At 70.7% G+C, this 54,759-nt stretch carries 51 protein-coding genes and 4 pseudogenes; 26 read left to right on the forward strand and 29 right to left on the reverse strand.

Features of this window, described 5'->3' with window-relative positions:
- Window positions 1-376 precede the first annotated feature (376 nt).
- The 3 genes and pseudogenes from IE219_RS30335 to IE219_RS30345 form a co-directional block, all read right to left on the reverse strand.
- Window positions 377-936 (reverse strand): annotated as a pseudogene (locus IE219_RS30335) (winged helix-turn-helix domain-containing protein); the annotation flags it as partial.
- 210 nt (window positions 937-1,146) lie between these two features.
- On the reverse strand, window positions 1,147-1,650 hold the full coding sequence (locus IE219_RS30340; protein WP_189983362.1) for an Imm1 family immunity protein: 504 nt from the start codon (window positions 1,648-1,650) through the stop codon (window positions 1,147-1,149).
- Window positions 1,647-2,084: a DddA-like double-stranded DNA deaminase toxin gene (locus tag IE219_RS30345; RefSeq protein ID WP_373298916.1), complete on the reverse strand. Its 438-nt coding sequence runs from the start codon at window positions 2,082-2,084 to the stop codon at window positions 1,647-1,649. The genes IE219_RS30340 and IE219_RS30345 overlap by 4 nt, the downstream gene beginning before the upstream one ends.
- A 331-nt stretch (window positions 2,085-2,415) precedes the next feature.
- Here IE219_RS30345 and IE219_RS30350 point away from each other — a divergent pair, with 331 nt between their 5' ends.
- Complete coding sequence (locus tag IE219_RS30350; protein WP_189983366.1) at window positions 2,416-2,625, forward strand: hypothetical protein; 210 nt, start codon at window positions 2,416-2,418, stop codon at window positions 2,623-2,625.
- 289 nt (window positions 2,626-2,914) lie between these two features.
- Here the strand turns inward: IE219_RS30350 and IE219_RS30355 are convergent, their stop codons facing one another.
- The 4 genes from IE219_RS30355 to cynR form a co-directional block, all read right to left on the reverse strand.
- Window positions 2,915-3,601, reverse strand: coding sequence for a class I SAM-dependent methyltransferase (locus tag IE219_RS30355; protein ID WP_373298915.1), 687 nt, complete (start codon window positions 3,599-3,601; stop codon window positions 2,915-2,917).
- Window positions 3,602-3,847: 246 nt separating this feature from the next.
- Entirely contained in the window at window positions 3,848-4,252 is a 405-nt protein-coding gene (locus tag IE219_RS30360) for an SCO4402 family protein (protein WP_189983370.1), read from the reverse strand.
- Window positions 4,253-4,440: 188 nt separating this feature from the next.
- Complete coding sequence (locus tag IE219_RS30365; protein ID WP_189983372.1) at window positions 4,441-5,001, reverse strand: GlcG/HbpS family heme-binding protein; 561 nt, start codon at window positions 4,999-5,001, stop codon at window positions 4,441-4,443.
- 122 nt (window positions 5,002-5,123) lie between these two features.
- Window positions 5,124-6,032 carry a transcriptional regulator CynR gene (gene cynR / locus IE219_RS30370; protein WP_189983374.1) on the reverse strand — a complete coding sequence of 303 codons (909 nt, stop codon included), beginning with the start codon at window positions 6,030-6,032 and terminating at the stop codon, window positions 5,124-5,126.
- A gap of 159 nt (window positions 6,033-6,191) precedes the next feature.
- Between cynR and IE219_RS30375 the strand changes: the two genes are divergently transcribed.
- The 5 genes from IE219_RS30375 (at window position 6,192) to IE219_RS30395 (ending at window position 9,667) form a co-directional block, all read left to right on the forward strand.
- Window positions 6,192-6,788 (forward strand): carbonic anhydrase, encoded by a 597-nt coding sequence (locus IE219_RS30375; RefSeq protein WP_189983376.1) that lies wholly within the window; start codon window positions 6,192-6,194, stop codon window positions 6,786-6,788.
- 97 nt (window positions 6,789-6,885) lie between these two features.
- Window positions 6,886-7,356 (forward strand): cyanase, encoded by a 471-nt coding sequence (gene cynS, locus IE219_RS30380; RefSeq protein ID WP_189983378.1) that lies wholly within the window; start codon window positions 6,886-6,888, stop codon window positions 7,354-7,356.
- 206 nt (window positions 7,357-7,562) lie between these two features.
- On the forward strand, window positions 7,563-8,324 hold the full coding sequence (locus IE219_RS30385) for an SDR family NAD(P)-dependent oxidoreductase (protein WP_189983380.1): 762 nt from the start codon (window positions 7,563-7,565) through the stop codon (window positions 8,322-8,324).
- Between the two features lie 85 nt (window positions 8,325-8,409).
- The gene (locus IE219_RS30390) at window positions 8,410-9,132 is read left to right on the forward strand and encodes a TetR family transcriptional regulator (RefSeq protein ID WP_189983382.1); all 723 of its coding nucleotides are present in this window, start codon (window positions 8,410-8,412) and stop codon (window positions 9,130-9,132) included.
- A 151-nt stretch (window positions 9,133-9,283) separates the two neighbouring features.
- Window positions 9,284-9,667 (forward strand): Zn-ribbon domain-containing OB-fold protein, encoded by a 384-nt coding sequence (locus IE219_RS30395; protein ID WP_189983384.1) that lies wholly within the window; start codon window positions 9,284-9,286, stop codon window positions 9,665-9,667.
- A gap of 84 nt (window positions 9,668-9,751) precedes the next feature.
- Here IE219_RS30395 and IE219_RS30400 read toward each other — a convergent pair whose 3' ends face one another.
- The 4 genes from IE219_RS30400 to IE219_RS30415 all read right to left on the reverse strand — a co-directional run bounded on the left by IE219_RS30400 (window position 9,752) and on the right by IE219_RS30415 (window position 13,611).
- On the reverse strand, window positions 9,752-10,708 hold the full coding sequence (locus tag IE219_RS30400; RefSeq protein WP_189983386.1) for an electron transfer flavoprotein subunit alpha/FixB family protein: 957 nt from the start codon (window positions 10,706-10,708) through the stop codon (window positions 9,752-9,754).
- Window positions 10,709-10,741: 33 nt separating this feature from the next.
- Window positions 10,742-11,530, reverse strand: a complete 789-nt coding sequence (locus tag IE219_RS30405) for an electron transfer flavoprotein subunit beta/FixA family protein (protein WP_189983388.1) — start codon at window positions 11,528-11,530, stop codon at window positions 10,742-10,744.
- A gap of 40 nt (window positions 11,531-11,570) precedes the next feature.
- Window positions 11,571-12,725: an acyl-CoA dehydrogenase family protein gene (locus IE219_RS30410; RefSeq protein ID WP_189983390.1), complete on the reverse strand. Its 1,155-nt coding sequence runs from the start codon at window positions 12,723-12,725 to the stop codon at window positions 11,571-11,573.
- Between the two features lie 205 nt (window positions 12,726-12,930).
- On the reverse strand, window positions 12,931-13,611 hold the full coding sequence (locus IE219_RS30415) for a ScbR family autoregulator-binding transcription factor (protein WP_189983392.1): 681 nt from the start codon (window positions 13,609-13,611) through the stop codon (window positions 12,931-12,933).
- 127 nt (window positions 13,612-13,738) lie between these two features.
- Here IE219_RS30415 and IE219_RS30420 point away from each other — a divergent pair, with 127 nt between their 5' ends.
- From IE219_RS30420 to IE219_RS30435, 4 genes are all read left to right on the forward strand, one after another.
- Window positions 13,739-14,680: a ScbA/BarX family gamma-butyrolactone biosynthesis protein gene (locus IE219_RS30420; protein ID WP_189983395.1), complete on the forward strand. Its 942-nt coding sequence runs from the start codon at window positions 13,739-13,741 to the stop codon at window positions 14,678-14,680.
- Window positions 14,681-14,710: 30 nt separating this feature from the next.
- Entirely contained in the window at window positions 14,711-15,673 is a 963-nt protein-coding gene (locus tag IE219_RS32380; protein WP_189983397.1) for an NAD-dependent epimerase/dehydratase family protein, read from the forward strand.
- A 142-nt stretch (window positions 15,674-15,815) separates the two neighbouring features.
- Window positions 15,816-16,580 (forward strand): SDR family oxidoreductase, encoded by a 765-nt coding sequence (locus IE219_RS30430; protein WP_189983400.1) that lies wholly within the window; start codon window positions 15,816-15,818, stop codon window positions 16,578-16,580.
- A gap of 27 nt (window positions 16,581-16,607) precedes the next feature.
- Entirely contained in the window at window positions 16,608-17,285 is a 678-nt protein-coding gene (locus IE219_RS30435) for a TetR/AcrR family transcriptional regulator (protein ID WP_189983402.1), read from the forward strand.
- A 36-nt stretch (window positions 17,286-17,321) separates the two neighbouring features.
- On the opposite strand, the gene IE219_RS30440 is transcribed toward IE219_RS30435, so the two are convergent.
- The 3 genes from IE219_RS30440 to IE219_RS30450 form a co-directional block, all read right to left on the reverse strand.
- Window positions 17,322-19,277, reverse strand: coding sequence for an APC family permease (locus tag IE219_RS30440; RefSeq protein WP_189983404.1), 1,956 nt, complete (start codon window positions 19,275-19,277; stop codon window positions 17,322-17,324).
- Between the two features lie 293 nt (window positions 19,278-19,570).
- On the reverse strand, window positions 19,571-20,656 hold the full coding sequence (gene corA, locus IE219_RS30445; protein ID WP_189983449.1) for a magnesium/cobalt transporter CorA: 1,086 nt from the start codon (window positions 20,654-20,656) through the stop codon (window positions 19,571-19,573).
- Window positions 20,657-20,760: 104 nt separating this feature from the next.
- Complete coding sequence (locus tag IE219_RS30450) at window positions 20,761-22,092, reverse strand: D-arabinono-1,4-lactone oxidase (protein ID WP_189983406.1); 1,332 nt, start codon at window positions 22,090-22,092, stop codon at window positions 20,761-20,763.
- A 310-nt stretch (window positions 22,093-22,402) separates the two neighbouring features.
- Here IE219_RS30450 and IE219_RS30455 point away from each other — a divergent pair, with 310 nt between their 5' ends.
- Together IE219_RS30455 and IE219_RS30460 are read left to right on the forward strand one after the other, a co-directional pair.
- Window positions 22,403-23,650, forward strand: coding sequence for an amino acid deaminase/aldolase (locus tag IE219_RS30455; protein WP_189983408.1), 1,248 nt, complete (start codon window positions 22,403-22,405; stop codon window positions 23,648-23,650).
- Between the two features lie 61 nt (window positions 23,651-23,711).
- Window positions 23,712-24,371, forward strand: coding sequence for a TetR/AcrR family transcriptional regulator (locus IE219_RS30460; protein WP_189983410.1), 660 nt, complete (start codon window positions 23,712-23,714; stop codon window positions 24,369-24,371).
- Here the strand turns inward: IE219_RS30460 and IE219_RS30465 are convergent.
- Complete coding sequence (locus IE219_RS30465) at window positions 24,337-24,546, reverse strand: twin-arginine translocase TatA/TatE family subunit (RefSeq protein WP_189983412.1); 210 nt, start codon at window positions 24,544-24,546, stop codon at window positions 24,337-24,339. The genes IE219_RS30460 and IE219_RS30465 overlap by 35 nt on opposite strands.
- Before the next feature lie 529 nt (window positions 24,547-25,075).
- Between IE219_RS30465 and IE219_RS30470 the strand changes: the two genes are divergently transcribed.
- Window positions 25,076-25,951 (forward strand): YhjD/YihY/BrkB family envelope integrity protein, encoded by an 876-nt coding sequence (locus IE219_RS30470; protein WP_189983414.1) that lies wholly within the window; start codon window positions 25,076-25,078, stop codon window positions 25,949-25,951.
- 10 nt (window positions 25,952-25,961) lie between these two features.
- Here the strand turns inward: IE219_RS30470 and IE219_RS32130 are convergent, their stop codons facing one another.
- Entirely contained in the window at window positions 25,962-26,672 is a 711-nt protein-coding gene (locus IE219_RS32130; RefSeq protein WP_229850230.1) for an AMP-binding protein, read from the reverse strand.
- 178 nt (window positions 26,673-26,850) lie between these two features.
- On the opposite strand from IE219_RS32130, the gene IE219_RS30480 reads away from it, so the two are divergent.
- The 3 genes from IE219_RS30480 to IE219_RS30490 all read left to right on the forward strand — a co-directional run bounded on the left by IE219_RS30480 (window position 26,851) and on the right by IE219_RS30490 (window position 29,488).
- Window positions 26,851-28,065, forward strand: coding sequence for a PucR family transcriptional regulator (locus IE219_RS30480; protein WP_189983416.1), 1,215 nt, complete (start codon window positions 26,851-26,853; stop codon window positions 28,063-28,065).
- A 66-nt stretch (window positions 28,066-28,131) separates the two neighbouring features.
- Window positions 28,132-28,542 (forward strand): BlaI/MecI/CopY family transcriptional regulator, encoded by a 411-nt coding sequence (locus IE219_RS30485; RefSeq protein ID WP_189983418.1) that lies wholly within the window; start codon window positions 28,132-28,134, stop codon window positions 28,540-28,542.
- A gap of 4 nt (window positions 28,543-28,546) precedes the next feature.
- Window positions 28,547-29,488 carry a M56 family metallopeptidase gene (locus IE219_RS30490; protein ID WP_189983420.1) on the forward strand — a complete coding sequence of 314 codons (942 nt, stop codon included), beginning with the start codon at window positions 28,547-28,549 and terminating at the stop codon, window positions 29,486-29,488.
- 54 nt (window positions 29,489-29,542) lie between these two features.
- Here the strand turns inward: IE219_RS30490 and IE219_RS30495 are convergent, their stop codons facing one another.
- The 3 genes from IE219_RS30495 to IE219_RS30505 all read right to left on the reverse strand — a co-directional run bounded on the left by IE219_RS30495 (window position 29,543) and on the right by IE219_RS30505 (window position 31,535).
- The gene (locus tag IE219_RS30495) at window positions 29,543-30,568 is read right to left on the reverse strand and encodes a sporulation protein (protein WP_189983422.1); all 1,026 of its coding nucleotides are present in this window, start codon (window positions 30,566-30,568) and stop codon (window positions 29,543-29,545) included.
- A 77-nt stretch (window positions 30,569-30,645) separates the two neighbouring features.
- The gene (locus IE219_RS30500) at window positions 30,646-30,870 is read right to left on the reverse strand and encodes a hypothetical protein (RefSeq protein ID WP_189983424.1); all 225 of its coding nucleotides are present in this window, start codon (window positions 30,868-30,870) and stop codon (window positions 30,646-30,648) included.
- Window positions 30,871-31,268: 398 nt separating this feature from the next.
- The gene (locus IE219_RS30505) at window positions 31,269-31,535 is read right to left on the reverse strand and encodes a GlsB/YeaQ/YmgE family stress response membrane protein (protein ID WP_189983426.1); all 267 of its coding nucleotides are present in this window, start codon (window positions 31,533-31,535) and stop codon (window positions 31,269-31,271) included.
- A 304-nt stretch (window positions 31,536-31,839) separates the two neighbouring features.
- Between IE219_RS30505 and IE219_RS30510 the strand changes: the two genes are divergently transcribed.
- Together IE219_RS30510 and IE219_RS30515 are read left to right on the forward strand one after the other, a co-directional pair.
- Window positions 31,840-33,339 carry a ParB/Srx family N-terminal domain-containing protein gene (locus IE219_RS30510; protein ID WP_189983427.1) on the forward strand — a complete coding sequence of 500 codons (1,500 nt, stop codon included), beginning with the start codon at window positions 31,840-31,842 and terminating at the stop codon, window positions 33,337-33,339.
- Between the two features lie 170 nt (window positions 33,340-33,509).
- Window positions 33,510-33,953, forward strand: a complete 444-nt coding sequence (locus tag IE219_RS30515; protein ID WP_189983429.1) for a hypothetical protein — start codon at window positions 33,510-33,512, stop codon at window positions 33,951-33,953.
- A gap of 3 nt (window positions 33,954-33,956) precedes the next feature.
- On the opposite strand, the pseudogene IE219_RS30520 reads toward IE219_RS30515, so the two are convergent.
- Window positions 33,957-34,142: pseudogene (locus IE219_RS30520) on the reverse strand (CorA family divalent cation transporter); the annotation flags it as partial.
- Window positions 34,143-34,630: 488 nt separating this feature from the next.
- Between IE219_RS30520 and IE219_RS30525 the strand changes: the two are divergent.
- The gene (locus tag IE219_RS30525; protein ID WP_189983431.1) at window positions 34,631-34,990 is read left to right on the forward strand and encodes a hypothetical protein; all 360 of its coding nucleotides are present in this window, start codon (window positions 34,631-34,633) and stop codon (window positions 34,988-34,990) included.
- A 6-nt stretch (window positions 34,991-34,996) separates the two neighbouring features.
- Here IE219_RS30525 and IE219_RS30530 read toward each other — a convergent pair whose 3' ends face one another.
- From IE219_RS30530 to IE219_RS30540, 3 genes are all read right to left on the reverse strand, one after another.
- The gene (locus IE219_RS30530) at window positions 34,997-35,674 is read right to left on the reverse strand and encodes a transposase family protein (protein ID WP_189983433.1); all 678 of its coding nucleotides are present in this window, start codon (window positions 35,672-35,674) and stop codon (window positions 34,997-34,999) included.
- Window positions 35,675-35,743: 69 nt separating this feature from the next.
- Window positions 35,744-36,088 (reverse strand): hypothetical protein, encoded by a 345-nt coding sequence (locus IE219_RS30535; protein ID WP_189983434.1) that lies wholly within the window; start codon window positions 36,086-36,088, stop codon window positions 35,744-35,746.
- Window positions 36,089-36,215: 127 nt separating this feature from the next.
- On the reverse strand, window positions 36,216-36,773 hold the full coding sequence (locus tag IE219_RS30540; RefSeq protein WP_189983435.1) for an SMI1/KNR4 family protein: 558 nt from the start codon (window positions 36,771-36,773) through the stop codon (window positions 36,216-36,218).
- Between the two features lie 361 nt (window positions 36,774-37,134).
- Between IE219_RS30540 and IE219_RS30545 the strand changes: the two genes are divergently transcribed.
- Window positions 37,135-37,491, forward strand: coding sequence for a hypothetical protein (locus tag IE219_RS30545; RefSeq protein WP_189983436.1), 357 nt, complete (start codon window positions 37,135-37,137; stop codon window positions 37,489-37,491).
- Here IE219_RS30545 and IE219_RS30550 read toward each other — a convergent pair.
- A protein-coding gene (locus tag IE219_RS30550) for an IS5 family transposase (RefSeq protein ID WP_189983437.1) occupies window positions 37,481-38,301 on the reverse strand; the annotation gives its coding sequence in 2 pieces (ribosomal slippage) (window positions 37,481-37,951 and window positions 37,954-38,301; 819 coding nt in all). The genes IE219_RS30545 and IE219_RS30550 overlap by 11 nt on opposite strands.
- 591 nt (window positions 38,302-38,892) lie before the next feature.
- On the opposite strand from IE219_RS30550, the pseudogene IE219_RS32385 reads away from it, so the two are divergent.
- Window positions 38,893-39,377: pseudogene (locus tag IE219_RS32385) on the forward strand (IS5 family transposase); the annotation flags it as partial.
- 832 nt (window positions 39,378-40,209) lie between these two features.
- Window positions 40,210-41,700: an NF041680 family putative transposase gene (locus IE219_RS30560; RefSeq protein ID WP_189983439.1), complete on the forward strand. Its 1,491-nt coding sequence runs from the start codon at window positions 40,210-40,212 to the stop codon at window positions 41,698-41,700.
- A 12-nt stretch (window positions 41,701-41,712) separates the two neighbouring features.
- On the opposite strand, the pseudogene IE219_RS30565 reads toward IE219_RS30560, so the two are convergent.
- A pseudogene (locus tag IE219_RS30565) lies at window positions 41,713-42,090 on the reverse strand (phosphotransferase); the annotation flags it as partial.
- Window positions 42,091-42,148: 58 nt separating this feature from the next.
- Between IE219_RS30565 and IE219_RS30570 the strand changes: the two are divergent.
- The 4 genes from IE219_RS30570 to IE219_RS30585 all read left to right on the forward strand — a co-directional run bounded on the left by IE219_RS30570 (window position 42,149) and on the right by IE219_RS30585 (window position 48,190).
- Window positions 42,149-43,717: a site-specific integrase gene (locus IE219_RS30570; protein ID WP_189983453.1), complete on the forward strand. Its 1,569-nt coding sequence runs from the start codon at window positions 42,149-42,151 to the stop codon at window positions 43,715-43,717.
- Between the two features lie 128 nt (window positions 43,718-43,845).
- Window positions 43,846-45,606 (forward strand): hypothetical protein, encoded by a 1,761-nt coding sequence (locus IE219_RS30575; protein ID WP_229850232.1) that lies wholly within the window; start codon window positions 43,846-43,848, stop codon window positions 45,604-45,606.
- Window positions 45,603-47,753, forward strand: coding sequence for a site-specific integrase (locus IE219_RS30580; protein ID WP_189983440.1), 2,151 nt, complete (start codon window positions 45,603-45,605; stop codon window positions 47,751-47,753). The genes IE219_RS30575 and IE219_RS30580 overlap by 4 nt, the downstream gene beginning before the upstream one ends.
- The gene (locus IE219_RS30585; RefSeq protein ID WP_189983441.1) at window positions 47,750-48,190 is read left to right on the forward strand and encodes a hypothetical protein; all 441 of its coding nucleotides are present in this window, start codon (window positions 47,750-47,752) and stop codon (window positions 48,188-48,190) included. Before IE219_RS30580 ends, IE219_RS30585 begins: the two co-directional genes overlap by 4 nt.
- Before the next feature lie 57 nt (window positions 48,191-48,247).
- Here IE219_RS30585 and IE219_RS30590 read toward each other — a convergent pair whose 3' ends face one another.
- From IE219_RS30590 to IE219_RS30605, 4 genes are all read right to left on the reverse strand, one after another.
- Window positions 48,248-49,459: a response regulator transcription factor gene (locus IE219_RS30590; RefSeq protein WP_189983442.1), complete on the reverse strand. Its 1,212-nt coding sequence runs from the start codon at window positions 49,457-49,459 to the stop codon at window positions 48,248-48,250.
- Window positions 49,456-52,353: an ATP-binding protein gene (locus tag IE219_RS30595; protein ID WP_189983443.1), complete on the reverse strand. Its 2,898-nt coding sequence runs from the start codon at window positions 52,351-52,353 to the stop codon at window positions 49,456-49,458. Before IE219_RS30595 ends, IE219_RS30590 begins: the two co-directional genes overlap by 4 nt.
- A 510-nt stretch (window positions 52,354-52,863) precedes the next feature.
- Window positions 52,864-53,325, reverse strand: coding sequence for a phosphotransferase (locus IE219_RS30600; RefSeq protein ID WP_189983445.1), 462 nt, complete (start codon window positions 53,323-53,325; stop codon window positions 52,864-52,866).
- Window positions 53,326-53,489: 164 nt separating this feature from the next.
- Window positions 53,490-54,578: a magnesium and cobalt transport protein CorA gene (locus tag IE219_RS30605; RefSeq protein WP_229850233.1), complete on the reverse strand. Its 1,089-nt coding sequence runs from the start codon at window positions 54,576-54,578 to the stop codon at window positions 53,490-53,492.
- Between the last annotated feature and the right edge of the window lie 181 nt (window positions 54,579-54,759).

The raw sequence follows: 54,759 nt of genomic DNA on the forward strand, positions 1-54,759 counted from the left end.
TCCCACTCGGCATCCGACAGTTCATGGCGACGTATCACAGCACCATGATCCACCAGCGGTAATCATTTGAAGACACTGCCTAGTCTCCGACCTCGCGCGGACCGGCGTTCCCTCGCAGGCGTCCGCGCTCTCCGGCCTCATCCGCAGCATGGAACTGGTCAGTTACTGAGGTTGAACTCGTGATGTCGCCGGGTTACTCAGGGGGGTCTGATGGTCGGGCCGGTCTCGGTGAGGCAGTCGTCTATGAGGTCGCTGCGGTACTGGATGTGCCGTAGGCCGCGTCGGATGCGCTGGGCGAGGCGTTCGGGGGTGGGGAAGGCGATGTTGGAGAGCCAGCCGGGCCACAGGAGGGACCAGATCCCTTCGGCGGGGTTCAGGTCTTGGCCTGCGGCGGTGTCATGGAGAATCCGGCTTCGTCCTCGAAGACGAGCCAGGCTCCACGGGCCGCCGCGAGTCTTCCGCGCACGGCCACACTGCCTTGACCCACCCGGCCACCGCATCGTCGTACCGCTCCCTCGCGCTTCGGGCCGGGACCTGGCAGGACCAACCGTTACGCACCAGCAGTTTCCGCACGCCCTGGATGGTGTGGGTCAGGTGGAAACGCCGGCCAATCACGGTCTTGACCCGCGCCGGCGTCCACCGCTGGTCCTCCCGGCCATGTGCGGCCGGTCCCTTGGCCGACTCCGCCTCCAGCTGCGCGAACTGCTTCTCGCTCAGCCTCGGCAGCGACGCCGGCCCCTGCGACCGCAGAGCACGCGGACCGCCTTCCTCCCACGTCTGCCGCCATCGCTGCACGGAGCGGACGCTGACCCGCAGGGCCTTGGCGATCACCGAGCCCGCCTCGCCCTGGGCGAACCGCTCTGCCGCCTTAAGCCGTAACCCCTCACGAAACTGCTGACGTTCGGCGGTCAGCCCGCCCCCTTGCGGATACCGAATGCCCCGGTGATACCGCACGGGCGACAAACCGCCAGCCCCTACGACTCCACAAGTTCAACCTCAGGAGTAAGAGCCACGCCAGCCAGAACCCGGGCCGATCCCCACAAGTACGAGCAGCAGATGCAGGCGTCTCCCTTACGGGGTGCCGTCGCGCATGACGGCGCCCCGCTTCAATTCACGCCCGGCGTGCAGCCGGATCAGCCCTTTTAGCTATTCAGTGTCAGGCTCCTCCAGGAGCGTTCCGTCGAAGTTCGCCTGCGTCCACTCGATACATGTTGGGCGGTCACCGTTTCCGTTTGCACAGAATTCTCCCAAGGCCACCCTTAGGACCTCGACAGGGAAAGCGCAAGTGCGGTGAATGTAGGTGGGAGCCCATGGATCGACAAGGATCTTCGGCTCAAATTCTGGAGGATTAGAGTTTGCCGATACCCAGACAGAGTCTGCGACTTCTTGCCCCGTGGATCCTGCCAGCCGTCGGGCGGTTTCTCCGTCGACATACCAGACAAGGCCACCGTATCCGTTGTCGTGGTTGACGGTGACGGTAAGAGAGGCCTCCGTGTGCGCCGGGCTTTCTCCTTTTCGATAAAGGAAAGACACGGTGTCGCAGCTCAGGCCACTGGCCCTCGTAGTGAGCGTGCGATCGATAGCTTCAGCCATCGCGTTCACGTCCGGGAGGGGAGTGGGTTTGTCTGCGTGGGTGGAGAGGATCATCATGACAGCGGCTTCTTCCTCTTGCCGACCAGGGGTACGGGCGTGGAGGTGTCAGGGTAAATCACATTCAACGTGTGCCCGTCGGGCAGGATCGCCTCGATCGCCATGCTACAGTTCAGTGCCTTTTTGCATACGCCTTGCCTGTTGTTGATAACCACGGTCGCATTACTGACATTGTTCACTCCGGTATCCGAGGTGAAGATCAATTCCTTGGCCTTCTCCCGCCAGGGGTCGATTTTTCCGTCGAGAGAGTAGTGGCTGCTTGCCGCCCCTTCCGGGTTCTTTGAAAGCGCGGCGATAGGCTTGCCGTCGGGACCAAACAACCGGCTAACCGTTTGGTCACCCTCGCTCCACTTGGGAAGCTTTTCGAGGATGGGTTGCGCCCGCTTGACGCAGTCGTTATCTGTGTTGCGAACAAGGGTATCGGTAGGACCGATGTTGACATACTGAGGTTGAACTTGTGGAGTCGTAGGGGCTGGCGGTTTGTCGCCCGTGCGGTATCACCGGGGCATTCGGTATCCGCAAGGGGGCGGGCTGACCGCCGAACGTCAGCAGTTTCGTGAGGGGTTANACCTGCGGGTCAGCGTCCGCTCCGTCTGAACGGGGTGCGCCCGGTCGACCTGGCCGAGGAGGCCGCGCGCGCCGGCCTGCTCGACCAGGACGGCGGCCCCGGCCCCCGTCACGGGGAGGGGAGCCGGTGACCGGGCACGCACGGCAGGCCGTCTGTCTGGCGGCACTCGCCGCGCTGCTCACCTGGGGAATCGCCCGATGACACCACCCTCCACCGCCTCCCCGCCCGGAACCTGGGCCCCCGGCCTGTGCTGGCGCTGCGAGACCGACGACGTGCCCGTCATATGGCTCGGCCCCGCCCACAGCGAACACCACGGCCACGCCCCGTTCGTGGCCTGCGAGCGGTGCGTGACCCGCCTGGAGGAGCTGATCGCGGCCTACGCCGTCGGCCGCTCCAGGACCTCCTGACCTCTACCCCTCTCATCCCAAGGAGCTCGACCGGCGCCGTTCCACCGGGGAAGAGGCGATGTGACCACCTCGGAGCGCACCCCGTGCTCCCGGTACCGGATCACACCGGGCACCCCGGGTGGCGCTGCTCCGGCCCGGACGGCCACCATCGGCCCAGGATGGTCAGGGCACCATCCACACCCGGTCAGGTTTGTGCGGGTACAGGGGCTCAGCCCGCCCCAGCCCGAACGTGCTGTTGCCCGGAGCCTGGAAGACCAGGCCCGGGGCAGCGGCATTCTCCGCTGCGGTCTCAGGTGGTGGGGCGCTGGGCCGAGACGAGGAGGGTGGCGGCGGAACGGGGGCCGTCTCCGGCGGGCAGCTCCTCGATGAGGATGTCGGTGAACCCGGCCTCGTCCAGGGCCTTGGTCCACACCTGTTCCTGCAACACCCAGCGGAGCATGGTGGCGCTTTCGCCGTCCGGGGTTTTGGCCGGTACTTCCTGGGCTGTGACGTCCGGCTGGGCGGGCGAGCCGGACAGGTAGTGGGCGAGAGTGGAGAAGACCAGGCGCCCGCCGGGACGGAGCGCGTCGGCGGCGGCCGGGAGCAGTGCGCGAGGGTCGGTGAAGTCCACTGCTCCGAAGACGCTGTACAGCACGTCGTAGGCGCCCGGTGTGGCGCGGAGGTGAGTGGTGACGTCAGCCTGGACGAGACGGAGCCGTGGGGCGAGGGAGGCGTAGAGGGCGGTGGCCATGTCGTGCTGGGCAGGGGAGGAGTCCACGGCGTCGATCCGGCCGGGGGTGTGGTGCACGGTCAGGTGCGCGGCGTGGCGGGCGACACCGGCCCCGAGGTCGGCCACGGTCTTTCCGGTGAGGTCGCCGAGGGCTTCGGGTCCCGGCCCGCTCTGCTGGTCCCAGGCCCAGCGGAACGAGTCGGGGACGGCGTGGTCCTGCTCGGCGCGGGCCCGGCCGTAGTGGTGCCAAAGGTCTGTGGTCGTCACCCGGGTCATCCTGGTGGCACGGTGCGCGGTCCGTTGCCGGTTTGGGCGAACATCACCCGGGCGCGCCTCGGCGGCCCGAGCCGTGGGCCCGGACCGCCAAGGGGTTCATGCGGGGGTTGGTGAGATTCGTTGCCCGGCTGGCGAAGCCAGAGAAGCAGCGGTCCGCGCGCACGCGAAACGGTCCACCGCCGGATGCGGTGGGCCGTTTTTCGGTGATGCGCGATCAGTACGTCACGCGGACGGGCCTCACCGGGTCATGGTCTCGAAAGCGTGTCTCGCCGCTTCGACGACCCCGGGCCATTCGGGCGCGTCCATGTAGGCGGCGTCGGGGGCGTCGCCGAGGCGGTCGATCAGCGGGTCGAGCAGGGTTGCCAGGGGCTGGAGCGCCCGTACTTCCTGGTCCGACACGAGGACCCATCCGACGCGGTTCTCCGGGTCCTCCAGGACCCTGGTGTCGTCGAACAGGACATGGATGACGGACGTGAGGTCGTCCACCGCGTCGCCGGCCTCCCGGACGCCGTTGCGCCAGACCCTCTCCTGGTGGTGGACGTCGGAGAGGGAGCGCAGCGACCAGAGGACCTGGGTCCGGACGTCCGGGAACTCGACGCGGTCGGTCCGGTGCGGGCGCGATCCGTACGCGTGCGGGCTCATCGGCTGTTCCTCTCCTTCGGGGAGAGGAGCTTGCCACGGGGCACGCGCCCGCGGGGGCCGCCGGGATGATTTCATCTTGAACAAGTTTGGGCGTATGCTCGGACCCGCCACCCCGGCGCGCCTGTGTTCCCCCGTTTCAGGCGCGTCGGGGTTCGGTGTTTTCCGGGGCTTTACGGGTCGGGGCGGTGTTACTCGGCGAGGGAGGCGACGCCGGCCTGGGCGAACTTCTCGTCGAGGTCGCCGGAGGGGGCGCCCGCGACGCCGATGCCCGCGATCGGGGCACCCTTGGCGGTGACCGGGGCGCCGCCGCCGAGGAAGAGGGTGCCGGGGATGTCCTTCAGGGTCGGGGCGTTCGCCAGGCGCTTGGCCAGCTCCGAGGTGGGGGCGTTCCAGGAGACGGCGGTGAACGCCTTCTTCTCGGCGGCCTCGTAGGACTGGGGGCCCGCACCGTCGCCGCGCAGGGTCAGGATCGTGTTGCCGTTGCGGTCCACGATCGCCACGGAGACGCGCTGGTTCTCCTTCTTCGCCGCGTCCAGCGTCGCCTGAGCGGCCTTCGTCGCCGCCTCGATCGTCAGGTGGGTGGAGGAGTGCGTGTTCTTGTTCTTCGCCTCGGTGTTCACCTGGGCGGCCGGGGCGGCGTTGGTGTTGCCGGCGCTCGCGGAGTAGGCGCCGAAACCGGCCAGGCCGAGGGCGACGATCGCGCCACCGTTCATCAGACGGGTGCGGTGGGCCTTCTTCACGTGCTTCATGGGGATTCCCCTCCGGGGGGACTCGGGGTGGTTCTCAGGGCGGTCTCATCGTCCGGCCGCCGGAGTGCGGAACCCGTCGTCGTCCCGGCTGCACCCCGGGGGCGCATCGGGGGACCCCGGGGTCAGCCGATCGGCTGACCCGCGCCGTCCGCTCCCCACTGTGCCGCCAGGGCCGCGAAGGCCCCGGCGGCCGCGCTGCGGTAGGCGCTCGCCCGGCGGAGCAGGACGACCGGGCGGGAGGGCAGGGCGGGGGAGAGCGGGACCGGGGTGAGGCCGGAGTGCTCGCGCGAGACCGCGTCGGGCAGCACGGTGGCCAGCGGCGCGCGCCGGACGACCTCGGTGAGGGCGTGCACCGAGTTGGCCTCCATCGCGACCCGGGGCCGTACGCGGTGTTCCTCCAGGTACGCGTCGATGTGCCGCCGCGTCGCGAAGTCCTCGCTCAGCACCGCGAACTGATGGCCGCTCAGCTCCGCCGCGGGCAGTGGTTCGGTGCGGCCCGCGTGCGGGTGGCCGGGGCCCACGACCAGGCCGAGGGCCTCCGTGAACAGCACCGCCGCCTCCACCCCCGGCAGGTGCGTACCCCGGAAGGCGATGCCGAGGTCGAGGCCGTCGGCGAGCAGGTCGGCCTCGATCCGGTCCTGCGGCGACTCCCGTACGTCCAGGGTGATCCCGGGGTGCCGGGCGTGGAAGGCGGCGACCAGCGGGCCCGTGAGGTAGGCGGTGAAGGTGGGGGTGAAGGCGACCCGGAGCCGGCCCCGGGAGAGGTCCCGCACGTCCAGGACGGCCCGCTCGCCCGCCGCCAGGTCCTGGAGCGCCCGTCGGGCGTACCGCGCGTAGGTCTCCCCGGCGTCGGTCAGGCGGACGGACCGGCCGCCCCGGTCCAGGAGCTGCGTGCCGAGCGCCTTCTCCAACTGCCTGATCTGCTGGGACAGGGTCGGCTGGGCGATGCGCAGCTCCTCGGCGGCCCGGGTGAAGTTGGCGTGCTCGGCGACCGCGAGCAGGTAGCGCAGATGGCGCAGTTCCGGCTTCATGCCCCGACCGTAACCCAAGGTATAGATGACAGCTATGGCGGGGATCGACAGTGGGTCTTGGACGCTATAGGCACTGGTCGTGCAGGGTGGAGGACGTCGAAGAGAGACAGCGACGGAGGCTCCGGCCCCGTCCGTGATCCGATGGGAGGAAGCGACGCCATGCCGCATCTCGCCGAGGGAATCGACCGCTTCCGGCGGGAGGTCTTCCCCGCCAAGGCCGGGCTCTTCGCCCACCTGGCGACCAGCCACCGCCCCGGCACCCTGTTCATCGGCTGCTCGGACGCCCGGGTCGTGCCCGAGCTGATCACCCAGACGGACCCGGGCGAGCTGTTCGTCGTCCGGACCGCGGGCAATCTCGTCCCCGCCCACACCCCGGGCGGCGACGCGGTCGGCGCGGCCATCGAGTACGCGATCGCCGTCCTGGGCGTACGGGACGTCATCGTCTGCGGCCACTCCGCCTGCGGGGCCATGACCGCGCTCGCCGAGGGCCACGACCTGACCGCCGCCCCCGCCGTCGCCGACTGGCTGCGGCACGCCGACGCCTCGCTGGCACGGGCCCGCGCGGCCGGCGGCCGGGACGGCGTGACCGGACTCGTCCGGGCCAACGTCGTCGCCCAGCTGGCCAACCTGGCCACCCACCCGGCGGTGGCGCGGGCCCTCGCCGAGGACTCCGTACGCCTGCACGGCTGGGTCTTCGACATCGCCTCCGGGACGGTCGAGGAACTCACCGGGGCGCGACCGGCCCACGCCGCCTGAACCCCTTCCCCCCCGCCCACTCGGCACCCCCCACCCCCCACCCCCCACCCCCTTCTCCGGCCCCCCTCAAAGGGCCTCCCGAAAGGACGTACCTCTCATGGTGCACGCCCAGTTCGACGCCACCGCCCGCCGCGACCTGGCCATCGCCGCCGTCGAGGCCAAGACCGTCAAGGACCTGACCTGGGAGCGGATCGCCGAGGCGTCCGGCTTCTCCGTCGCCTTCACCACCGCCGCCGTCCTCGGCCAGCACGCCCTGCCGGCCCCGGCCGCCCGGGCCGTCGCCGACCTCCTCGGCCTCGGCGAGGACGCGGTCCGGCTGCTCCAGACCATCCCGACCCGCGGCTCCCTCGACGGCGGCGTCCCCACCGACCCGACGATCTACCGCTTCTACGAGATGCTCCAGGTGTACGGCACCACCCTCAAGGCCCTCGTGCACGAGCAGTTCGGCGACGGCATCATCTCCGCGATCAACTTCAAGCTGGACGTGAAGAAGGTCGCCGACCCCGAGGGCGGCGAGCGCGCGGTGATCACCCTGGACGGCAAGTACCTCCCCACCAAGCCGTTCTGACCCGTCCGCCCCGCGGACCGCTCGCGGCCCGCCCCGGAACTCTTTCCGGGGCGGGCCGGTCCGCTTCCGCTTCCTGGCGCGCGACCCGGGGTTCTATGGTGGCGGCGCAGACCGCGCGGACCGCGTGGTCCCTCCGCGGGGACGCGCCCCCGGCCGGCGGCACCCCGCCGGCGGGGACACCCGCACGAAACGTAACGAGGAGTTCCATGGACATCGCCGGCTCCGCCGCTCTCGTCACCGGCGCCGCCTCCGGCCTCGGCGCCGCCACCGCCGCCGCGCTCGCCGCCCGCGGCGCCACGGTCTACGGCCTGGACCTGGAGAAGGCCGTCGCCGGGGCCGGGGAGCTCCCCGACGGGGTGCGGCTGCTCGCGGCCGACGTCACCGACGAGGACCAGGTCCGCGCCGCGCTGGCCGCGATCGACGCCGACGGGGCCGAGCTGCGGCTCGCCGTGAACTGCGCGGGCATCGCGCCGTCCGCCCGCGTCCTGGGCCGCAAGGGCCCGCACGACCTCGACCTGTTCCGCGCGGTCCTGAACGTCAATCTGATCGGCACCTTCAACGTGATGCGGCTGGCCGCCGAGGCCATCGCCCGCCACGAGCCCGACGCCCACGGCCAGCGCGGCCTCGTCGTCAACACCGCCTCGATCGCCGCCTTCGAGGGCCAGGTCGGGCAGATCGCGTACGCCGCCTCCAAGGCCGGGGTCGCCGGGATGACCATCACGGCCGCCCGCGACCTGGCCCAGTACGGCATCCGGGTCGTCACCGTCGCCCCCGGCATCGTGGACACCCCGATGATGGCCGGGTTCAGTGACGAGGTCCGGGCCGGGCTCGCCGCGGGCGTCACCTTCCCGCAGCGCCTCGCCCGCCCGGAGGAGTACGCCCGCCTGGTCACCATGATCGTCGAGCACGACTACCTCAACGGGGAGACGATCCGGATGGACGGCGCCCTGCGGATGGCGGCCCGCTGACCCCGGCCCCTCCCGCAGCACTCGGTGTCGGAGAAATCCGGCACCGAGTGCCGCGCCGGGGCGGTGCGGATGTTAGGTTCGCTCCATGGCAGCAGCGGCGACGAACCCCCCGACCTCCCCGAAGCCCGCGATGCGGGACTCCCTCATCGCCGCGGCCTTCCAGCTCTTCCTGGAGCGCGGCTACGAGCAGACCACCGTCGACGACATCGTCACCCTCGCCGGGGTCGGCCGCCGCTCCTTCTTCCGCTACTTCCCGTCGAAGGAGGACGTGGTCTTCCCCGACCACGAGCAGTGCCTCGACGACATGACCCGCTTCCTCGCCGCGAGCGCCGACTCCGACGACCCCATGGCCCGGGTCTGCGGCGCCGCCCGCCTGGTCATGCGGATGTACGCGGAGAACCCGACCTTCTCCGTCCAGCGCTACCGGCTGACCCGCGAGGTCGCCGGGCTGCGCGCGTACGAGCTCTCGGTCGTCTGGCGGTACGAGAAGACCCTCGGCGACTACCTGCGCGCCCGCTGGTCCGACCGCAGGGACGGCACCCTGCGGGCCAACGTGGCCGCCGCGGCCGTCGTCGCCGCCCACAACCACGCCCTGCGGCACTGGCTGCGCTCCGGCGGCGAGGGGGAGCCGCTGGAGGAGGTGGACCGGGCCCTGGAGTTCGTCCGCGCCACCTGGAGCCCGGACGCCCCGGCAGGCGCCGACGCCCCGGCCGACGGCGACGAGGACGTCGTCGTGGTCATCACCAGGCGCTCCACCCCCATGTGGCGCGTGGTGCGCGAGGTGGAGTCGAGCCTCGGCGAGAGCTGAGGGACGGGGGAGCCGGGCCCGCCGCCCGCACCCCGGAAAAAGGGTCCTCAGTATCTCGGATTGAGGGAACTCAGGTCTTTCATTGCTGGCACTGAGTGCCATATCTTTTCCCCATGCACGGTCGAGCCGCCGAGTGCGAGGAGAAGGCATCGTGTTCCACACGGGACTGAGGAACCCCGGAGCCGTCCGGACCGAGGAATCGGCCGCCGACGCCGAGATCTACTTCCAGCGCTGCGCCTGGTGCCACACCACCACCTTCCAGCGCCTGCTCTGCCCGACCTGCGGGTCCACCGAGCTGGCCCCGCAGCGGAGCGAGGGCGAGGGCGTGATCACCGTGCGGCGTGCCCACACCGCCGCCGAGGCCGACCTCTGGCCGGTCCACATGGCCGAGGGCTTCGTGGTCCGCTGCCGGGTCGACGGGCCGCCGCACGCGGTGCGGCCGGGCGTCCGGGTCCGGGTCGCGAGCGCCGCCGAGACCGGCCGGCGGCCGGTCGTCCGGCTGTGCGAGGAGGTCGCGCTGGACGGCTGGTACTGACTCCCCGGGGCGCCTGGGGCGGGAGCTGCGGAAGGGAGGGGGTGGCACAGAGTGCCACCCCCTCCCTTCCGTTCGCGCGGAGCGTCAGCGGGCGCCGATCTCCTCGGTCAGCTGCGGCAGCACCTCGAAGAGGTCGCCGACCACGCCGTAGTCGACCAGGTCGAAGATCGGGGCCTCGGGGTCCTTGTTGACCGCGACGATCGTCTTCGAGGTCTGCATGCCCGCCCGGTGCTGGATCGCGCCGGAGATGCCCGCCGCGACGTACAGCTGCGGCGAGACCTGCTTGCCGGTCTGGCCCACCTGGTTGGCGTGCGGGTACCAGCCGGCGTCCACCGCGGCGCGGGAGGCGCCGACGGCCGCGCCGAGCGAGTCGGCCAGCTTCTCGACGACTCCGAAGCCCTCGGCGGCGCCGACGCCCCGGCCGCCGGAGACCACGATCGCGGACTCGGTCAGCTCCGGGCGGCCGGTGGAGACGCGGGCGGTGCGCGAGACGACCTTCGCCGCGTTGCCGGTGAAGGCGACGGCGACGTCCTCGACCGTGCCGGCGGCCGGCGCGGCCTCCGGGGCGGCCGAGTTCGGCTTGACGGTGATGACCGGGACGCCGCGCGAGACGCGGGACTTCACCTGGTACGAGGCGGCGAAGACCGACTGCGTGGCGACCGGGCCCTCGTCGCCTGCCTCCAGCTCGACGGCGTCGGTGAGGAGGCCGGAGCCGAGGCGGAGCGCGACGCGGGCCGCGATCTCCTTGCCCTCGCCGGAGGAGGTCACCAGGACGGCGGCCACCTCCTTCTCCTTCGCGATCTGGGTCAGCGCGTCGACCTTCGGCACGACGAGCCGCTCGGAGAACTCCGCGCCGTCCGCGACGTAGACGGTGGCGGCGCCGTACTCGGCGGCGGTGGCGGCCACGGAGGCGGCGGCCTCACCGGCGCCGAGGACGACAGCGGACGGCGTGCCGATCCGGCGGGCCAGGGTGAGCAGTTCGAGGGCCGGCTTGCGGACCGCACCGTCGGCGTGGTCCACGAGGACCAGGATCTCAGCCATGATTCCTTGCTCCTGAGGTGGGATGACGGACGGTCAGATGAACTTCTGGGCGGCGAGGAAGGCGGCGAGCTGCTTGCCGCCGTCACCGTCCTCGTTCGTGACGATCGTGCCCTGGGTACGGGCCGGGCGGGCCGCGGCCGACTCGACCAGGGTCCAGGAGCCGGTCAGGCCGACCTCGTCCTCGTCGATCTCCAGGTCGTCGAGCTCCAGCTCCTCGACCGGCTTCTTCTTCGCGGCCATGATCCCCTTGAAGGAGGGGTAACGGGCCTCGCCGGACTGATCGGTGACCGAGACGACGGCCGGCAGCGGGGCCTCCAGGAGCTCGGTGGCGGCGTCGCCGTCGCGGCGGCCCTTCACCAGCCCGTCCTCCACCGAGACCTCGGAGAGGAGGGTGACCTGCGGCAGGTTCAGCCGCTCGGCGAGCAGCGCGGGCAGCACGCCCATCGTGCCGTCGGTCGACGCCATGCCGCAGACGACCAGGTCGAAGCCGGTCTTCTCCAGGGCCTTGGCGAGGATCGCCGAGGTGCCCATGACGTCGGAGCCGTGGATGGACTCGTCGTTGACGTGCACGGCCTTGTCGGCGCCCATGGACAGCGCCTTGCGCAGGGCGTCCTTGGCGTCGTCCGGGCCGACCGTGACGACGGTGACCTCGGCCTCGTCGGCCTCCTCGGAGATCCGCAGGGCCTGCTCGACCGCGTACTCGTCCAGCTCCGAGAGCAGGCCGTCGACCTCGTCGCGGTCGACGGTCAGGTCGTCGGCGAAACCGCGGTCGCCGGTGGCGTCGGGAACGTACTTCACACAGACAGCGATCCTCAGGGTCACGGCCTGTCTCCTTTCAACGGGCTTTTCGGCGAGCTGACGGTTACGGGAGGTTGCGGGCCATGACGATGCGCTGGACCTGGTTGGTGCCCTCGTAGATCTGGGTGATCTTGGCGTCGCGCATCATGCGCTCGACGGGGTAGTCGCGGGTGTAGCCGTAGCCGCCCAGGAGCTGGACCGCGTCGATGGTGACCTCCATGGCGACGTCGGAGGCGAAGCACTTGGCGGCGGCGCCGAAGAAGGTGAGATCACCGTCGACGCGCTCGGACTTGGCGGCGGCGGCGTAGGTGAGCTGGCGGGCGGCCTCCAGCTTCATGGCCATGTCGGCGAGCATGAACTGCACGCCCTGGAAGTCGGCGATCGGCTTGCCGAACTGCTTGCGCTCCTTGACGTAGCCCTTGGCGTAGTCCAGGGCGCCCTGGGCGATGCCCAGGGCCTGGGCGGCGATGGTGATGCGGGTGTGGTCCAGGGTCTTCATCGCGGTGGCGAAGCCGGTGCCCTCGGCGCCGATCATGCGGTCGGCGGGGATGCGGACGTTGTCGAAGTAGACCTCGCGGGTCGGCGAGCCCTTGATGCCGAGCTTCTTCTCCGGCGCGCCGAAGGAGACGCCCTCGTCGCTCTTCTCCACCACGAAGGCGGAGATGCCCTTCGAGCGCTTCTCGGGGTCGGTGACCGCCATCACCGTGTAGTACTCGCTCACGCCGGCGTTGGTGATCCACCGCTTCACGCCGTTGAGCACCCAGAAGTCGCCGTCGCGGACCGCGCGGGTCTTCATCCCCGCCGCGTCCGACCCCGCGTCCGGCTCGGACAGCGCGTAGGAGAACATCGCCTCGCCCGCGGCCAGCGGCGCCAGGTACTTCGCCTTCAGCTCCTCCGAGCCCGACAGGATCACGGGCAGCGAGCCGAGCTTGTTCACCGCCGGGATCAGCGACGACGAACCGCAGACCCGCGCGACCTCCTCGATCACGATCACCGTCGCCAGCGCGTCCGCCCCCGCGCCCCCGTACGACTCCGGCACGTGCACCGCGTGCAGGTCGTTGGCCACCAGCGCGTCCAGGGCCTCCTGCGGGAACCGCCCCTCCTCGTCCACCGCCGCGGCGAACGGGGCGATCTTCGCCTCCGCCAGCGCCCGCACCGACTCCCGGAGCATCTCGTGCTCCTCGGCGGTCCGATACAGGTCGAAGTCCTTGCTGCCCATGGTCTTGAGCTCCCTGGAGACGCTTGTGGCACCCGGCCCGTGGCGCCCTGCTTGTGGCACCCGGAATCCTCTGTGGCACCGTTGATGGCACTGAGTACCCTCAGCAAAACACACTCAGTGCCATGACGCCAGAGCGCCCCGACGGCGGGTGGCCGTCGGGGCGCTCTTTCGGACCCTCCTCGCGTACCGCGAGGTCGGTTTCCGGTCACTCCTCCGCATTCGCCGGGCCGCCCTCCTCGCGCCGCTGCCGGACCTCCTCGTACTCGGCGGCCAGGAACCTGGCCCGCTCCTGGCTCATGTCGAGCCCGGTGAGCACCGCGGGGGTGCTGATGCTCGGCAGGACGTGCTGGAGCAGCACGACCACGCGATGCGTCAGGTCTTTTCGATCGCAAAGAACCTGGGACATGGTCTGGATGCCGGCGAACGCGCCCGAGAACAGCTCGGCGGTGTCCAGCACGTTCACGTGCGGCAGGATCTCGCCCCGGGCCTTGGCGACCGTGAGGGCCTCCGCCACCTGGTCGACCCACGCCTTGAACGGAGCGGCCCGGTCCACCCCGGTGGCGCCGCTGTCCAGGGCCAGCGCCACGCTCGCCCGCACCAGCGAGTCGGTCTGCAGCCGGTGGGCGAGCAGGAAGCCCTGGTCCACCAGTTCCTGGAGCTTGGTCTCCTGCGGAGTCAGTGGCTCGTCGAGGAGTTGGGCGCCGAGGACGCCCAGTGCGAGGTCTTCCTTGGAAGCAAAGTGAAAATAGAGGGCGCCTTTGGTGACCCCGGCGCGATTCAGGATCTCCCCGATCGTGGCCCGCTCGTAACCGCGCTCCCCGAAGACGGCCGCCGCCGCGTCGAGGAGCAGGCGTCGAGTCCTGATCGCACGCGCTTGCTGCGCCAAGGTCACTCCCGTTGTCTCGCTGTCCGTGCTCACTCTGTGACGTGAAGCATTGAAAAGAAAACCAGATAGTACGTAATCTGTGCGCTGCCGCAAACGGCGAACTGTGAGGGACGGTGCAAGGGGAGCCATGGAACAGAACCTTCGAGAGCTGACACCCCCTGTCCCGGGAGAGTTCGTTCACCGTGCGGATCCCGCAGACATCCTTCCCACCGGTTGGAACCGGATCGCAGAGAACCGATTCTCCATAACGGCCCGGTGGCCCGCCGACCACCCCTTCTTCGTACCCCAGAACGGCGACCGGCATGATCCGATCCTGGTCGCGGAGACGATGCGACAGGCGACCATGCTGGTCGGACACGCGGAATTCGATGTTCCCGCCGACGATCAGTTCGTCATGTGGGACCTGTCCTACACCGCCGACACCGCCGCCCTCGTCCACGACGGACGCCCCTGGGACATCACCGTCGACCTCCTCTGCACCGACGTGCGCACCCGGGGCCGGGGCCTGCGCGAGATGCGCACCGCCCTCGTCCTCACCCGCGACGGCCGGCGGATCGCCACCGGCGGCGGCGGCATCAGCTGCACCTCCGCCGCCGCCTACCGCCGGATGCGCGGCGACCGCCTGGCGGCCCTGGGCGCCCCCGTCCCCCTCCTGCCCGCCCTGAGGCCCGAGGAGGTCGGCCGGGAGCGGACGAAGGACGTCGTCCTCTCGCCCGGCGACACCCCCTCCCGCTGGCGGCTGCGGGTGGACACCGGCCACCCCACCCTCTTCCGGCGCCCCAACGACCACGTGCCGGGCATGCTCCTCCTGGAGGCCGCCCGGCAGGCCGCCGTCGCCGTCACCGGCGGCACCGGACTGCTGCCCGCCGGCCTCGAAGCCCGCTTCCACCGCTACGCGGAGCTCGACACCCCCTGCTGGGTGGAGGCCGAGGTCCTGACCGGCGCGGACCGCAACACCACCACCGTCCAGGTCCTGGCCCACCAGGACGGCGCCCCCGTCCTCGACTGCACGCTCACCTCCCCGCGCGTCCTGCCCGCCGTCCGCGTGCCCGCCGCCCGCGCCTGCTGACCGCCCCACCCGCACCGACCGGAAGAAGCCATGGGAACCCGCATCCTCGTCACCGGCGCCACCGGCTTCGTCGGCGGCCGGGTCGCCGCCGCGGCCGCCGCGCACCCCGGCCTCGACCACGTGCGCCTCCTCGTCCGGGGAACAGGCGGCCCCGACCTGACGGACTCCGCCCCCGGCGGCCCCGCCGTCGAGACCGCGCACGGCGACCTCCGCGACCCGGAATCGCTCCGCCGGGCCTGCGAGGGCGTCGACGCGGTCGTGCACTGCGCCTCGGCGATCGGCGGCGACGAGGACCTCCTGCGCGCCGTCAACGAGACCGGCGCCCGGAACCTCGCCGACGCCGCCGTCCGGGCCGGAGCCCGCCGGATCGTCTCCCTCAGCACCGCCTCCGTGCACGGCCGGGGCCCCTTCCGGGCCGCCGCCCCCGACAGCCTCCCGCTCGCCCCCGGCTCCGCGACCAGCCGCACCCGCGCGGCGGGCGAGCGGCACGTCCTGGACGCCGGCGGCACCGTCCTGCGGCCCCACCTGGTCTACGGCGCGGGCGACCGCCAGGTGATCCCCGGACTCCTGCTGCTCCTCGCGGCGCTGCCCGGCCCCCTCGCTCCCGTCGGCTCGCTCCACTCGCTCGTCGAGGTGGACGCCCTGGCCGGCGCCCTCCTGGGCGCCGCGCTCTCCCCGGCCGCCCGGCCCGGCGCGTACTACGTCGCCCACCCCGACCCGGTCTCCGACGACGAACTCCTCACCGCCGTCGCCCCGCTCCTCCCGGAGCCCGTCCGGGCCGCCCGGGGCCCGGCGGTGGACCTCGGCACGGCCCGCGCGCTCCTCGCGGACCACCCGGTCGCCGCCCACCACCTGGAGATGCTCGGCCTCGACCACTGGTTCGCCGACGAGCGCCCCTGGACCGACTTCGGACGCGGCCCCGGCCCCGGCTTCACCGCCGCCTTCCCCCGCCACCTGGCCTGGTACCGCTCCTTCCTCGCCGCCCGGGGCTGAGCCGCCCGGGGCTGAGCCGCGCCCCCCCCGCAGCCCCGTACGCCCTCCGCCGCACCCCCGGGGCCCCGTACGCCCCCCGTACCTCCCGCACATCCCGTACTCCCCGTACCTCCCCTACTTCCCGCAGGACAGGAAACACCCCATGTCGAGACTGGCAGGCAGGACCGCGATCGTGACCGGCGCGAGCCGGGGCATCGGACGGGGGATCGCCGAGCGGCTGGGCCGCGACGGCGCCCTCGTCGCCGTCCACTACGGCAGCTCCGCCGACGCCGCCGCCGCGACCGTCGAGGCCGTCGAGCGGGCGGGCGGCCGCGCCTTCGCCTTCCGCGCCGCGCTGGACCTCCCCGACGCGGCCGGCGCCTTCTACGCCGCCCTCGACGAGGGGCTCGCCGGGGCCGGCGCCGGGCCGGAGTTCGACATCCTCGTCAACAACGCCGGCGCCAGCGGCTCCGGCCGGATCCACCAGCTGACCCCCGAGGTCTTCGACCGCCTCTTCGCCGTCAACGTCAAGGCGCCCCTCTTCCTCGTCCAGCAGGGCCTCGGCCGGCTCCGCGACGGCGGCCGGATCGTCAACATCTCCTCGCTGACCTCCCGCCACGCCTACCCGGAGTCCGTGACCTACGCGATGACGAAGGGGGCCCTCGACACCATGACCCTGGCGCTGGCCAAGGAACTGGGCCCGCGCGGCATCACCGTCAACACGGTCGCCCCCGGCTTCGTCGCCACCGACATGAACGCCCGCCACCGGACGACCCCCGAGGCCGCCGCCGTCCTCGCCGCGCACTCGGTCTTCGGCCGGATCGGGGCTCCCGCCGACATCGCCGACGTGGTTTCCTTCCTCGTCTCCGACGACGCCCGCTGGCTCACCGGCCAGTACCTGGAGACGGGCGGCGGAGCCGGGCTCTGAGCCCGCCGCGTCTAAGGTGAGGGCACGATGACACGTTTCCGCGAGACCGTCCGGTCCCTCATGCGCGAGCAGGTGCTCGACGCGGCCTACGGGCTCGTCGCGGGCGACGGGTGGGGCGTGCTGCGCATGACCGCCATCGCGCGGGAGGCGGGGATCAGCCGGCAGACGCTCTACAACGAGTTCGGCTCGAAGGAGGCGATCGGCCGGGCGCTGGTCCAGCGGGAGCTGGAGCGGTTCCTCGTCGGCATCCAGGGGGAGCTGGACGCGCACCGGGGCGAGCTGGAGCGGTCGGCCCGCGCGGGGGTCGGGTACACGCTGCGGCAGGCCGTCGGCAATCCGCTGATCAGGAGCGTCCTGCTGGCGGCCAGGGGCGGCGCGGAGGACGACCTCCTCGCCTATCTGACCACCCGCACCGAGCCCGTCTTCGGCACCGCGATGTCCCTGCTCGACGCCTACGCGACCGAGGCGTGGCCGGACGTCGACGCGGAGTCCCGGGGGCTCGCCGTCGAGACCATCGTCCGGCTCACCGTGAGCCACATCGTCCAGCCGGTGGCCGCCCCGGAGGAGACGGCGGCGCGGATCGCCCGGATCACCGCCCGGGTCGCCTACCCGGAGGGCGCGCCCCGGGGCACCGGCGGGACGGCCGCCGACGGCACGGCGCCCCCGCCGGGCGCGGACCCGGCGGCGAGCGCCCCGCCGGTCTGACGGGGCGGGACGCGGACCTTCCGTACGGCTCCGGTCTCAGCCCACGTGGACGTGGGGGCGGAGCTCCGGATCGGGCTCCGCCTCGCGCAGCACCTCGCGGGTGACCGGCGCGATCTCGCCGTGGCCGAAGAGGAAGAAGCGGAAGAAGTTGGCGAAGGGATTGCCCTCGGTCCACTCGAAGTAGATGTGCGGACGGGTGCCGGTGAGGTCCCGGGCGTGCAGCAGCAGGGCCGCGAGGGAGTTGGAGACCGAGGAGGACTCCAGGGTGAGGACGCGGTAGCGGTCGTGCAGGACCTCGCCCCGGACGGTCAGCGCGGCCTCGAACTCGGACGGGTCGGTGACGGTGACCTCGACGAAGACGAAGTCGTCCGAGGCGGGCAGCTCGTTGTCGGTGCGGATCTGCTCCAGCTTGTGCCGGTACTCGGCCTCGTCCCGCCGCAGCGGCTTGTTGGCGGCGAAGCGGGGCGTGCGGTGCGCGATGTCCCGGATGAACCGCTCGGCCAGCTCGTCCAGCTCGATGTGGGTGACGCGCAGCTCGAAGAGCCGGCCGAGCCGGGAGAGGAACGAGACCAGCATGATGCCCGCGATGAAGCAGGCGCCGATCTTCACGCCGTCCGGGCGCTCGATCACGTTGAGGACGGTGGTGTAGAGGAAGACGGCGGCGATCGCCCCGAAGCCGATCGTCCAGCGCTTCTGGCGGGCCTTGCGGGCGGCGATGGTCACCGCGATGGCCGCCGAGGAGATCAGCACCAGGACGCCGGTGGCGTACGCCCCGCCCTGCGCGTCGACGTCCGCGTCGAACAGCCAGGTGACGAGGAAGGCGATCAGGGTGAAGACCAGCACCATCGGCCGGACGGCCCGCGCCCAGTGCGGGGCCATGCCGTACTTGGGCAGGTAGCGCGGCATCAGGTTGAGCAGTCCCGCCATGGCGGAGGCGCCCGCGAACCACAGGATCGCGATGGTGGAGACGTCGTAGACGGTGCCGAAGGCGCTGCCGAGGTAGGCGTGGGCGAGGTAGGCGAGCGCCCGCCCGTTGGCCTGGCCGCCGGGCTCGAACTCCTGGTGCGGGATGAGCACGGTGGTGATGAAGCTGGTGCAGATGAGGAAGACGCTCATGATCAGCGCGGCGGTGGTGAGCAGCTTCTTCGTGTCGCGGATCCGGCCGGCGGGCCGCGCCTCGGTGTCCTCCGGGTCGCCCTTCACGTGCGGCATGACGGCGACGCCGGTCTCGAAGCCGGAGAGGCCGAGCGCCAGCTTGGGGAAGACGATCAGCGCGACGCCGACCATCACCAGGACGTTGCCGTGCTCCTGGGTGAGGGCCGCCGTCCAGTCGGTGACCACGTGCCCCTGGGTGATCACCTGCCACAGGCCGGTCGCCACCACCACGGCGTTGAGCGCCAGATACGTCCCCACCAGGGCGACGGCGACGCCGATGGCCTCCAGGAAGCCCTTCATGAAGACCGCGCCGAGCAGCGCGATCAGCACCATCGTGATGATCAGCTGCTTGTCGTGCAGGGCGGCGTTGAGGTGCGGGTTCTCCACCAGGTGGGTGGAGGCGTCGGCCGCCGACAGGGTGATCGTGATGAGGAAGTCGGTCGCCGCGAACCCGAGCAGGGTCAGCACGAACAGCTTGCCCTTCCAGAACGACAGCAGCCGCGACAGCATCGCGATCGAGCCCTCGCCGTGCGGGCTCTCCTCCGCGACCCGCCGGTAGACCGGCAGCGCCCCGGCGAGCGTCACGACCACCAGGACGACGGTGGCGACGGGGGAGAGGAGGCCGGCCGCGAGGGCGGCGATGCCCGGCTGGTAGCCGAGGGTGGAGAAGTAGTCGACACCGGTCAGGCACATCACCCGGTACCAGGGCTGGCCCTTGTGCCCGGCGTCCGGCGCGGGCTCCACGGGCCGCGAGGGTCTGCCCCTGCCCATGTCGGACAGGCCCTCCAGCATCCACGCGCGCAGCTTGCTCGTGCGCGTCTCGTTCGAGGGGGACATGGGGGCTCCAGGGCTGTCCGGACGGGGTTCTCGGGCCCGAGGGGGCCGAGAGGGGCCGACGGGCCGGGTCAGCCTAAGCAGCGGCGGAGGTGCCGGTCCGCGTCCGCGCGTCAGAGATGCGTCAAGATCCCCCGGCCGGGCGTCGGAAACCTCACAAGGTGCCGTCCGTCACGGCCCCGACCCTGGCTTTCCCAGGTGCCGTCGCCACGGCCCGGCCTCCGCTTTTCCCGCTGCCGTCCGCTTTTCCCCGGTGCCGTCCGTCACCGCCCGGCCTCCGCTTTTCCCGGGTGCCGTCAGAGCCAGCCGTTGCGGCGGAAGCCCCGGTGGAGGAGGAGGCAGGCGGTCGCCATCACGCCGAGGACGGCCGGGTAGCCGTAGGTCCACCCCAGCTCCGGCATGTGCGTGAAGTTCATGCCGTACACCCCGCACACCATCGTCGGCACGGCGACGATCGCCGCCCAGGCGGTGATCTTCCGCATGTCCTCGTTCTGGGCGACGGTCACCTGCGCCAGGTGCGCCTGGAGCACCGAGTCGAGGAGGGCGTCGTACGAGCCGATCTGCTCGGTCGCGCGGGCGAGGTGGTCGGTGACGTCCCGGAAGTACGCCCGGATCTCCGGGTCCACCAGCGGCGTCGGCCGGGTCGCCAGCGAGGCCAGCGGGCGGGCCAGCGGGGCGACCGCCCGGCGCAGCTCCAGCAGCTCCCGCTTGAGCTGGTAGATCCGCTCGGCGTCGCCCCGGCCCGCCTGCCCGGAGAAGACGGCGTTCTCGATCGCCTCCAGGTCGCTGCGGACCGCGTCCGTGACGGCCAGGTAGTCGTCCACCACGTGGTCCGCTATGGCGTGCAGCACCGCCGAGGGACCCTTGGCGAGCTGCTCGGGCCGCGCCTCCAGCGCCTCGCGCAGCGGCCCGAGCGAGCCGTGCCCGCCGTGCCGGACGGTGAGCACGAAGCCGGGTCCGACAAAGGCCATCAGCTCGCCGGTGTCCACCACCTCGCTGGTCGCGGTCAGCTCCTCGTGCTCGACGTACCGGACCGTCTTCAGGACGGCGAACAGCACCTCGTCGTACGCCTCGACCTTCGGCCGCTGGTGGGCGTGGACCGCGTCCTCGACGGCCAGCGGATGCAGCCCGAGCGGCTCGGCGAGGGCCGCCAGCTCCTTCTCGTCCGGCTCGTGCAGGCCGATCCACACGAAGCCGCGCCCGGCCCGGCGCACGGACCGCAGCGCGTCCTCGACGCCGGTGCCCCGGACCGGCCGGCGCACCCCGTCGACGTACGCCACGCAGTTCACGACCGCGCTGCCGAGCGGCGAGCGGGCCGGGTGGCTCAGGTCCACGGTCCGCCGGTGGGTCCGGCGGACGGCGGTGCGCAGGCGCTGGATCACGGACACGGCGGGACTCCTTCGGCGGGCCGGTGGCGGGACCGGGGGGTCAGTCTGCCACCGGGCCCCGGGGGAGGTCGCCGGATTCCGGACGGTTCCCCCGGGGGTCAGCCGGCCGCCGGGGCCGGGCCGAGGACGCGGTCGAGGTACGGGTTGGACAGCACGCCCGCCGGGTCGAGCGCGTCGCGCAGGGCGACGAAGTCGTCGAACCGCTCGTAGCGGGGCCGGAGTTCGTCCACGCCGAGTTCGTGCATCTTGCCCCAGTGCGGCCGGCCGCCGTAGGAGCCGAGGATCCGCGCGCAGGCGTCGAAGTACCGGCGGTAGGGCATCCGGTGGTACTGGTGGAAGGCGATGTAGCAGCTCTCCCGGCCGTGCGCGGTGGAGAGCCAGATGTCGTCGGCGGCGGTGAAGCGCACCTCCAGCGGGAACGACACCCGCTCGTCGTGGGCGTCGATCCAGGCCCGGATCTCCCGCAGCGCCTCGGCCGCGTGGGCGCGCGGGATCGCGAACTCGCCCTCGTGGAAGCGGACGTCGCGGACCGAGGCGAAGATCCGGTACGAGTGGTCGGTCCAGGTCCGGGAGGACATGGCGCGCGCCGCGAAGCGGGTGATCGGCGGCACCAGGCCCGGCACCCGGGTGCCGAGCCGGTTGAGGAGCTCGAAGCCGGGGCCGCTGACCGCCTCGTCGAGGCGCCGGGAGAAGGCGCCGATGGGGGCGAGGGGCGCGTCGCCGGGCAGCCGGCGGAAGCGGCGGGTGAGCGTGGTCTCGCTGTGCGGGAACCAGAAGAACTCGAAGTGGTCGTTCTCCTCGACGAGTTCGTCGATCCGGCCGAGGGTCTCGGCGACCGGCAGGGCGGTGTCCCGGGCGTGCAGGGCGTAGAGCGGCACGGTCTGGAGGGTGACCCGGGTGAGGACGCCGAGCGCGCCGAGGCCGACCCGGGCCGCCGCGAAGAGGTCGGGCCGCTCGGTCGGCGAACAGGTCGTCACCGTCCCGTCGGCCAGGACGAGTTCGAGGGCGCGGACCTGGGTGGCGATGCCGCCGAAGCCGACGCCGGAGCCGTGGGTGCCGGTGGAGATGGCGCCGGAGACGGTCTGCCGGTCGATGTCGCCCATGTTCTCCAGGGCGAGGCCGTGCGAGGCGAGCAGCGGGTTCAGCTTCCACAGCGGCATCCCGGCGCCGACGGTGACGAGCCCGGTCTCCGGGTCCACCGCGTGCACCGCGTCCAGCCGGTCGAGGCGGAGCTGCACGCCGGGGGCGACGGCGACGCCGCTGAAGGAGTGCCCGGAGCCGACCGGCTTGACCCGCAGCCCGTCCCGCACCGCGTCCCGCACGGCGGCGGCGACCTCCTCGGTGTGCGCCGGGTGGCGGACGCGGCGGGGGCGGACCTCCTCGTTCCCGGCCCAGTTGCGCCACACGCCGTTGTTCTCGCTGCTGCTCATGCCGGGCGTTCCTCTCGGGCCGACGGGGGCCGGACGGGCCAGGGGCCGGACGGGTCAGGGGCGGGCGGAGGGTTACCCCCGGTTCTCGTTGTCCGGAAGGGTGGACTTGGTCAACCGTCCAAGTCAAGGGTCCCGGAGCCTTGACTTGGACGCATGACCAAGAGACCGTGACGGCGTCGCCACCGGCCCGCCCCGGCCCCGCACCCGGGCCCCGCACGGGCCGGCGCGGCCCCGCACGGCCCCCGCCGGGGCCGCGCCCAGCCCCTCGTACGAAGGTCCCCGCACGCAGGTCCACGAAAGGCCGCCCACCATGGCAAGCGCCCGCCCCGAAGCCGCCGCCCCGCCCGTGCCGCGCCCCGCGGGCTTCGCCGACCTGGAGAAGGCGACCGCCGGCCTCCAGCCGCCCTTCGCCGTCGTCGACCTCGGCGCCCTGCGCGCCAACGCCGCCCAGATGGTCCGCCGGGCCGGCGGCAAGCCCGTCCGCCTCGCCAGCAAGTCGCTGCGCTGCCGGGCCCTGATCGACGAGGTGCTGGCCCGCCCCGGCTTCTCCGGCGTCCTCGCCTTCACCCTCCCCGAGGCGCTCTGGCTCGCCTCCCACGACCCCGCCCTCGACGTCCTCGTCGGCTACCCCACCGCCGACACCGACGCCCTCGCCCGGCTCGCCGCCGACACGGACGCCGCCGCCCGGATCACCGTCATGGCCGACTCCCCGGAGCAGCTCGACCTCCTCACCGAGGCCGCCGCGGCCGCCGGACCGGACGGCCCGCCGCTGCGGGTCTGCCTCGACCTCGACGCCTCCCTGCGCCTCCTCGGCGGCCGCGTCCACCTCGGGATGCGCCGCTCCCCGCTGCACGCCCCCGAGCAGGCCGCCGCGCTGGCCCGCGCCGTCGTCGCCCGCCCGCGTCTGAGGCTGGTCGGCGTCATGGCGTACGAGGGGCAGATCGCGGGCGTCGGCGACGCCCAGCCCGGCCAGGGGCGCCCGATGCGCACCGCCGTCCGCGTGGTCCAGCACCTCTCCGCCCGCGAACTGCGCGCCCGCCGGGCCGCCGCCGTCCGCGCCGTCCGGGCGGTCGCCCCGCTGGAGTTCGTCAACGGCGGCGGCACCGGCAGCCTGGAGTCCACCTCCGCCGAACCCGCCGTCACCGAACTCGGCGCCGGCTCCGGGCTCTACGCCCCCGCCCTCTTCGACCACTACCGCGGCTTCAGCCCGCTGCCCGCCGCCTACTTCGCGCTCTCCGTGGTCCGCCGCCCCGCCCCCGGCCACGTCACCGTCCTCGGCGGCGGCTGGACCGCCTCCGGCGCCCCCGGCCCCGACCGGCTCCCCGTCCCCGTCCACCCGGCCGGGCTCAGCCTCACCGGCACCGAGGGCGCGGGCGAGGTGCAGACCCCGCTCACCGGGCCCGCCGCCGACGGCCTGCGGGTCGGCGACCGCGTCTGGTTCCGGCACGCCAAGGCGGGCGAACTGTGCGAGCGGGTGGACGTCCTGCACCTCGTCGAGCACGACCGGGTGGTCGGCACCGTCCCCACCTACCGGGGCGAGGGCCTGGCCTTCCTGTAGTCCCGCCCGCCGGGCCCTGCGATACGTTGACCGCACCCGCCCCGTCCCGAGGAGCCCGCCGATGCCCCGACTCTCCGCCGACGAGCGCCGCGAGCAACTGGCGGAGGCGGCGATCCGGGTGATGATCCGCGACGGGGTCGCCCGGACCACCACCCGGGCCGTGGTCACCGAGGCGGGGGTGCCGCTCGGCGCCTTCCACTACTGCTTCCGCTCCAAGGAGGAGCTGTTCCAGACCGTCATCGAGCGGATCATGGAGCGCAACCTGCCGCCGGGGGACCTGGCCCCTCCCGAGGGCGCCACGCCCTTCGAGGCGGTCCGGGCGATCCTGCGGGCGTACTGGGAGCAGGTCCGGGCCCGCCCGGCCGAGCACCTGGTGACGTACGAGGTGACCCAGTACGCGCTGCGCAGCCCCGGTCTCGCCGACCTGGCGCGCCGCCAGTACCGCCACTACCTCGACGTGAACGCCGCCCACCTGGAGGCGATGGGCCGGGCGGCCGGGCTGGCCTGGACGGTGGAGCTGCCGGTCCTCGCCCGGCACGGCCTCGGGGTCCTCGACGGCCTCACCCTGACCTGGCTGATCGACCGCGACGACGCGCAGGCGCTGGCCGCGCTGGACGAGTACGCCCGCTACCTCGCCTCGGTCGCCGTGCCGCTCCCGGCGGCCGGGCGGCCCGGCGGCGCGGGGGTCAGCGGTCCTCGGCGGGGGTCCGCGTCTCCTTGACGGTGTAGGTGGCGGCCGGCTCGCGGGGGCCGTCGCCGGCCTTCATCTCGCGCGTCTCGGCCTTGAGGATGCGGGTCGCCTTGCCCGCGCTGCGGATCAGCTCCGGGAGCTTCTTCGCGCCGAGCACCACGACGACGACGAGCAGCAGGATCGCGATCTCGCTGAGACCGAACATGGGGACTCTCCTGGCCGGGCGGGACGGTGGTCGGACGGGCGACAATCTACAGGGGAGTAGAAGAACCGGGTAGGGCCGCCCCCCCCGAACGATGGCCGTCGTCCGGGTGCCCCGGGCGAGCACCCGGGAAAGGGCAGGCGGACGACAGGTGAAGACGCGGGACGCCGCCGACGCGGGCAGGGCGAACCGGAGGCCCGGGTCCTCACGGCGGTACGGACCGGCGACGGCCCGGTCACCGCCACCGGCGTCCGCGAACGCCTCGCCCCCACCACGGTCCTCACGATCCTGATACCCGGGGACCGCCCCCGGCCACGGCTCGGTGGGCGCCCCTGACCCCGGCCCCGGCCGTCGTACGGATTCCGCCCCCGGGTGATACGGGCGTGGGCCCCGTCCCGTACGAGGAGGGCGCGCCCGCCCGCCCCGACCGGCCCGGGGCGGCCCGCCACGAGTCGCGGAAGGCCGTCCCGTGCCGTCCAATGGCAGGGCGGACCGGGGCCGGGCGGAGCCGGGCCGAGTCGGGAGGCGCGGGATGTCGTGGGCGAGCCGGGTGCGGAGCCTCCGGTCCGGCGCCGAGAGGCGCTTCCCGGTGCTGGCCGGACTGACCGAGCGGCTGGTGGACGGCAACCTCCTGGACGCCGGCACCCGGCTCGCCGCCCAGGCGTTCCTGGCCTCCGTGCCGCTCCTGTTCGCCTTCGCCGCCTTCGCCCCGGCCGCCGTCCGCGACCAGCTCCGCGACTCCCTGCGCGCCATGTTCGGCCTCACCGGCGCCTCCGCCGCCGAGTTCCAGCGGGTCCTCGGCGGCGGCGCCCCCGACGAGGTGCGGGAGACCACCGGCGCCATCGGCGCCCTCATCGCCCTCGTCTCCGCCACCAGCTTCAGCCGGGCCATGGCCCGCGTCTGCGAGCGGGCCTGGGGCCTGCCCCGGGCCCGCACCCGGATCGCCGCCTGGCGGTGGGCGGCCTGGCTGTTCTTCCTGCTCCTCGTCGTCTTCCTCCAGGCGCCCATCCGCGACGGCTTCGGCGCCGGCGCCTGGCTGGGCGTGCCGCTCTTCTTCGTGCTCGCCACCGGCGTCTGGCTGTGGACCCAGCACCTCCTGCTGGCCAAGCGCGTCGCCTGGCTGCCGCTGCTGCCCGGCGCCCTCCTGGGCGCCGCCGCCTCCACGGCCCTCGGCATCACGGCCCCGCTCTACATGCCGACCGCGTTCGACCGGGCCCTCTCCGAGTACGGCTCCCTCGGCCTGGTGCTGACCCTGCTCTCCTGGCTGATCGCGGTGTGCGGGGCGGTGACCTTCGCCCTGACCATCGGAGCCGTACTCGCCAGGGAACCCCCGCTCGACCGCTGGTTCGACCCGGCCCGCCACCCCGGCCGGGCCCCGGCGTCCGGGGCGGAACCGGACGGCGGCTGACGCCCCGGGGTCAGCGGAGCGAGAGCGGCTCCGGGGCCCGGCGCTCCGGGGTCCGCGCCGCCGCCAGGACGGACAGGGCCCGCAGCGCCGCCGGCAGGCCGTGCGCCCGGCCGGTCCGGGAGAAGGCCGGCGCCCCCGCCGGCAGGCCGCGCCGGGCCGCCTCCGGGTCCTCGGGGGCGGCCGCCGCGCCGGACCGCAGCTCCCCGTGGCCGAGCACCGGCCCCCACGGGCCCGTCGGCGTCTCGCCCGGCCCGGCCATCAGCGCCGGGGCGTCGTCCGCCCGGTCCACCACCCCCGCGTACTGCGGCCAGAAGGCCACCTGGGAGAGGAAGCCGGGGCCGATCGGCACGTGCGTGGTGTCCCCCGGCACCTCCGCCCCCGCGCCCTCGCCCTCGCCGCCGGGCGCGGCGAAGACCAGCCGCGCGCCCCGCACGTCCCCGCGCGGCCGCGGGGCGAAGGACCACGGCCGGGGCCGCAGCGGCACCACCACCGCCCCGGCCCGCAGCGCCCCCAGGCACAGCACGGGGAAGGCCGGCACGTCCGGCAGCCGCAGCCCGACCCGGTCGCCGGGCCGCACCCCGTGCGCCAGCAGCCCGCCCGCCACCCGCGCGCTCGCCTCGTCCAGTTCGGCCCAGCCCACGACGGCCCCGTCGGCCAGCACGGCCGGCCGCTGCGGATACCGCCGGGCCGCTTCCACCAGGGCGACGACGAGATTGGTCACGTCACTCTCACTTCTCACACGCGTGTACGTACGGGGGAACGGGACGATCTTCGCCACGCCCGGTGCGTTCCGGCCATGTGGACGCGCACAGGGACTCCTGTATCCGACGACAACGACCTCCGGGGGAGTTGTGCCGTTGGACCCTGTCCGGGCCCGCCCCTGCCCTAGGCTCTCCCGAATGCACGCAACAGCCGCGCGGCGGCAGGTGGCCGAACTGTCCCGGACGCTGGCGCTCAGGATCGACGCCCTCGCGGGGGCCATGGCCCAGCACACGTACGACCACATCGAGTTCTACCGGAGCACGGTCGTCGGACCCGACGACCTCCGGGCCTCCATGCGGCACAACGTGGCCTACATCATCGACTACCTCGCCGACCCCCGCTCCGCCTCGGTGGACCTCTCCGCCCCCGCCGAGACCGGCCGCCGCCGCGCCCTCCAGGACGCGCCGCTCGCGGAGGTCCTGCGCGCCTACCGCCTCGGCTTCACCTACTTCTGGGAGCAGCTCCTGCTGGAGGCGCGGAAGACCGGCGGCACCGCGCCCGACGCCCTCCTCGACGCCGCCTCCGACATCTGGGAACTCTCCGACGCCTACTCCATCGCCCTCACCGACTCCTACCGGCAGACCCGCGCCGAGCGGATGGTGGAGACCGACCGCCGCCGCTCCGCCCTGGTCGCCGAGCTGATAGACGGCCCGTCGCTGAGCAGCGAGACGGTCTGGGAGGTCGCCCGCATCCTCGACTTCCCCTTCCAGGGCACCTTCCTCGTCGTCACCGCCGAGGGCGTCACCCCCGGCGAGCCGCCGCTGCCCGGCCTGGAGAGCCGGCTCCGCGCCCTCGACGTCTCCTCGGCGTGGCGCGCCCAGCCCGGCTCCGAGACCGGCGTCCTGTCCTGCCCGCAGCGGCAGAAGGCCGCCGCCGCTCTGGAGGCCGTCCGGTCCGCCGCCACCGGCCGGGTCGGCGTCAGCCCCGTCTACGAGCGGCTCGACCAGACCGGCCACGCCCTGCGGTACGCGCAGGTGGCCGCCGAGTCGCTGCCGCCGGGCGCGGTGGCGGTCCGCCAGCTCGACGACACGCCGCTGACCGAACTGGTGATGAACAACCTGGAGACCACCCAGCGCGCCGTCCACCGCATCCTCGGCGGCGTCCTCTCGCTGCCCGAGGAGGACCGCACCACCCTCCTCGCCACCGCCCGCGCCTGGCTGGAGGCGCACGGCTCGGCCACCGAGGCGGGCCGGGCCCTCTACTGCCACGCCAACACCGTCCGCTACCGCATGCACCGCCTGGAGGAGTTCCTGCGCGGCCCGCTGGACGACCCCCGGATCGTCGCCGAACTCTCCATGGCGCTCGACGCGGTGGGCACCTTCCCGACCCTCCTGGACCTCCGCCGCCCGTGACCCGGCGGCGCCCTCAGTACGATGTACCGCCCCACGGGGGCGGTCGAGGCGCAGGAGGGCGGCGGTATGACGGAACACGAGCGGGACGACCGGGGGCCGGGGGCGGTCTCCCGGCGGCGGGGCCAGGGCGAACTGGAGGCCCAGGTGGTGACCGCCCTGCGGCAGGCCGGCGGAGCCCGTACCGCCGGCTGGGTCCAGGAACGCCTCGGCACCGGCCTCGCCTACACCACGGTCATCACGATCCTGACCCGGCTGTACGCGAAGGGCGCGGTGAGCCGGGAGCGGGTCGGCCGGTCCTTCGAGTGGACGGCCGTCGCCGACGAGGCGGGTCTCGCCGCGCTGCGGATGCGCCGGGTCCTGGACGCCGAGAGCGACCGGGAGGCGGTCCTCGCCCGCTTCGTCACCGCGCTCTCGCCCCACGACGAACGACTGCTCCGGGGCCTGCTGGCCGAGGGCCCCGGGGAGGGTGAAGACTGACCGCATGGGGGTCTTCGTCTTCCTGCCGCTGGTCCTGCCGCTGACCGCCTGGCCGGTCGCCCGGCTCGCCGAGCACCACCTCCACCCGAGGACGGCGACCTGGCTGCTCACCGGCCTCTCCGTCGTCCTCGCCGTGTGCAGCACCCTCTCGCTGGCCCTGCTCGTGGTCGTCGGCACCGCCCAGCTGCCGGGCAACCCGCTGCCCGACGCCTGGTCCGACCCCGAGGTCCGGGCCGCCGTCCCGTACGACGAACTCGCGGGCCGGGCCGCCATCCCCGCCCTGCTCGCCGTCCTCGCCTCCTGCGGGCGGACCGCCTGGCACCACCACCGGGTGCGCCGCCGGGCCGCCCGCGCGCTGGCGGGCCTGCCCGGCTCCTCCGTCGTCCTGCTCCCCGACGACCGGAACGCCTACGCGTACGCGCTGCCCGGTCGCCGGGGCCGGGTGGTGGCCACGACCGGCCTGGTCCGGGCCCTGACCGGGCCCGAGCGGCGGGCCCTCTTCGCCCACGAGCGGGCCCACCTGACGGGCCGTCACCACCGCTTCCTGCTGGCCGTCCAGCTCGCGGCGCGGGCCAACCCCTTCCTGCGCCCGCTGCGCACGGCCGTCGCCTACACGACCGAGCGGTGGGCGGACGAGGAGGCGGCCGACCGGATCGGCAGCCGGCGGACGGTGGCGCGGGCGGTGGGCCGGGCCGCGCTGCTCTCCGGCGGCGCCCCGCCCGGCCTGCTTCCCGGCCTCCTCTCCGGCTTCGCGGCGGCGGGCCCGGTGCCGCGCCGGGTGGCCGCCCTGATGGGGCCGCCGGTGGCACGGGCCTGGCCCTCGCCGCTCTCCGGGGCGGGGCTGGCCGCCTGGGGCGCGGCGGCCGGCACCACGGCCTCGGCCCTGGCCTCGGCGAACTCGGCGGTGACGCTGTTCCTGATCCTCAAGGCCGCGACCCCGCTCTGAGGGTGAGGTGAGGAGAGCGGGGCCGCGGAGTCGGGGAGGGGTTCGGGCGGGGCGTCAGTCCTCGTCGCCGCCCTCGTCCTCGTCTTCGTCCTCGTCCTCGAAGAAGTCGCCGATCTCGTCGACGACTTCGGCCGCGACCATGCCGCCGACGACGCCGACGGCGAGGCCGGCCGCGCCCGCCGCGACGGCGGTGCCGACGCCGGGCCCGGAGTGGTGCCCGCCCCCGTGCTTGTGGCCGTCCCCGTGGCCGTGGCTGTCCCCGTGGCCGTACGGGTCGGCGTGGCCGTACGAGCCGTGGGCGCCGCCCGGGTGGTGGGCGAGGAGCCGCTGGAGCCAGCCGTCCACCTCCGTGTTCCAGTCGGTGTGCCCGACCTGCTGGTGGGTGACGACGAAGTGGCTGAGCGCGTCGTGGCCCTCGGAGAAGAGGCCGCCGCGCTTGTCGGCCTCCAGGACGACCTCCATCGCCGCCGACCCGGTCAGGAAGGTCACCTCGACCTCGTTGAACGCGTGCGCGTACCGAGGGCTCGGGACCAGCTCGATCTCCTGGTAGAAGGGGAGCTGCTGGCCGGTGCCGCCGATGTGGCCGAGCTCCAGGTCGGCCGACTTGAAGCCGAAGCCGAGCTGCCCGAGGGCTTCGAGGACGACCTCCTGGACGGGCAGCGGGCGCACGGCCAGCGGGTCCAGGTCGCCCTTGTCCTTCGCCCCGGCCACGCCGAGTTCGGTCCGCACGCCGAGCGCGATGCCGAGCGACTGCCCGTACAGCTCGGTGACGGGGGTCTCCCAGGGGAGGGCGAAGGCGAAGGGGACGGTGCGCTCCTCGCCCTCGGCGAGCCGGAAGTGGCCGCCCACGACGTGCTGGTGGAAAACGACCGTGCCCCGCGACTCGCCGTCGTGGTGCTCGGCCTCGACGTGGGCCACCAGCTCCAGGGTGATGTGCTCGACGGTGAAGTCGGCGTTGCCGCCGCGCAGCCGGACCTGGCCGCTGACGGTGCCGCCGGGCGTCACCGCGCCGGGGTCGAGCACGGTGTCCACCGAGGGACCGCCCACACCGAGCGAGCCGAGCAGACGCTTGAACACCATGGGGCGTTCACTCCATTTCACGTAAGAACGCACAAGAAAGCACAAGAACGCTGAGAAGAAAGGCGGGTGATGGAAGGTCAGGGACTCGCGGGGTCGAAGCCGTAGCGCAGCTCCCCGGAATCCCCGGTCTCCCGCCGGTAGATGCAGAGGGCGGCGGCGCGCACCCCGCTCCCGGGGTCCTCCACCTCGCAGGGGTACGTCACCTGGATCACGCCGGGCCGTCCCGCCACGCGGACGCGGAGGCCGTCGGCGGGCCCTCCGACGAGGAGGGCGGTCTCCGGGCCGGTCGGTTCGGTCGGCATGGCGGCACCTCGGGGGAGGAAGAAGGCGGGGGAGGCGGGGAGCGGGCGCGGAGGGGTACCCCGCTCCCGCTCTCTACAGGACTGTAGAAGCATAGAGGCGGCGGGGCCGGGGGCGCTCGTACGGTCCCCCGATCTTCGCGGAAATGGCCGAAACGTGATGCGGGGTGGTCGCCCCTCGGGCGTCTTTCCCCAGGTCGGAGGGGGTGCTCGCGGTTCCGTCCGCCTCCGGGGCGGAGTGCTCCGACATCCCCTCGGGAAAGTCGACTTGGGCGACGGAGGCGAAGGTGCCCCGAGGCTCGCGACCGGCTTCCGCCGCCCGGGATCCGGCAGTCGCTTTCCGGCCATCCGTCGCCGGGCCGCCGGCGGCCCGGCTCCCCGCGGGGAGCCGGGCGCGGGGGTCAGTTCCGCGAGTTGCCGAAGAGCAGGCGGTACGCGATGAGCAGCACGAGCGAGCCGCCGATGGCCGCTCCCCAGGTGGCCAGGTCGAAGAACTCGTTCTGGATGGGGCGGTCGAGGAACTTGGCGGAGAGCCAGCCCCCGAGGAAGGCCCCCGCGACGCCGATGAGGGTGGTGCCGATGAAGCCGCCGGGGTCGCGGCCCGGCAGCAGGAACTTGGCTATGGCTCCGGCCAGGAGGCCGAGGATGATCCAGCTGACGATGCCCAAGGTGGTTCCGCCTTCCGCTCTGACCGTACGGACGGTGTGCCCGTACGGGCGCCGCGACCGATCGCGGCGCTCGAATCTACGTCACTTCTACGTCACTGTAGAAATTCGCCCGGTGACGTCCCGGACGCGCCGTCCCCCTCCGCCCCTTCCCGACCGCTTCCCGGCCCCGCCCCGTGACGCCTCCACTGCATCCCCGCGTCACCCCCCGTTCACACCCGCGCCGGAACCGCGTCGCCGGGCCCTGTCATCGTCCGGCCGACGGCACAGGCCGGTCCGCCCCGGGCGGACCAGGAGGAGGAGACGCATGGGCACGGCGAGCAAGAGGCGGATACGGGGCACGGGTCTGGTCGCCGGAGCGCTGGTGGCGGGCACGGTCGCCGCCGCGACGCCGGGCACGGCCGGCGCCGCCGAAGCCGCCCGCTGCGCTCCCGGGCGGACCGCCCCGGCGTACACCTGCGCACAGCCCGGCGACCTGGTCGCCCCCGCCCTGGAGGAACTGCGCCCGACGCAGGCCGTCCTCGGCCACGACGAGGTCTACTACAAGCTCGGCCGCTACCGCTCGGACAAGGACGCGGCGGCCGGCGGCTTCAACAAGCGCTTCGACGACTGGTGCGAGGCCAACGGGCAGGGCGAGGCCGCCTCCGTCCGGCCGGACGCCCGCCTCGACGACCCCTCGACGTTCACCTGCACGGTGCCCCTCGGCCAGGAGACCGAGGAGAGCGTCGAGCCGATGAAGACGGCCGTCGTCGGCCCCGGCGGACAGCTCTACCTCACCGACGGGCACCACACCCTCACCTCCTTCCTGGAGAGCCCCGACGGCGGCCCCCGCGCCCGCGTCCGGCTCCGCGTCACCGACAACTTCAGCGACCTGTCGCCCGCCGCGTTCTGGCAGCGGATGCGCGCCGAGAACAAGGTGTGGCTCCGCGACGCGGACGGCCGCGAGATCACGGTCGGCCGGCTCCCGGAGCGGCTCGGCCTGGCGTCCTTCCAGGACGACCCGTACCGCAGCCTCGTCTACTTCACCCGCGACATCGGCTACGCCGTCCCCGACCACGCGCCGGAGTTCCTGGAGTACCAATGGGGCTCCTGGCTGCGCCCGGAGCTGTCCCTGGACGGCCGGGACCTCGACGACCCCGCCGCGTACCTCGCCCTGGTGAAGGACGCCTCCCGGCGGATGACGGCCCTCGCCCCGGACGCCGTCGTCGCCGACGGCCGCACCGCCGCCCAGCTCGGCCGCCTCGCCGCCTGGAACGACGGAAAGAAGGAGACCGGCGGCGAGTTCGCCAAGCTGGGCCGGCCGCTCACCGACGCCAAGCCCGGCAAGCTCGCCTACGCCCTGGACTTCAAGAAGGACGTGGCCCGCACGCCCGCCTGCACCACCACGCTGACCGGCACCCACAACGGCCCGCTCGTCGTGAACCGGGGCGTCACCTGCCTCGACCGGGCGTCGGTGCGCGGCCCGGTCACCGTCCGCCCCTCGGCGGTCCTCGTCGCCACCGGAGCCCGCGTCGAGGGCCCCGTCCGCGCCGACGGCGCCGCCGGGGTCCAGCTCTGCGGCACCTCGGTCACCGGCCCGCTCGCGGTCACCGGCGCCACCGGCCCGGTCCGCGTCGGCGGCACCGGCTGCACCGGCAACCGGATCACCGGCCCCGTACAGCTCGTGAACAACACCGGCCCCGTCGCCTTCACCGCCAACGAGGTCACCGGCCCCCTCATCTGCTCCGGCAACACCACGGGCGTCGACACCACGCCCCGCCCCAACACGGTCCGGGGCCCCGCCACCGGCCAGTGCGCGCACCACTGACCCGCCCGCCCTGCTGAACGCCCCTGCCCGCCGACGACGACCACCGTCGGCGGGCGGACCCGCGCGACGGATCCGTAGGACACTCGGGCCATGACTCCGCCCTTACGCCAGAGGGCTCGACCGGGTCGCGTCCCTCCTGCTCCTGGGGCCCGCCGCTGCGGACCACCCTCGTGGACACCTGCACCCGGGGCGGAGGCAGGAACCACTTCGACCGGAACGCCCCCAAGCAGCCCGCCCTGCACTGCGTGATGCGGCTGCACCTGTACTTCGTCGTCGACCGCCCCGTCTCCCGGGTCCTCCGAGACCTGCGCTCCATGAGCACCCCCGCCCGGTGGTCAGGGGACTCGATCGACAGCGCGGCGCGGTACTACGAGAGGAAGACGTACGAGACGCCGCACGGCTTTTCCCCGTCGATCGGCTCCCGCCCCGGAGGCGAGACCCTGACGTGGGACGCCCCCGGCGACGCCGCGACGACGAAGGTCCGGGAACCGTCCCCCCGTCACAGGACCGTCCACGCGACCCGCGTCTCCACCCCCGCCGCACTGCGGGAACACGCCGGAACCCTGTACGAGTGGACCCTCGCATCGACCTACCACACGGCGTACCGCACGTAGCCGCTACAGCCAGTCCTTCCGCTTGAAGGCCATGTACAGGCTCGCGCACACGCCTGCCATCAGGACGACGGCGAAGGGGTGGCCGAGGGTCCAGTGGAGTTCCGGCATGGTGTCGAAGTTCATGCCGTAGATGGTGCCGACCAGGGTGGGGGCGAAGAGGATGGCGGCCCAGGCGGAGATCTTCTTGAAGTCGTCGTCCTCAGGGCTCAGAAGGTGATTTGCCGATGGCCAACGGAGCGACTTGAACGGCAGGCAGCCATGGTCGACGAGGTGTCAGTCCCCGGTCTGACCTGTGGCCCGGACGGCGACGCGACGAATCGATCGGGGGTTTGGTGTGGGGCAGCTCTCACGGTAGCCGGTGGTGATCGACAAGAAGATCCCCCTCCTCTTCAGCGTGGCCTCTGATCGGATGACGGGCCTGTGTCCCGTGGGGCTGTCGTGCCGCCCCGCGAGGCTGGGGCCCCGAACGGGGGTGTCGTGACAGACCTACCGGATCCACGGCATGATCTATGCAGGGAGCAGTACGTCGGGGTGGGAAACGGGGGCTGTTCATGGGTGGGGGCTCGCGCGAGAGGGCAACGGGCAGGATCGAATGCGGACCGCTGCCGCCGCGCTCAGTCTGGGGGCTGCGATGCCAGTTCTATCTGCAGTGGATCTATCTTCCCGCAGGTCTTGCCGTGGCTGTAGTCGCATCGCTCTTCGCCGGTGGCGGCGGGACACCGTTGTTCGGCAGCACACCGAAGGGCGTGCCGAAGGATCCGTACGGTGACAGCGTGTTGCTGTCCCGGCGCCAGTACCGGCTCGAACTGAACGGCACCCCCGAGCAGTGGCGGGAGCGTGCGGGCTTCGCCCTGCGGCGAGCTGTCGCACAAGGTTCCCAGGGTCCTGGCGAGACGCTCTCGCTCTCCGTCAGCGCCTACCGTGGGCTGGGGCTTGAGGGCCTTGATGAGCTGGCCCGTGCGCAGGGGTGGCATCTCGATCGGAAACATCTGCAATTCGGGGCGGTGGTCCTCAAGCCGGTGCCTACGCCTCATTGAGGATGTTCAGCGTCGACGCTCCAGGGGGAGGACGGCTGCGGCGATGGCTGTCACGCGGTGGGGGCTGCAGCGGGTTCTGCGGAAGACGCGCCAGGACTTGAGTCGCGCGACGCTTCGTTCGACCGGTGCTCGCGCCGCCGACAGGGCCCGGTTGATCGTCTGCCGGGTCGTGGTGAGGTCCCGGCCGGGGAGCCGTCTGATCGGTGTGGTCACCCAGGAGCCGGCGCCGATGGAGGCGCGGTCGGCGAGGACCGGGACGCCCTGGCGTTCGCAGATGCGGTGGGTGCGGGCGGCGGTCAGGTCGTGGGGGCGGCCGGGTAGTGCGGGTGAGGTCCACAGCAGGTTGCCGGTGGGGTCGGCCATGGCCTGGACGTTCACGCCGTGACGGCGGTGCTTCTGGGAGAAGTCGGCCCGGCTGTCGCCGACCTGGTCGCACTCGGCGAGCGTCCCGTCGAGCAGGACGTGGCCAGGGTCCCTCTCGCGCAGGACCCGCAGCAGGCCCGGCGCCTTCCGGGACAGATGCTCGACGACGGCCGTGACGTAGGCGGTGCCGACGGATATGCCGAAGCCGGCGGCGATCTGCGTGAGCGTGTCGTGTCGGCGAAGGTGGACCAGGCCGACGAGGGCACGCTGGTGGGGCGGCAGCTTGCAGCGGCGGTCACCCTCACAGGTGACGATGAGCATGGGTACCCACTCGACCAGGGCATGAGGCAGGTCGAGCGCGGCAGGATAGGAACCAACAGAGCTTCTGCGTCAATGGGTTGATACTTCGAACACCTCCCTCAACGGCACGGGAGCCCGTGCGTTGCGACCCTCATCCTGACTCGGCCTGAGCCACTCGATCAGTGACCACTCCGAAAGAGCCCAGTGACTCCTTCTACGCTTCCAGCCGTGAACACCGATGATCTTTCTTGGCAGGCCCACCACCCTGCGGCCGCCCGAAGTTCCCTCGGCCGGCTCGACGACGGCGGTGGAGTGGGCGCCGTAAAGACGCGGCCACTGTCCGAAGCGGCTCTCGGCGGCCTCCTCCTGGTTCCAGCGGCCGGTGATCGTCGGCCCTGACGGCGGTTGGAAGCGGAGGGTGAGCAGGAAGGACATGCCGGCGAGCCTGCGCCGCCGCCCTTGCTTCACCGTTTCCCCGGTCCCGGGGCCCGCAGGCCAGTACGGTCCCCTTCACGCACGAGACCGCGCGCACGGACCAGATGCGCAGGTGCCTGACAGGTGCTCACCGGGGGTGGTCTGGGCCGTCCTCGGACTCGGGGTGGTAGCGCAGGGTCGGGCCGGGCCGGTAGCGCCCCAGGAAGGGCGGGCGGTGCGGGCCTTCGACGCAGCTCAGAAGGAAATCAGTGAAGGGGCCAGGGAGCTCGTGCCACTCCCCTTCCTCCGTCTCTACCACCACGCGCCAGTCGTCGGGGTCATCCTCCTCGGGAAGGAAGTAGCACATGAGGCCGTCCCCACCCCCACCCCACTGAATCAGACCGCCTGGGTGCGGATGGAAGGGGAACGGAGCGCGCTCCGGGTCGTCGAGGTGCTGGCGTCCTGACAAGGACCAGATCTGCTCCAGTTCGGCCTGGGTCCCCTCGACCGGGCGGACGAGCCAGAAGAGGTGGTCGAAGGAGCCCGGACCGTACAGGTCGAGGAAGGCCTTGTAGTCCGTCGGCAGGGTCACCCCGAGGTGCTCCTCGGCCGCCTCCCACAGCTGCGGCCGCGCCCAGCCCCAGCACGGCGGCTCACCCAGCAGCTCCCTCAATCGCGCCGCTGCATGGGTCGGTTGGTCGTTCATGAGGGGCACCCTGCCAGACCCCACTGCCAGGGCCTCGCCCCGCCCCCGCGTCAGCCGCGCACGCGGCTCCGGAAACCCGGCAATCCCGTGCGCAGAGACGAACAAGATCCAGGCTCCGGTTCAGTACCGGTGATCTGACCCTTTGTCTATCCACCTACGGGTGGGCACGGACGGTTCTGAACCGTCGACATCTGCTTCGCAAGTTCGCCCGGTCACGCTCCGCCTCGCGGTCGCGCATGAAGCCACGCCCGGCCTGGGCTCCGACGAGCCTCTGCGGGCCCTTAAGGCGTCGTTTCCTTTGGCTGGCTCCTGCTTCCGAACGGCCAGGCGAGTGTCAGTGCGGTGTGGGAGTCTCCGCGGCATGAGTTATGACCTGGCTGTCTGGGAAGGCGAGAGGCCGGCGGATGACAAGACCGCCGGCCAGGTCTTCAGCAACCTGTACGACCGCTACATCGACGGCGAGGTGGAAGAGCCTCCGTCCGAACGCATCGCGGCTTACGTGGCAGTGTTGCTTGAGCGGTGGTGCGACATCACCGAGGACGAGGAGGACACCTCGCCCTGGTCGACCGGTCCGTTGATCGACGAGGCCAGTGGTCCGCTGATCTACTTCGCCATGCGGTGGAGCATGGCGGAGGAGTCGTCGGCCTACGCGGCGGCCGTCGCAAAGTCCATGGGGCTGGTCTGCTTCGACGTGCAGCAGGACCGGCTCAGGCCGTGAGCAGGGACGCCAGTCGGCGGTAGCCGATCAGGGTCGCGGCTATGCCGACGAAGGCGGGGAAGTGTTCGGCTTTGCGTTCGTACCGCCGGTGGAGGCGTCGGCAGCCCGCCAGCCAGGACACGGTTCTCTCGACCACCCAGCGATGCCGGCCCAGCCGCTGCGAGGACTCGACGCCCTTGCGGGCGATGCGGTGGCGGATGCCCTGGTCGCGGAGCCAACGGCACAGGTGGCCGTAGTCGTAGCCCTTGTCCGCGTGCAGCTTCGCCGGCCTCCGACGCCGGGGTCCGCGCCGGGACCGGATGGGCGGGATACCGCGCACGAGCGGCTCCAGGCCCTGGCTGTCATGCATGTTCGCACCTGAGATGCCCAGGGAGAGGGGCAGTCCGTTGCGGTCGCAGATCAGGTGGATCTTCGATCCCGGTTTGCCGCGGTCGGTCGGATTCGGTCCCGTCAGTGGCCCCCTTTTGCGGCCCGCAGGCTGACGGAGTCGATCGCGCACCGTGACCAGTCCAGCTCGCCCCGCGCTCCGAGTTCGTCGAGGATCACGCGGTGGAGCCTGGCCCAGACCCGGTCCCGGCTCCACTGGACGAACCGGCGGTAGACCGTGGGCCAGGCGGGACCGAACACCGGCGGCAGCTGCCGCCAGGTGCAGCCTGAGGTCGCCACGAAGATGATCGCCGCCAGGGCTTCACGGTCACCTGCCCGCCGTCGACCACCGCCCTGCGGACGTACAACCACTGCCGGCGGCACCACCCGCCTGAACAGCATCCACAGCTCGTCCGGAACCAGTCGCTCAACGAGATCCGTCATGCACGACTCAACGAACGATCACGCCATAAGAAACGACGTCTAAGTGCATTGAGGTTGCCGTCACAGACTGCCGTCAGTCTCCTGGGTTCTGTCCGGCCGATCTTGGTCGTGGGAGGATGTCGTCCATGACTTGTATGTGAAGGGGTTGTGCCTCGTAGACCAGCAGCTTTGCTTCGGCCTCGGGGGCGCGGCTGGCGTAGCCCCTGGTTGCGGTATCGCGATGTCCCGGGTCTGTCGGGAGCGGCGAATGCGGCTGTCCGTGTGTTCGAACGGGATCGATCGTCTCCGGGCATCGTGGCGGCGGCGCTGAGCGTGTGGTCCGTGCGTGTCCACGGCACGAGGCGCCGGTGGAGGCCGTGGGAGGAGGAGTACACCTGCTTCTGCTGCGGCGAGGGTTGGGCCCGGGACAAGCTGCAGGAGGCTCTGTTCATGCTTCCACCGAGGGCCGCCGGCGAGCTTCGGGTACAGGTCGAGCGCCTGGACGCGGTGTTCCTCCGGCGCACGCATCACGAGCCGACGGAAGGCCCGGAGTTGGCGTGGTGGCATCGTAGGTGCTGACCGTACCCATGCCGCCCACTGGTTCGTTGGCCCTTGCGTGACTGGTCGGGGGAGCTGACAGAGGCGGAGTGGCGACGTCTGAAGCCGCTCCTGCCCACGGGTGACAACCGCTGTGGGCGGTGGCGCGACCACCGTCAGGTGATCAACGGCATCCTGCACCGGGTGCGAACCGGGGCGCAGTGGCGTGACCTACCCGAACGCTACGGGCCGTGGAAGACCGTCTACGAGCGCCACCGGCGCTGGTCGGCCGACGGAACCTGGGAACGACTACTCCAGCAGGCGCAGGCCCAGGCCGAAGCCTCCGACGGGATCGACTGGGACGTCTCGGTTGATTCCGCCTCGATCCACGCCCACCAGCATGCGGCCGACGTACGGAAAGCTCCGCCGCCTCCTGCGTCAGAAGGGGCGGCCGCGATGGAACAACCAGAGCGAAAGGTCGGGGTGAGACTGTGCGTCCGCCTGGCGGAGGTGGTGCAGGAGGTGAGGCGCTCGATCGTTCCCGAGGAGGCGTCACCACCGCAGCAACCATCATCTGGCTCCGAACATGATCGGCGGGACAGAGCCTAGGGGGAGAGCCGAGTCCGACTACGCCGCACGCCAAGGACCGTTGCCGGACACCTCCACGCCAAGCCTCGTCGATGACGTTCCGGATTCACAAGGCGGTCACCCCATCAGCGTGACCAGAACTGGCGAATCGTCAGGGCGATTTGTGCTGCACAGCCTTCGGGACTCGGCTGATCTGTGATCGGACTTTCGTGGTTGATCGTTGAGGGCCGCCTCTGGGCCCCTGTGCGCGACCCGGAGACGGCTCGGCGCACTAGGCACGGTCTAAGCTTGTTCTTTATCTTCGGCGGTCTGTGGCTGGGTAGGGCGGGCCCATGAAGGCGTCAAGCTCTTCGATGATCTTGCGGAGTTCGCGGGCTCCGCGAGGCGACATTGCTCGGATCACGCCGTCGAGTAGGGCACGGCCTTCGAGAGGGTCGCCGCAGCAGTACCAGTGCACGTTGCCGAACTCGTCGTCGTGCCAGAGCTCGCGCTCCGGGCGATGGACGTAGTCCTTCCAGAGGCGCAAAGCCGCGCTGGTGTCTCCCGGCTGGAGGTAGTTCCGCGTGCGTTCAAGGCGAACGATCTCGGACAGCGCTCGCGAGGAGAGGCGGTCGATGACCGGCCTTGAGTTCTGTGACTGGTGCCGGTCCGGGATTCCGGCCCGGATGCGTCCTGGCCGTCTACGCGGCATGGACCTTTCGGTTGGTCGTCATGCCGTACATGGTGCCACGATCTCGAACGGTGTCTCGAACGGGTTCGCTCGCCTGGGGATTCACCGGACGTGGGGGCGGCCCTCGTCTGATCATGTGCTCCGACCAAGGAGTACACGTGACCACGACGAAGGCCGCGAGGGTGAGTCTGCTGGACCACGATGTCCGGAGGGAAGCGTTCGCGGAAGCGTCACGCTTCCGGGGAGAGTTCTACGAGTGTCTGACCGTCCGGCGTGACGAACTGTTCGAGCTGACGGATGTCCTGCTGTGCGTCGACGGGCCGGTGGTCTCGCCGGTGGACCTGACGCTGGTGCCCGAGCACCGTCGTGCGCACGGAGCGTTGTACGGAGCCCTCAACCACGGCCGGATCGGCACCGAGCGGTTGCGGACGGTGCTGGCCGGGCTGCCGTTGCCGCGGTTCGAGGGCGGGCGTCTGGTCCTGGCGGTCGATGTGTCGCCGTGGTTGCGGTCGGACGCGCCGTGCTCGGCTGACCGGCTGTTCTGCCACGTCTACGGGCGGGCGAAGTCCGCGTCGCAGTTCATCCCGGGCTGGCCGTACTCCTTCGTCGCCGTTCTGGAGCCTGGTGCCACTTCGTGGACCGGGATCCTGGACGTGGTCCGGCTCGGGCCCGAGGACGACGCGACCGCGGTCACCACCGCCCAGCTGAGGGCCGTGGCTGAACGGCTCGTCGCGGCCGGCCAGCGGACGCCCGGAGACCCGGACATCACGATCGTCATGGACGCCGGCTACGACGTCACCCGCCTGGCCTGGGTGCTGCGGGATCTCCCCGTCGAGCTGGTCGGGCGGATCCGCTCCGACCGGGTGATGCGTCTGCCGAAGCCACCGAGGATGCACGGCGTCAATGGCCGGCCGCCCAAGCACGGGCCGGAGTTCCGTTTCGCCAAGCCCGAGACCTGGCCCGCCCCTACGATCATCACGGCCACCGCCACGGTGAACTACGGCAAGGCCGAAGCCCCGGCGTGGGACCGGGTTCACCTGCGGCTGACCCACCGCTCGGCCTGGCTGGAGCACGACGGTGAACTTCCCATCGTCGAGGGCACCCTGGTCCGATTGAAGGTCGAGCACCTGTCAAAAGAACGAGAAGCCCCGCCGGTGTGGTTGTGGTCCTCAACGACCGGCACCGCCCCGGGAGACGTGGACCTGTGGTGGCAGGTGTTCCTCAGGAGATTCGATCTGGAGCACACGTTCCGTTTCGGGAAACAGACGCTCGGCTGGACTACTCCTAAGGTCCGCACTCCCGAGGCGGCGGACCGCTGGACCTGGCTCTTGGTCGTCGCCCACACCCAACTCCGCCTCGCTCGGCCCCTCGCCGCAGACCTCCGCCGGCCCTGGGAGAAGCCGGCCGAGCCCGAACGCCTCACCCCGGCCCGGGTCCGCCGAGGGTTCAGGAACATCCGCGCGCACCTGCTCTGCCCGGCCCGTGTTCCTCGACCGACCGGAATCGGGCCCGGACGCCCCCTCGGCTCGAAGAACCGGCGACCCGCCACCCGCTACGACGTTGGCAAGACCGTCAAACGCCCCGAGACCCTCAAGGCCATCGGCAAACCTGGAAGATCTTGGTAGATAAAGAACAAGCTAAGGAGCGTTGCCGAACGCCCGCTCCACCTCGTCGAGCCGCTCCGTCCACCAGTGAAGGAGCGCCTCGTCGGCGATGAACAGGCTGTCGTAGGAGTGATCGCCCCGGGCGTAGTGGAATTCGAGCTGCCAGAAGTCCGTCATCCGCTTCCACCACGGGCGGCGTGCGGCGTCGAGCAGCGCGGCCGGCTCCAGCGGGATCACCGACCGGTAGCCGCTCACGAAGGCCGCCACCCGCTCCAGGTCGAAGACGCCCTCCACCCCGAACTGCACCTGCGCCGTCCGGACGACCTCCTCGGCGTACGGGCGGACGCCCAGCCGGTCCCAGTCCAGGACGGCCGTCAGCTCGCCGTCGGCCCAGAGGAGGTTCCGGTACTTTCACTAGGCTTCCCAGAGTTGTCGGGTAATCGGCTCATGACTCGCACTTGGGGAAGTGATGTGGGATCGCTGGAGTGTCGAGTTCTACGACTTTTTGAAGCCGCCGCCGTCCTTGGGTGAGGGCATGCTCGGAGGGTTCGGTGATCTGCACGACCGGGCGGCGAGGAATGGAGCTCAGCATGGCACGCCGGTCCTTGTCACTGTCTCGGGCTTTGCCGATCCAGGCGTGAATCTGTTCTTTCGCGTCTCGCCGATGAAGGGGCGTGGGGCTCGGACTTGGAAGCGGTACGCGTACACGCTGGTCGTGTGGTTGAACTTCCTGCGGGTGTTCGGCAAGGGCTGGCGGGAGGCGACGGCGCGGGACGTGGAGGCGTTCAAGGACTGGCGCCTGACCGATGTACGCAATGACGACCGGATCAAGGCGGTCAGTTTCGACACGGACCGTGCCGCTCTGAACACCTTCTACACCTGGGCGTGGGGGAAGTACGGCGTCCAGAACCCTGTGTCCGGGGTCGCTCTGGCGTCGAGCTCCGGTGGCCGTTCTAGACAGGGGGTCGGCCCTGGGGGAGAGCGGCGCGATGGGTTCCGGCCAGCGGGTTCTCGTGGCCGTCAGGTGAAGTGGATGCTGCGTGCGCCCTTCGAGCAGTGGCGGGACATCGGTCTGCGCGGCTACGGCTTCGATGGGTTGCGCAGGGCCGGCTGGTCGGGGCCGAACGAGGACCGGGACGCGGTCTTCGTCGACGGGTTGTACGGCACGGGGCTGCGCCTTCAGGAGTGGGGGAGCGTCCTGGATGTGGAGATTCCGCGTTCCGCTGGAGGCCGTCTTCCACGGGCCTGGTTGGCGGCGGCGTGCGTGAAGGGCGCCAAGGAGGGGCGATGGTACCGAATACCGAGGGCGGTACTGCGGGAGATCGAGGGCTACGCCGACCCGCTGGAGGGTTCCCGGACGCAGGCGGTACGCCGAGCTCAACGGCGAGGGACCTACGAAAGGATCTCGTACAAGCGGGTGGTCCGTGGCTACAACGCCCGAAACCGGCTGCTGTATCTGGAGAGCGGGGGATCGCTCTCGGTAGACGTACTGGGCCCCGACGAGCGCCGTCTGCTGTTCCGGCGCACCGCGTCCGGGCTGGAGCCGCTGGCCCTGTGGCTGTCGCCGAACGGGATGCCAAAGAAGTTCGAGGGCTGGGAGGACACGTTCACCGCCGCCAACGAGCGGATCCAGCGGGTCTGGGCGCAGGCGGGCGGGGAGGGGCTCGTGCCGTTGTGGTGCCGCCCGCACATGTGCCGGCACTCTTTCGCCCTGAAGTGGTATTCGCTGCTCTCGACGGTGTGGCAGCCCCAGCTGGATGGGTTCACCGAGCAGGAACTCCTGGACATCCGGGAGATGTTCGGCGGCGTGTGGTACGCGCTGTCCCTCATGTTGGGTCACGTCGATCCGTCCACAACGCGGGAGACGTACCTGGAGCCGTTCACCGCACTGCAGGTCGACTACTTGATGGAGTTGCTGGACAGCGAGGAGACCCAAGCGGTCGAAGTGCTGATCCGCACCGTGGCGGAGCAGGGTGGACGGACGCTGACCGGCGTCGCTCGTCCGGGCGCCCATGTTCAGATGGGGGGCCGGGCGTGAGCGGGGGAGGGCGCGGCGGGCGCCAGGCGGGCATGCCGCCGTGCGACTGGCAGCCCCCGGAGCGGCTGCTGGAGGCATCGGGGGGTACCGCGGTACGCGTCATCGAGGAGTCCGGCGACCGCTCGCGGGTGTTCGACTTCGCCAACATCCAAGACTCCAAGGGGAAGCGGGTCGTGATTGAAGAGGGCCTGCAACGCTGGTTCGCCTCCGCCTTCGCGGAACGTACCTCGCCGCGTTCGGGCGTGAAGCGGGTGAGAGGGGCCGAGAGCCTCTACGCGGTACTGTCCTGGCTCGCCCGCTACTTCTCCGTCCAGAGCCCAACCGTCCGGGGGCCGGGCGACGTCACCGAGGCGCACGTGCTGGAGCTGTGGACGCACACGGAAGGACGAAACGCCGCCTCGCAACGCACCCACCTTCATCGGCTCCGGCAGCTGTGGCGTGATGACAAGAAGCTGTCGAAGGAGGTGCGAGACGCTCTGTACAAGGAGCGGATGCCGGAGGTGACGGAGCTTTCCGACGTCCCGGAGTACGACGACGCCATGCAGCGGATCATGGTCGCCCTGCGGCACGACATTCGGGTGGCGCGGGACCGCATCCGGTCCGGCCAGGATCTCCTGGCCCGCTTCCGAGCCGGACAGGTCGGATCCGGGCATCCAGACCACGAGCTCGGCATGCTGCTGGACGTCTTCGAGCGCACAGGTGATCTTCCGCGGGTGCCTGGAGGCACCATGGTGAGCGTGGTGTGGAAGCTGGGAGGGTCCAAGGTGATCACTCGGCGGTTGTGCCTTACCTCGCGGGAGTTGACGGCGTTCGGCCTGTTGCTGACGGCATTGACCGCGGAGAACTTCGGCACGGTGGCGGCCTGGCCCGCCGCGCACTACCGGCCGGATGGTGGAGTCGAGGGAGTTCCCCAGGTCGCGCTGATCGAGGCATCCAAGCCCCGGCGTGGCCCGGAGCGCGAGCACATGGTGACACCTGTGGAAGATGTGCCGGAAGAACTGGCCGATCTGCTGATCGCCGATGATCCAGAACACCGGCTGTTTCGTTCACCGCTACGGGTCTACCAGCTGCTGTTGGACCTGACTCAGCTCGCCCGGCGCCACGGCGGCCACAGCTCGGCCTTCGCCGGATTCCGGACGCAGACATCCGGAGCGAAACGCTGGACGCGGGGGGCCGACGCCAAGAACATCGCCCGATGGTCCGTACAGCACGGATTTCCTACCAAGGAGCCCACGAAGGACGGGGTCGAGCCGGTGGAGTCGCGGCGACTGCGGCAGACCGGAATCGAGCGCAAGCGGCGCCCGGTGGCCCATAGCCGGTCCACCATGAACGATCACTACCTCGCCCGCAGCAAGGACATCGCCACCCAGTCCCGCGTCGTCGTCGCGGACGCACTGCGCTCCCAAGTAGCCGCTGCCCGCAAGCGACGCAGTATCGCCGTACTGCCGGCCGCGCTGGTTGCCCGGGCGGCGTCCGACCTAGAGGGCACCGCCCGGGACGCTGACCTGGATCCCGCGGTCCTTCAACGCCTGGTCTCCGGTGAACAGGACACCGTGCTGACGGGGTGCACCGACCACCTCAACAGCCCTGGAGCCCCACCGGGTCAACCCTGCGCAGAATCGTTCTTGGCCTGCCTGGGATGCGAGAACGCCCGCGCACTGCCCCACCAACTCCCCCTGCAAATAGCGGCCCTGGATCAAATGAGCATCCTGAAGGTTCACACCGACGTGGCGACGTGGAACGCGAGACACGCGGTGCACCATGAGCGACTCGAGGACCTGGTGGGGCAGTACCACCAGTCCGAGCAGGACCAGGCACGCCGCCGGCTCACCGGGCGCCAGTCAGAAATGATCAACGACCTGATGGCCGGACGGATGGACCTGCGATGACCACGGCCAATGACGCTGCCGCTACCCTGCCGGCGCTGCTGAACGAACTTGCGGACAGGGACGTCCTCCATACCCGGTCTCTGCGGCACGGAACCGACCCCGCGGCACTGTCCAGGGTCAGGGATCGCGCCTGGTCACTGGCGGAAGCCCAGCCGGACCAGCACCTCGAATCGATCACACTCCACTGGCCGACGTATCCGAACCTGCTGGAGCACGACTTCAAGGTCTTTATCCTGGCAACCCTCGACAGGCCGTACCCGCCCGCCCTGGGCAGGTACACGGGGATCGACCAGGCGAGCATCTCCACGGTGCACCTGTGGTTCAAGCGCCTGCGCGTCTTTGCGACCTGGCTGCGGCATCGCGGCATCGATCGGCTCTACGAAGTGAACGACCGCGATCTCGACCAGTATCTGGATCATGTCCGGTCCATACAGGCCAGTACGAGCACACGCCGCCAACTCTTCAGCGCCGTTCGGGCCGTGTGGGCCTATGCGCAGTATTTGCCTCCGGAATGCCGTATGTCCGTTGCGGAGCCGTGGCAGGGACGCTCTCCGGGCGAGCTCGCGGAGGACATCCAGACCGGCCGCGGCAACAAGACCGCGAGGATCGCGGTGGACACGATGATCCCCCTGCTGGACTGGGCCCTGCGGATCGTCGAAGACATCGGCCCGGATGTCCGTGATGCCTGGCGAGAATTCCGTCAGCTGTACACCGGAACCCATCCCGGGCAGGCGCGGTTCGCCGGACTGCCACGCGCCGAGCGGATGAACCTCTTCCTCCGGGACGCACACCGCACAGGCGTCGCGCTGCCAGGCGACCCCGAGAGCCCTGGCGCGATTGACTACAAGTACTTGGCCTGCCTCCTCGGGCTTCCCGTGGCGTCCAATTCCATCGGCCTCGGGCTCCGTTCGATCGCCGAAGCCTCCGAAGCCTCCGGAGTTCCGGTGGCCGGGGACTTCTTCATCGGTAGTGTCGCTGGTCAGGTCGACGGGCGCCCGTGGAGGGGCAAGCCGATCACCGCGTCCGAACTCCCCGAACTCGTCTGGGTGGTGACGGCGGCATGTTTCGTCATCGTGTCCTATCTATCCGGTATGCGCCCCGGGGAAGTGTCCAATCTCCGCCGCGGCTGCCGTGCGGAGGATCCCGATTCCGGGGAGCTGCTGCTGCTCGGGCACCGTGGCAAAGGTCACGACCGCACCGCGGCCGAGTCGCGCAGGCCGGCCAGCCGCCCTTGGGCGGTCGTCCGCCCCGTGCATCAATCCATCGACCTGCTGGAGACGCTTCACGCAACCGACATGCTTTTCCCGACCCGCCTGCCCGGAGGCAGCGGCCGCAGGAGTCGAATGGGCGCTATGACGTGGGGATCCAGCAAGGTCATCCGTGAGCTGCAGAGGCTCCAGGACTGGGTGAACTCCACCTTCACCCCCGCCGATGGGACAGTGGCGATTCCTCCAGATCCCATCAAGCACCTGCACGGGTCGCGCTTCCGCCGAACCCTCGCGTACTTCATCGTGCGCCGCCCTCGCGGCCTCATTGCCGCCGCTCTTCAGTACGGCCATCTCAGGACGAAGGTCACTCTGAATTACGCCGCCCAAGGCGACGATTCCTGGCTGGACGACGTCGCGGTGGAGCGTCTGGAGATGGCCCTCGAGCAGTCCGAGGACGACTGGACTCGTCTGGATGAGGACAACGAGCAGGTCAGCGGGCCGGCCGCAGCCGAGTACCGACGCCGGTCTGCTGGCGCTGCGGCCTTCCTCGGCCGCACCGTACGCGCGCAGGCCAGCGTCAAGCGACTCCTTGAGCAAAGCGACACCGACATCCACCACGGCGAAGCCATGACCTGCGTCCATCGAGCCGAAACCGCCGAGTGCCGGAAGGAGAAGCTGCTGCTGGGACTACCCGCCGATGATGGGCCCGACGAATCGCTGTGCCACAGCAGTTGCGCCAACCTCGCTTACACCGACCGGGACATCGCCGAACACCGCAGGCGACTGCCCATCCTGGAAAATGAGGCCCGTGACCCGATGACGCCACGTCCGCGTCGGGACCGAGCCGCCGCGAAGGCGGCGCAGATCTGCGTAGTGATCGAGCTGCACGAGGCGTCACGCCTGGAAGTCACACACATGGAAGGAGGCCGGGTCGCATGACACGAAGGAACCGAGACCGGGAAGCCGAACGTCAGGACATACGCGCCGCGGCAGAACGCCTTCTGGCCGGGACACCCCTGCGCTCGTCTGTCGGAAAGCTCACGGGGACCGAGCTGATCGCCGAGTGCGGGCTCCGGCGCGACGTCGTCTATGGCGATCACAAAGAGCTCGTGGAAGAGTTCCGGGCACGGGCCAAGGCGCAGAACTTCACCCCGCAGGTCGTCCAGGACATGGCCGATGAGAACACCGCGCTGCGCGAAGCCCTGACGAAGATCAAGACGGGTCTCGCGGCAGTGCGCGAACGGGTTCGCGCACTGGTGCGCGCTGCCACCGAGCTGTCTCTGGAGCTGGAGCAGACCCGGGAAGAGCTCGCAGCGGCTCAGCAGGTCACCCGGCTTCCGGGACCCAGAGGAACTGGACGAATTCCCGAACGTTAAACCTGACAGCCGACTTGCCTAATGAATTGAGGGCAGGCAGCGCCACGAACTTCCGGCTCATGCCTGGCCAGCCCACGCAGTAGCGGCCGGCCATGCGACAACGGGGTGGGATGCAGCACCGTGCCCCTCGGCAATGTTCACGCGGGAAAACTTGATGACCGAGGCCGGTCCCAACCTGCCCTTACCCCGAACGAAGCCGTTGAACTGGAGGCAGTGGACGCTACCGGATGGCTCAGCGACTGCGGAAACCATAAGCGGGCTGAGGGGAATGGGCTCGACATCCTTGTCGACGAGCAGTACTGCTCCGTTGACGATAGGAATGTTGGTGAGTATCTCAACCGGGCTAGGATTTCCGGTTCCATGAAGATTAAGAGCTTCAACCGCGTACATTTCGCCGTCATATTTCATCGATTTGGCGACAATCAATTCGCCAGTACGGGACGAGATCATCCGGTGCGCGACACGGCGAAGAAATGAATCAAGGCGCCCCAAATCTTCAGGGCTCGGATCAGCAGTGTCGTGGAAAATGCCATTTCGGATAGGTATGAAATTCTGGACGGTCTGGCGTGCCCCGGAGTCGGGAGCGATACACGAAAGGAGGCGCCTGAACGCGCTGCTGGCACTGGGGCTACCGGCCAGCGCCGTACAGACGTTGAACCACGTTCCCATGGCCGGCGCGGCGAGCTTGTCGAGAGTGATTCCAGGCAGGACGAACGGCGGCGTGCTGGAGAGACCGACGACTGCTGCGAAGCGCAGTAACGACTCCAGGGCGTGAAGTCCCTCCGTGAGCTGCTTTTCAGAGTCTGTGGTTCGGATATAGCGAGCAAGGCGCGAGGCGATCGGCGTGGGCAGGTGCTCGCTTGCGATGGTCAGGGATTGCTTGTGGCGGTCAGCGAGGATCGTGGTTGCCCGGTCGAGTAGCTCCCGGTCGGCGACGTCCTTGAAGATCCAGTCGGTAGCTCCGAGGCGCATAGCCTGGATGATCTGTTGCGTGGCGCCCTCGCCGGAGAGGACAAGGGTAGGAATGCGCGAGCCTTCGGCGTGAAGCTGCTTCAGTAGCCACAGGCCGCCCCATTCTTCAGGGGGCATCTTCATGTCGATCACGACGAGGTCAAAGGGCTGTGCGGCAAGTGCGTCACGTGCTGCCTGGCCATCCTCGACGAAGGTGAGCCGTGCCTTGGCTCGTCGCAGGGGATTGCACAGGGTTCTCGCGACATCAGTCTGGTCGTCTGCTACCAGGATTTGGATATCTGCGAGGGGGTGGGTCACGTTGTCTCCTGGTTCGGGGCAGGGGCGATGGGGAGGGTGATGAGCCACGCGGTACCGGAGTGCACCTGGAGAGCAGTGAGGTGGCCTCCAGCGCGCGCCAGGAGCGAACGGGCTCCGAGAAGGCCGAGGCCGTTTCCTCCGGGTTTAGTACTGCGGATGCGTTCGCCAGATTCGAGGGCTGCGAGAACATCAGGAGGGAGGCCGGGGCCGGAGTCGGAAACGTCGATTACGGCTTCATTGGCGTCCGCAGTCCAGTCCAGGGTCATCGCGCCGCCATCGTGCATTGCCTCTATCGCGTTGCCTACCAGATTGTCCAGGATCGCGCGGAGAGTCCGTTCTCCTAGGGCTACGCGGGCTGTACTCCGGGCATCAGGGACCGAGAGGGAGATCGTTTGGGGCAGCCGGGGAAGCAGGGCGGCGGCGTAAGAGCGGAGGAAAGAGCCCAGTTCGGTACTCAACTCGTCATCGTGGCCGGACATGGCCGTGGATGCCTTGAGTCGGACCGCGAGGGACTGGGCTTGGTCTAGGTGCCGACTGGCCGCCAATTGGTGTTCGCGGTGCGCGGTACGTGTCGTGGCGGGCGCGGAAGCGGCTGTCCGAGCGGCGGTGACCTGATTCTTCAGGTCGTGGAGGAGGCCCGCGATACTGGCTCGGTACGGCTCGGTTTTGGGTTGAAGGGCGGCGAGCGCAGCGCGGGCTATAGGTCCAGGAGCCGACGGAGTGTGTGCTGTAGCGACGGTCGCCTCGATGCCGAGTACAGAGGTTTCGAGAGTGACTGTCCTGGTCGCACCGGCCCAGAGGGCACAGGTCTCGTCGAGTTCCGCCTGTTGTGCCTCATCGAGGGCTGCGGCGAACCGGAGTTTTACGGGTATGTAACTGAGCATTTGGACACTCGCCTTGCCTCTCACTCTGAGTAGAGCGTTGGCGAGCCCATCGAGGACAGCCCGTTCGCGGCCGGTGAGAGTGGTATCGATTCCTTTTTCTCCAATGAGGACATCGAGTCGCCCGCGATGCAGGACCGCCCATGCCTCGACAAGTTCTCGAACACTGGTGTCGGGGTCATCGGTACCCATGCAGCGGCAGATGTCGCAGAGCCGGGCCAGTCGGTCGAAGTCCTCGCGGGTCAGGGACTCGGGATCTTGGAGTCGTTCAATGCGTCTTACGACGTGGGTGAGCTCGACATCGACGCTTCGGGACTGATCGTCTGCCAACTCGGCGTCGCGGGCGGCGCGAAACACCGTCTCGAACCTACCGATCCGATCGTCCAAGTTCATGGCACGGGTCATGAGCTGATCAGCTTCCGTGGCCCACTCGAGGAAGGCTTCGGGAGATGCTGCCCACTGGAGGCCAAACAGTTGCCCGGATATCCACCGTTGAAGAGGAATGGTAGTACTCGTGAGCGCTGCCGCCTGGTGGGCCAACATGAAGCGGGCCAGAGACTGGTCCTCCGCAGACGCGGACGTCATTGCCTTTGCTGGTCGGCGTTCGGCGAGGCGATCCAAGACGTCGAGGACTACCTCACTGGCATTATGCCGCGCGGCTGTCTTCGATGGACCTGGCGCGCCTTCCCTTGCCTTGACGCTGATAGTCAACGAGGGGCTTGTCAGCACGGCTGTGGCGCGGCGTTGCTTCAGGTGGTCCGGCCCGTACTCACGAAAGGTGTAGTCGATCTGGAGCTTCATGCTGCTGGCGAGAATCCCGAGCACGGTCGAGGGATCATGCTCAGCGTCAGGCATGATCGTCCGCCACAGCGGAGCCCACTCCTGAGGCCAGTCGTGAGCGAGTGATGGTGGGAAATTCTTTGCGACGTAGACAGCGCCGATCACCGCTTGGAAGGCGTTCGATCCCACCTCAACAGGTATTCCCTTGCTGGCCTGTCCGATACCCAGGAGGAGAGCTTGCGCCAGCCCTGTCTGGCGCAGCGCAGAGTCGAACGCGGTGTTAGGCACGCTGCTGGTGATGACTGATTCGGGTGGTGAGAGAACCGCCCTCCGCGACCGGACGAGGAGATACTCAAAAGAGAAGGCTTGGGAGCCCATGAAGCTGAGCGCTTGGTTGTCTTGCTGATGGAGTGGCGCCAACAGTCTTCGCTGCTCATAGGTCCAGGAAGCGTGGGCCAGTGCCTGGCCAAGTAACGGGCGGGCGATAGGAGGAAGGGAGAAAAGATCCTGGAGCCGCTGCACGGCTGCCAAGTGGGCTTCTGAGCCTGGGATCTCTCCGAGCACCGGGCGAGGGGCCGACCGGGCTGCGGCTTCTTCCAGAGCAGAGGGTATGTGCCTTGCGAGGAAGTCAAGAGCTGCGTTGCGAGCCGCTGTCTTCCTGCTGTTGCCCTGTGCAGTACCTTGCCGACCTCTACTGTCCGTCGCAACAGCCGTGAAGACTAGAGCGTGATCAGGACCTTCGCTGTTGATCTCGTAGCTGGCCGGCTCCATGGTGCTGCGGCGAAGGAGAACGTCAAGCATGGTCCTCGGGTCGGCGAGCACCTCCGATCTCGCCACGTTCCCCGCAAGACCTTCTAGGAGCTTGCTGGCCACATGCTGCTCATCGAGGAGGCAGAGGACGCCGAGCAACTGCCGAAACAAAGCGCCTGTGACTCCCGGCGGGAGTGGCTTTCCAAGTAGGCCAGCGCTGACCCGACACGAGAGAAGCAGCCAGGTTTGCTTGGCTGCCCATTCCGGGATCTTAGGAGGGACGGTGCTTGTGTGCTTGCTCAGCGCACCGGCCGTCAGCGACGGCAACTCCTGATAGGCCCGTACTGCACCAAGCCGCCTCGCGAAAGCGTCGCCGAGCGTGGCGAGAGTGTCCAACAGCCCTCGTGTCACGCCCGGAAGGACATCCTGATGCTCGTAGACGAAGGAGATATGCGTCAGCGCGACCGTCAGCGCACGCCTCACGCCTCCAGATGGCGGGCGGAATCCGCAGTCCTGAAGGTGCGTCAAGGCCGGAGAGATATCGTGCGCGCGGTCGGCCACACTCCGCTCAAGCACACCGAGCGAAGATCCGGTTGAGTCCCGGCGAGAGCTCGACGCCATCTATCCCCCACGAACACCTGCTGATCCGAAAGAACGCCTCGACACTACCTGGGGCACGCTGGAAGGGTGGTCGAGATCGACCATGTCACGCTCATCTCAGTCGCCCACCCCTTCTGCGCCCGGCAACGAGGAGCCCAAGCCCCCCAAGGCGCGGCGCCAGCCTGAGGCTCTACCAGGTCGTCCGCGAGCTCCGAAGCCTCCTCGCTCTCTGGGTCGACGCTGCCTCACCTGCCACCGCAACGTAGCTACGCCCGCAGTAACCCGACCAGATGCTGCAAGGGCGACAACGCCAAACCCGACAAGCGACTTGCCTAGTGAATGAGCTGGAAATCGCCGTGCGTCCAGCCGTACGGTCCTGCGGGAACGTCTCCTTCAGGGCGCAGGGCCGCGTACTCGGCGAGCAGCACCTGACGCTTGGCGAAGGGCGTCCAGCGCTGCCCCGTCGAAGGCGTCGCCCGTACCGTGGGTCCGTGCAGTAGCGGCGAGCTGGTCGGCCTTCTCCGATGTCCGTTCAGGCGTGACGACGTCCGCGGTGAGGCCCCCGGTCTCGGCGGCGTGCCCGAGCGCCAGGTGGAGCTTGGCGAGGACCACGCCGAGCCGCCGCACCTGCACGTGGGGGAGGTCCACGCCACGAACGTGCGCTCCTCGTGCCCAGGGGAACAGGCAGTACCCGCTCCCATCGACCTCGACCACGATCCCACCCGATGAGCCCACCACAGGGACGATCACCGGAATGCCGGCCTCAGCCAGGGCCGGCAACACGGCAAGATTGCGGCGCAACCTGTCGAGCGGCACATCCGTGACCCGCTTGAGAGCGAAGATCCCTCTCCACATGCGCGTTGGCCACCTAGGCGACGAGACGAGAGCAGGGCGTTCAGGCGCACAAGGATCACCGCACGACACCGGACGTCCGTGGCCTGGTCGACGCTCGTACGCGGACACCGTGCCCTCCCGGATGTGCGCGGTCGTGGAATCGGGTGCGTGGTCCCAGAGCCCCGCTACAGCCAGTCCTTCCGCTTGAAGACCATGTACAGGCTCGCGCACACGCCCGCCATCAGGACGACGGCGAAGGGGTAGCCGAGGGTCCAGTGGAGTTCCGGCATGGTGTCGAAGTTCATGCCGTAGATGGTGCCGACCAGGGTGGGGGCGAAGAGGATGGCGGCCCAGGCGGAGATCTTCTTGACCTCTTCGTTCTGTTCGAAGCCGGCTTCCGCGAGGGCGCGCATCTCGGCGTTCTGCTGCTGGGTGACCAGGGTCGCGTTGACCGTCAGGATCTCGGTGAGGGCCTGGCGGAAGCCGTCGACGCGTTCGCTGATGTGGGTCACGTGGTCGGCGACGTCGCGGAGGTAGCGCTGGAGTTCCTCGTCGGTGCCGTACTTGGCGAAGCCGGCCATCAGGCCGTGCAGCATGCCGACGAGGGGGCGGGTGGCGCGCTGGAACTCGACCATCTCGCGGGAGAGTTCGTAGATGCGGCGGGAGACGGACGGGTCGCCGCCGAAGACCTCGGTCTCGATCTCGTCGACGTCGTTCTGGACGCCGGCCACGACCGGGGCGTAGCCGTCGACGACCGCGTCGAGGATCGCGTACAGGACGGCCTCCGGGCCCAGGGCGAGGAGGTCCGGGTCCTCCTCCATGCGGCGGCGGACCGCCGTGAGGTCGGGGGCGGCGCCGTGCCGGACGGTGATGAGGAAGTCGGGGCCGACGAAGACGTGCAGTTCGCCGAAGTCGACCTCCTCCGGGGCGTCCAGGTAGCGGGCGGCGCGCAGGACGACGAAGAGGGTGTCGCCGTACCGCTCCAGTTTGGGGCGCTGGTGGGCCTCCAGGGCGTCCTCGACGGCGAGTTCGTGGAGGTCGAACTCGGCGGCCAGGGAGTGCAGTTCCTGTGCGGTCGGGCGCTGGAGGCCGATCCACGCCATGCCGTCGGGGTCCGCGCGCAGCTGCCGGTACGTCTCCGCCAGCGTGGCCGGCGAGGAGACCTTCCGGCCGCCCCGGTACAGGGTCGCCCGCACCACGCTCGGGCCTCCGGCGGCGGGCGGGGGAGCGGGCGGCGGTTCGGGGCGGCGGCGGGCCGGGCGGTGGTCGGGCACGGGCGCCCCTCTCGGGCCGGCCGGCGGGCGGGTCCTTTCCCGCCCGCGAGGGACGACCAGGATATAGGGACATAAAGGGATGATTCTTCTTTGGTGGGCTAGGCAGTGTCTTCAAATGATTACCGCTGGTGGATCATGGTGCTGTGATACGTCGCCATGAACTGTCGGATGCCGAGTGGGA

Origin of the sequence: Streptomyces termitum, assembly GCF_014650175.1 — a bacterium.
Taxonomy (GTDB): domain Bacteria; phylum Actinomycetota; class Actinomycetes; order Streptomycetales; family Streptomycetaceae; genus Streptomyces; species Streptomyces termitum.

Bases quoted from the DNA above. Each gene is read 5' to 3' on its own strand.
- IE219_RS32380 (WP_189983397.1), top strand. From the start codon at position 14,711: ATGGGAACCCGCATCCTCGTCACCGGCGCCACCGGCTTCGTCGGCGGC.
- IE219_RS30585 (WP_189983441.1), top strand. From the start codon at position 47,750: ATGACACGAAGGAACCGAGACCGGGAAGCCGAACGTCAGGACATACGC.
- IE219_RS30420 (WP_189983395.1), top strand. From the start codon at position 13,739: ATGGAACAGAACCTTCGAGAGCTGACACCCCCTGTCCCGGGAGAGTTC.
- IE219_RS30540 (WP_189983435.1), bottom strand. From the start codon at position 36,773: ATGAACGACCAACCGACCCATGCAGCGGCGCGATTGAGGGAGCTGCTG.
- IE219_RS30510 (WP_189983427.1), top strand. From the start codon at position 31,840: ATGGGCACGGCGAGCAAGAGGCGGATACGGGGCACGGGTCTGGTCGCC.
- IE219_RS30560 (WP_189983439.1), top strand. From the start codon at position 40,210: ATGTGCTCCGACCAAGGAGTACACGTGACCACGACGAAGGCCGCGAGG.
- IE219_RS30480 (WP_189983416.1), top strand. From the start codon at position 26,851: ATGCACGCAACAGCCGCGCGGCGGCAGGTGGCCGAACTGTCCCGGACG.
- IE219_RS30350 (WP_189983366.1), top strand. From the start codon at position 2,416: ATGACACCACCCTCCACCGCCTCCCCGCCCGGAACCTGGGCCCCCGGC.
- IE219_RS30545 (WP_189983436.1), top strand. From the start codon at position 37,135: ATGAGTTATGACCTGGCTGTCTGGGAAGGCGAGAGGCCGGCGGATGAC.
- cynS (WP_189983378.1), top strand. From the start codon at position 6,886: ATGGTGCACGCCCAGTTCGACGCCACCGCCCGCCGCGACCTGGCCATC.
- IE219_RS30580 (WP_189983440.1), top strand. From the start codon at position 45,603: ATGACCACGGCCAATGACGCTGCCGCTACCCTGCCGGCGCTGCTGAAC.
- IE219_RS30385 (WP_189983380.1), top strand. From the start codon at position 7,563: ATGGACATCGCCGGCTCCGCCGCTCTCGTCACCGGCGCCGCCTCCGGC.
- IE219_RS30375 (WP_189983376.1), top strand. From the start codon at position 6,192: ATGCCGCATCTCGCCGAGGGAATCGACCGCTTCCGGCGGGAGGTCTTC.
- IE219_RS30450 (WP_189983406.1), bottom strand. From the start codon at position 22,092: ATGAGCAGCAGCGAGAACAACGGCGTGTGGCGCAACTGGGCCGGGAAC.
- IE219_RS30365 (WP_189983372.1), bottom strand. From the start codon at position 5,001: ATGAAGCACGTGAAGAAGGCCCACCGCACCCGTCTGATGAACGGTGGC.
- IE219_RS30485 (WP_189983418.1), top strand. From the start codon at position 28,132: ATGACGGAACACGAGCGGGACGACCGGGGGCCGGGGGCGGTCTCCCGG.
- IE219_RS30570 (WP_189983453.1), top strand. From the start codon at position 42,149: ATGTGGGATCGCTGGAGTGTCGAGTTCTACGACTTTTTGAAGCCGCCG.
- IE219_RS30340 (WP_189983362.1), bottom strand. From the start codon at position 1,650: ATGATGATCCTCTCCACCCACGCAGACAAACCCACTCCCCTCCCGGAC.
- IE219_RS30530 (WP_189983433.1), bottom strand. From the start codon at position 35,674: ATGCTCATCGTCACCTGTGAGGGTGACCGCCGCTGCAAGCTGCCGCCC.
- cynR (WP_189983374.1), bottom strand. From the start codon at position 6,032: ATGAAGCCGGAACTGCGCCATCTGCGCTACCTGCTCGCGGTCGCCGAG.
- IE219_RS30500 (WP_189983424.1), bottom strand. From the start codon at position 30,870: ATGCCGACCGAACCGACCGGCCCGGAGACCGCCCTCCTCGTCGGAGGG.
- IE219_RS30470 (WP_189983414.1), top strand. From the start codon at position 25,076: ATGTCGTGGGCGAGCCGGGTGCGGAGCCTCCGGTCCGGCGCCGAGAGG.
- IE219_RS30535 (WP_189983434.1), bottom strand. From the start codon at position 36,088: ATGTCCTTCCTGCTCACCCTCCGCTTCCAACCGCCGTCAGGGCCGACG.
- IE219_RS30600 (WP_189983445.1), bottom strand. From the start codon at position 53,325: ATGTGGAGAGGGATCTTCGCTCTCAAGCGGGTCACGGATGTGCCGCTC.
- IE219_RS30410 (WP_189983390.1), bottom strand. From the start codon at position 12,725: ATGGGCAGCAAGGACTTCGACCTGTATCGGACCGCCGAGGAGCACGAG.
- IE219_RS30390 (WP_189983382.1), top strand. From the start codon at position 8,410: ATGGCAGCAGCGGCGACGAACCCCCCGACCTCCCCGAAGCCCGCGATG.
- IE219_RS30400 (WP_189983386.1), bottom strand. From the start codon at position 10,708: ATGGCTGAGATCCTGGTCCTCGTGGACCACGCCGACGGTGCGGTCCGC.
- IE219_RS30490 (WP_189983420.1), top strand. From the start codon at position 28,547: ATGGGGGTCTTCGTCTTCCTGCCGCTGGTCCTGCCGCTGACCGCCTGG.
- IE219_RS30435 (WP_189983402.1), top strand. From the start codon at position 16,608: ATGACACGTTTCCGCGAGACCGTCCGGTCCCTCATGCGCGAGCAGGTG.
- IE219_RS30455 (WP_189983408.1), top strand. From the start codon at position 22,403: ATGGCAAGCGCCCGCCCCGAAGCCGCCGCCCCGCCCGTGCCGCGCCCC.
- IE219_RS30465 (WP_189983412.1), bottom strand. From the start codon at position 24,546: ATGTTCGGTCTCAGCGAGATCGCGATCCTGCTGCTCGTCGTCGTCGTG.
- IE219_RS30495 (WP_189983422.1), bottom strand. From the start codon at position 30,568: ATGGTGTTCAAGCGTCTGCTCGGCTCGCTCGGTGTGGGCGGTCCCTCG.
- IE219_RS30430 (WP_189983400.1), top strand. From the start codon at position 15,816: ATGTCGAGACTGGCAGGCAGGACCGCGATCGTGACCGGCGCGAGCCGG.
- IE219_RS30360 (WP_189983370.1), bottom strand. From the start codon at position 4,252: ATGAGCCCGCACGCGTACGGATCGCGCCCGCACCGGACCGACCGCGTC.
- IE219_RS30440 (WP_189983404.1), bottom strand. From the start codon at position 19,277: ATGTCCCCCTCGAACGAGACGCGCACGAGCAAGCTGCGCGCGTGGATG.
- IE219_RS30460 (WP_189983410.1), top strand. From the start codon at position 23,712: ATGCCCCGACTCTCCGCCGACGAGCGCCGCGAGCAACTGGCGGAGGCG.